Annotated in this window: 33 protein-coding genes, 1 tRNA gene and 2 pseudogenes; 17 read left to right on the plus strand and 19 right to left on the minus strand. The window is 44.0% G+C overall.

All coding sequences use genetic code 11. From position 1 onward, the window contains the following. The 4 genes and pseudogenes from dnaG to MED222_RS06940 form a co-directional block, all read left to right on the plus strand. Window positions 1–258, plus strand: a pseudogene (gene dnaG / locus MED222_RS06955) (DNA primase); the annotation flags it as partial. Between the two features lie 99 nt (window positions 259–357). Next, entirely contained in the window at window positions 358–2,202 is a 1,845-nt protein-coding gene (rpoD, locus tag MED222_RS06950; protein ID WP_009847799.1) for an RNA polymerase sigma factor RpoD, read from the plus strand. A 163-nt stretch (window positions 2,203–2,365) separates the two neighbouring features. Further along, window positions 2,366–2,441 (plus strand) — tRNA-Ile (locus MED222_RS06945). A 201-nt stretch (window positions 2,442–2,642) separates the two neighbouring features. Continuing rightward, window positions 2,643–3,910 (plus strand): annotated as a pseudogene (locus MED222_RS06940) (O-acetylhomoserine aminocarboxypropyltransferase/cysteine synthase family protein). 125 nt (window positions 3,911–4,035) lie between these two features. Here the strand turns inward: MED222_RS06940 and glmS are convergent. Both glmS and MED222_RS06930 read right to left on the minus strand, forming a co-directional pair. Further along, window positions 4,036–5,868: a glutamine--fructose-6-phosphate transaminase (isomerizing) gene (glmS, locus tag MED222_RS06935; RefSeq protein WP_009847802.1), complete on the minus strand. Its 1,833-nt coding sequence runs from the start codon at window positions 5,866–5,868 to the stop codon at window positions 4,036–4,038. A gap of 107 nt (window positions 5,869–5,975) precedes the next feature. After that, window positions 5,976–6,746: a DeoR/GlpR family DNA-binding transcription regulator gene (locus tag MED222_RS06930; RefSeq protein ID WP_009847803.1), complete on the minus strand. Its 771-nt coding sequence runs from the start codon at window positions 6,744–6,746 to the stop codon at window positions 5,976–5,978. Between the two features lie 429 nt (window positions 6,747–7,175). Between MED222_RS06930 and pykF the strand changes: the two genes are divergently transcribed. After that, window positions 7,176–8,588 carry a pyruvate kinase PykF gene (gene pykF, locus MED222_RS06925; protein WP_009847804.1) on the plus strand — a complete coding sequence of 471 codons (1,413 nt, stop codon included), beginning with the start codon at window positions 7,176–7,178 and terminating at the stop codon, window positions 8,586–8,588. 176 nt (window positions 8,589–8,764) lie between these two features. Continuing rightward, window positions 8,765–9,436, plus strand: coding sequence for a GntR family transcriptional regulator (locus MED222_RS06920; RefSeq protein ID WP_012603177.1), 672 nt, complete (start codon window positions 8,765–8,767; stop codon window positions 9,434–9,436). 750 nt (window positions 9,437–10,186) lie between these two features. On the opposite strand, the gene ilvN is transcribed toward MED222_RS06920, so the two are convergent. The 9 genes from ilvN to MED222_RS06865 form a co-directional block, all read right to left on the minus strand. Then, window positions 10,187–10,681: an acetolactate synthase small subunit gene (gene ilvN, locus MED222_RS06905; protein WP_004735875.1), complete on the minus strand. Its 495-nt coding sequence runs from the start codon at window positions 10,679–10,681 to the stop codon at window positions 10,187–10,189. A 1-nt stretch (window position 10,682) separates the two neighbouring features. After that, window positions 10,683–12,440 (minus strand): acetolactate synthase 3 large subunit, encoded by a 1,758-nt coding sequence (locus MED222_RS06900; protein ID WP_009847808.1) that lies wholly within the window; start codon window positions 12,438–12,440, stop codon window positions 10,683–10,685. Between the two features lie 460 nt (window positions 12,441–12,900). Further along, a complete protein-coding gene (locus tag MED222_RS06895) occupies window positions 12,901–14,709 on the minus strand; it encodes an AMP-dependent synthetase/ligase (protein WP_009847809.1) in 1,809 nt (602 codons plus the stop codon). Between the two features lie 201 nt (window positions 14,710–14,910). Next, complete coding sequence (gene leuO / locus MED222_RS06890; protein WP_009847810.1) at window positions 14,911–15,870, minus strand: transcriptional regulator LeuO; 960 nt, start codon at window positions 15,868–15,870, stop codon at window positions 14,911–14,913. A 347-nt stretch (window positions 15,871–16,217) separates the two neighbouring features. Next, the gene (locus tag MED222_RS06885) at window positions 16,218–17,273 is read right to left on the minus strand and encodes an MJ1255/VC2487 family glycosyltransferase (protein WP_009847811.1); all 1,056 of its coding nucleotides are present in this window, start codon (window positions 17,271–17,273) and stop codon (window positions 16,218–16,220) included. 94 nt (window positions 17,274–17,367) lie between these two features. After that, window positions 17,368–17,892 carry a phosphatase PAP2 family protein gene (locus tag MED222_RS06880; RefSeq protein WP_009847812.1) on the minus strand — a complete coding sequence of 175 codons (525 nt, stop codon included), beginning with the start codon at window positions 17,890–17,892 and terminating at the stop codon, window positions 17,368–17,370. Window positions 17,893–18,184: 292 nt separating this feature from the next. Further along, window positions 18,185–21,292 carry an efflux RND transporter permease subunit gene (locus tag MED222_RS06875; RefSeq protein ID WP_009847813.1) on the minus strand — a complete coding sequence of 1,036 codons (3,108 nt, stop codon included), beginning with the start codon at window positions 21,290–21,292 and terminating at the stop codon, window positions 18,185–18,187. Then, window positions 21,289–22,626 carry an efflux RND transporter periplasmic adaptor subunit gene (locus MED222_RS06870; protein WP_009847814.1) on the minus strand — a complete coding sequence of 446 codons (1,338 nt, stop codon included), beginning with the start codon at window positions 22,624–22,626 and terminating at the stop codon, window positions 21,289–21,291. Before MED222_RS06870 ends, MED222_RS06875 begins: the two co-directional genes overlap by 4 nt. Further along, a complete protein-coding gene (locus tag MED222_RS06865; protein WP_009847815.1) occupies window positions 22,626–23,285 on the minus strand; it encodes a TetR/AcrR family transcriptional regulator in 660 nt (219 codons plus the stop codon). The genes MED222_RS06870 and MED222_RS06865 overlap by 1 nt, the downstream gene beginning before the upstream one ends. 568 nt (window positions 23,286–23,853) lie before the next feature. Between MED222_RS06865 and leuA the strand changes: the two genes are divergently transcribed. The 5 genes from leuA to MED222_RS06840 all read left to right on the plus strand — a co-directional run bounded on the left by leuA (window position 23,854) and on the right by MED222_RS06840 (window position 29,695). Beyond that, a complete protein-coding gene (gene leuA / locus MED222_RS06860) occupies window positions 23,854–25,401 on the plus strand; it encodes a 2-isopropylmalate synthase (RefSeq protein ID WP_009847816.1) in 1,548 nt (515 codons plus the stop codon). A gap of 97 nt (window positions 25,402–25,498) precedes the next feature. Further along, complete coding sequence (leuB, locus tag MED222_RS06855; protein ID WP_009847817.1) at window positions 25,499–26,590, plus strand: 3-isopropylmalate dehydrogenase; 1,092 nt, start codon at window positions 25,499–25,501, stop codon at window positions 26,588–26,590. Window positions 26,591–26,707: 117 nt separating this feature from the next. Next, window positions 26,708–28,120, plus strand: a complete 1,413-nt coding sequence (gene leuC / locus MED222_RS06850) for a 3-isopropylmalate dehydratase large subunit (RefSeq protein WP_009847818.1) — start codon at window positions 26,708–26,710, stop codon at window positions 28,118–28,120. A 14-nt stretch (window positions 28,121–28,134) separates the two neighbouring features. Beyond that, entirely contained in the window at window positions 28,135–28,737 is a 603-nt protein-coding gene (gene leuD / locus MED222_RS06845) for a 3-isopropylmalate dehydratase small subunit (protein WP_009847819.1), read from the plus strand. Between the two features lie 175 nt (window positions 28,738–28,912). Next, window positions 28,913–29,695 (plus strand): DUF547 domain-containing protein, encoded by a 783-nt coding sequence (locus tag MED222_RS06840; RefSeq protein ID WP_009847820.1) that lies wholly within the window; start codon window positions 28,913–28,915, stop codon window positions 29,693–29,695. Between the two features lie 102 nt (window positions 29,696–29,797). Here MED222_RS06840 and MED222_RS06835 read toward each other — a convergent pair whose 3' ends face one another. Together MED222_RS06835 and djlA are read right to left on the minus strand one after the other, a co-directional pair. Then, window positions 29,798–30,343, minus strand: coding sequence for a DUF924 family protein (locus MED222_RS06835; protein WP_009847821.1), 546 nt, complete (start codon window positions 30,341–30,343; stop codon window positions 29,798–29,800). 57 nt (window positions 30,344–30,400) lie between these two features. Beyond that, window positions 30,401–31,255, minus strand: a complete 855-nt coding sequence (gene djlA, locus MED222_RS06830) for a co-chaperone DjlA (protein ID WP_009847822.1) — start codon at window positions 31,253–31,255, stop codon at window positions 30,401–30,403. Between the two features lie 149 nt (window positions 31,256–31,404). On the opposite strand from djlA, the gene lptD reads away from it, so the two are divergent. The 6 genes from lptD to MED222_RS06800 all read left to right on the plus strand — a co-directional run bounded on the left by lptD (window position 31,405) and on the right by MED222_RS06800 (window position 38,178). Further along, on the plus strand, window positions 31,405–33,753 hold the full coding sequence (gene lptD / locus MED222_RS06825; RefSeq protein WP_032555290.1) for an LPS assembly protein LptD: 2,349 nt from the start codon (window positions 31,405–31,407) through the stop codon (window positions 33,751–33,753). A 43-nt stretch (window positions 33,754–33,796) separates the two neighbouring features. Beyond that, window positions 33,797–35,092 (plus strand): peptidylprolyl isomerase SurA, encoded by a 1,296-nt coding sequence (gene surA, locus MED222_RS06820; protein ID WP_009847824.1) that lies wholly within the window; start codon window positions 33,797–33,799, stop codon window positions 35,090–35,092. Further along, complete coding sequence (gene pdxA / locus MED222_RS06815; RefSeq protein ID WP_009847825.1) at window positions 35,082–36,071, plus strand: 4-hydroxythreonine-4-phosphate dehydrogenase PdxA; 990 nt, start codon at window positions 35,082–35,084, stop codon at window positions 36,069–36,071. The genes surA and pdxA overlap by 11 nt, the downstream gene beginning before the upstream one ends. Then, window positions 36,068–36,883: a 16S rRNA (adenine(1518)-N(6)/adenine(1519)-N(6))-dimethyltransferase RsmA gene (gene rsmA / locus MED222_RS06810; RefSeq protein ID WP_009847826.1), complete on the plus strand. Its 816-nt coding sequence runs from the start codon at window positions 36,068–36,070 to the stop codon at window positions 36,881–36,883. Before pdxA ends, rsmA begins: the two co-directional genes overlap by 4 nt. 81 nt (window positions 36,884–36,964) lie before the next feature. Next, window positions 36,965–37,345, plus strand: a complete 381-nt coding sequence (apaG, locus tag MED222_RS06805; RefSeq protein ID WP_009847827.1) for a Co2+/Mg2+ efflux protein ApaG — start codon at window positions 36,965–36,967, stop codon at window positions 37,343–37,345. A gap of 29 nt (window positions 37,346–37,374) precedes the next feature. Next, window positions 37,375–38,178, plus strand: a complete 804-nt coding sequence (locus MED222_RS06800) for a symmetrical bis(5'-nucleosyl)-tetraphosphatase (protein WP_009847828.1) — start codon at window positions 37,375–37,377, stop codon at window positions 38,176–38,178. 136 nt (window positions 38,179–38,314) lie between these two features. On the opposite strand, the gene folA is transcribed toward MED222_RS06800, so the two are convergent. The 6 genes from folA to rplU all read right to left on the minus strand — a co-directional run bounded on the left by folA (window position 38,315) and on the right by rplU (window position 42,328). Then, window positions 38,315–38,794 (minus strand): type 3 dihydrofolate reductase, encoded by a 480-nt coding sequence (gene folA, locus MED222_RS06795; protein ID WP_009847829.1) that lies wholly within the window; start codon window positions 38,792–38,794, stop codon window positions 38,315–38,317. A gap of 40 nt (window positions 38,795–38,834) precedes the next feature. Continuing rightward, window positions 38,835–39,308, minus strand: coding sequence for a threonine/serine exporter family protein (locus MED222_RS06790; RefSeq protein ID WP_009847830.1), 474 nt, complete (start codon window positions 39,306–39,308; stop codon window positions 38,835–38,837). After that, complete coding sequence (locus tag MED222_RS06785) at window positions 39,308–40,075, minus strand: threonine/serine exporter family protein (protein WP_004735903.1); 768 nt, start codon at window positions 40,073–40,075, stop codon at window positions 39,308–39,310. Before MED222_RS06785 ends, MED222_RS06790 begins: the two co-directional genes overlap by 1 nt. A gap of 169 nt (window positions 40,076–40,244) precedes the next feature. Continuing rightward, window positions 40,245–41,417 carry an Obg family GTPase CgtA gene (cgtA, locus tag MED222_RS06780; RefSeq protein WP_009847831.1) on the minus strand — a complete coding sequence of 391 codons (1,173 nt, stop codon included), beginning with the start codon at window positions 41,415–41,417 and terminating at the stop codon, window positions 40,245–40,247. Window positions 41,418–41,739: 322 nt separating this feature from the next. Further along, the gene (gene rpmA / locus MED222_RS06775; RefSeq protein WP_004735905.1) at window positions 41,740–41,997 is read right to left on the minus strand and encodes a 50S ribosomal protein L27; all 258 of its coding nucleotides are present in this window, start codon (window positions 41,995–41,997) and stop codon (window positions 41,740–41,742) included. 19 nt (window positions 41,998–42,016) lie between these two features. Further along, window positions 42,017–42,328 carry a 50S ribosomal protein L21 gene (rplU, locus tag MED222_RS06770; protein ID WP_004740823.1) on the minus strand — a complete coding sequence of 104 codons (312 nt, stop codon included), beginning with the start codon at window positions 42,326–42,328 and terminating at the stop codon, window positions 42,017–42,019. Window positions 42,329–42,430 lie beyond the last annotated feature (102 nt).

The following is a 42,430-nucleotide window of genomic DNA, read 5'->3' on the forward strand; positions in this document are numbered from 1 at the left end:
CCCCATATCAACACAGGCCAATTATTAGAGCATTGGCGACACAATAAACATGAGGCGCTTCTGTCTCGTCTCGCGAGCTGGGAAATCCCCCTCGACGAAGACAATCAAGAAGACATATTTTTAGACTCATTGGACAATATCCTTGCCCAGTGCGTTGAAAAACAAATTGAAAACCTGCAGGCCAAAGCAAGAAGTGTCGGTTTATCAGCCGAAGAAAAAAGGGAGCTACTAGCTTTAATGCTAGATCTAAAAGCGTAACCCTGTTTGATTAGTCAGCATTTAATAAATTTGTTAACATAATTGGTTTGCATTTGAGAATGCAACGTCCTTCACCAGACCTGAAGTTGGATATCATCTATGGATCAAAATCCGCAGTCACAGCTAAAATTACTTGTTATTAAAGGCAAGGAACAAGGCTATCTGACCTACGCCGAAGTAAACGACCACCTACCTGCAGAAATCGTGGATTCTGAACAGGTAGAAGACATCATTCAAATGATCAATGACATGGGTATCAAGGTAGTAGAAACTGCACCTGACGCTGATGATCTAGCACTTAATGATGACGATGCCAATATAGATGAAGATGCAGCTGAAGCTGCTGCTGCTGCGCTGTCAAGCGTAGAAAGCGAGATTGGCCGTACAACTGACCCAGTTCGTATGTACATGCGTGAAATGGGTACAGTTGAACTACTGACTCGTGAAGGCGAAATCGACATTGCGAAGCGTATTGAAGATGGTATCAATACTGTTCAATTATCTGTAGCTGAGTACCCAGGCACTATTCCATACATCTTGGAACAGTTTGACCGCGTACTCGCTGAAGAGATTCGTTTAACAGATCTAATCAATGGCTTTGTTGACCCAGACGACGATGGCACAGCTGCGCCAACGGCGACTCACATCGGTTCAGAACTTGCTAAAACTGATCTAGAAGACGAAGACAAAGAAGAAGCAGAAGACGACGAGGAAGAAGAAGAGGAAGATACAGGTATTGATCCTGAGCTTGCTCTTGAGAAGTTCACAGCACTTCGCACTAGCTACCAAAACCGTCAACTCGCAATCAATGAATACGGCCATGAAAGTCCGAAAGCCACACTTGCAACGACAATGATGCAAGACGTATTCAAAGAGTTCCGTCTAACGCCAAAACAGTTCGATTACCTAGTAAACGAACTGCGTACTTCAATGGATCGCGTACGTACTCAAGAACGCCTAATCATGCGTCAAACGGTTGAGTACGGCAAAATGCCGAAGAAATCTTTCATTGCTCTATTTACTGGTAATGAATCTAGCGAAGCATGGTTGGACGAAGTTCTTGCTTCAGACAAACCATACGCTGAAAAGATCAAACGTAACGAACACGACATCCGTCGTTCTATCCAAAAGCTGGATATAATCGAACGTGAAACGTCTCTTACTGTTCAAAGCATTAAAGATATCAGCCGTCGTATGTCTATCGGTGAAGCGAAAGCTCGTCGTGCTAAGAAAGAGATGGTTGAAGCGAACTTACGTCTAGTAATCTCGATTGCTAAGAAGTACACAAACCGTGGTCTACAATTCCTGGATCTAATCCAAGAAGGTAACATAGGTCTGATGAAAGCAGTAGATAAGTTTGAATACCGTCGTGGTTACAAGTTCTCTACTTACGCTACGTGGTGGATCCGTCAAGCAATCACTCGTTCGATTGCCGACCAAGCTCGTACTATCCGTATTCCGGTTCACATGATCGAAACGATCAACAAACTAAACCGTATCTCTCGTCAAATGCTACAAGAGATGGGTCGTGAACCACTTCCGGAAGAGTTGGCTGAGCGCATGCAAATGCCTGAAGACAAGATCCGTAAAGTACTGAAAATCGCTAAAGAGCCTATCTCAATGGAGACACCAATCGGTGACGACGAAGATTCGCACCTAGGTGATTTCATCGAGGATACAACGCTAGAACTGCCTTTAGACTCTGCAACGGCAACAAGCCTGCGCGGCGCAACTAAAGACGTTCTTGCAGGCCTAACGCCTCGTGAAGCGAAAGTACTGCGTATGCGTTTCGGTATCGACATGAACACTGACCACACTCTAGAAGAAGTGGGTAAGCAGTTCGACGTTACTCGTGAACGTATCCGTCAGATCGAAGCAAAAGCACTGCGTAAACTTCGTCACCCAAGCCGCTCAGAAACTCTGCGTAGCTTCCTAGACGAGTAATTACACACTTTAGTGTGGTTAGTTTTTAAGCATAAAATAAAAAAGGTGAGCGTTGGCTCACCTTTTTTGTGCCTATATGATTTAAGTGGCTAAGATGTAAGCGGAATTGCCCCTCATAGTGTCTAGACACCAATGAATGCTTCCCCTATAATCTATGCCCTACGGCCCCTTAGCTCAGTGGTTAGAGCGCACGACTCATAATCGTTCGGTCCCCAGTTCAAATCTGGGAGGGGCCACCAAATTAGAAAAGCCAGAACAGTTCACACTGCTCTGGCTTTTTGCTTTTCTGAAGCTGTACAACTCACCGCTGTATTTCCTACAAATAACGAATTGTCCCACACGCAATTCCAATTCCCTCTCTGTGACTAAATATACTTTTCTTTTATAAAAAATCGGCAATATGAGAGTACACAAATCATTCAATAGTTCAGGGAAGACTCATGAAAGACGAAACGCTCTCGATTCACTTCGGCTACGAAACTGATCCAACAACCAAATCAGTTGCGACCCCTATTTACCAAACCGTTGCTTACGAATTCGATGACGCACAACACGGTGCAGACCTGTTTAATCTTGCGGTACCCGGTAATATCTACACTCGCATAATGAACCCAACCAATGATGTGTTGGAAAAACGCATGGCAGCCTTAGAGGGTGGTATTGCAGGCTTAGTGTGAGTGCGGGCAGCGCGGCGATCAACTACGCCATTCAAACGTTGGCACAAATCGGTGACAACATCGTTTCAACGCCTCAGCTTTACGGCGGTACTTACACTCTATTTGCTCACATGCTGCCAAACCAAGGGATAGAAGTTCGCTTTGCCAAAGACGACAAACCTGAAAGCTTAGCGGCACTGATTGATGAAAAAACCAAAGCGGTTTACTGCGAAAGTATCGGTAACCCCGCTGGTAATATTATCGACTTAGAACGAGTTGCTGAGCTTGCTCACGCACAAGGTGTACCTGTGATTGTCGATAACACGGTGGCGACACCTGTGTTGTGTAAACCTATCGATTTTGGTGCTGATATTGTGGTGCACTCACTCACCAAATACGTTGGTGGTCACGGAACAACATTGGGTGGCGTGATTGTCGACTCAGGCAAATTCCCATGGGCAGAGCACAAAGATCGCTTCCCAGTATTTAATCAGCCAGAACCTTCTTACCACGGTGTGGTGTACACCGAGGCTTTTGGTGAAGCCGCGTTTATTGGTCGTGCTCGAACGGTTCCACTACGTAATACAGGCGCTGCACTGTCGCCTATGAATGCCTTCATGCTAATGCAAGGTCTAGAAACGTTGTCGTTACGCATGGAGCGACACACAGAGAACGCACTAAAAGTAGCAGAGTACCTTCAGCAACATGAGAAAGTGAGTTGGGTGAGCTACGCTGGTTTACCAACGTCTGAGTTCTATCCGCTGGCTGAGAAATACATGCAAGGTAAGCCGTCTGCCATTTTATCTTTTGGCTTGAAAGATGGTTATGAAGCCGGTGTTCGTTTCTATGATGCGCTACAAATATTCAAGCGCTTGGTGAACATTGGCGATGCAAAATCTCTCGCTTGTCACCCTGCTTCTACAACACACCGTCAATTAAGCGAAGCGGAACAAAAGCAAGCAGGTGTGTCACCAGAGATGATTCGTCTCTCAGTAGGTATCGAGCACATTGACGATATCTTGGCTGACCTAGAGCAAGCACTTAGCGCTTAATGCTTAATGCTTAATGCTTAATGACGCTACAGCTAGCTCTAACACGAATCGTTAACTAGCAGACACAAAAAAGCCCATCACAGGATGGGCTTCTTATTATCTAATTTTCTTAGATAAGCTAACGATTACTCAACAGTAACCGCTTTCGCAAGGTTACGAGGTTGGTCAACGTCAGTACCTTTGATTAGCGCTACGTGGTAAGACAACAACTGCATCGGTACTGTGTAGTAGATAGGTGCTGTTACTTCACTTACGTGAGGCATCTTGATGATCTTCATGTTCTCATCGCTTTCAAAGCCTGCATCTTCATCTGCGAATACGTAAAGTAGACCGCCACGAGCACGTACTTCTTCAACGTTTGATTTCAGTTTCTCTAGCAAGTCGTTGCTTGGTGCAATAACGACGACTGGCATATCTGCATCGATAAGAGCCAAAGGACCGTGCTTAAGCTCACCAGCCGCGTATGCTTCTGCGTGGATGTAAGAGATCTCTTTCAGTTTAAGAGACGCTTCCATCGCGATTGGGTAGAACTCACCACGACCCAAGAATAGTGTGTGGTGCTTATCTGCAAAATCAGGTGCTAGCTCTTCGATCTCTTTATCAAACGCTAATGCTTTTTCAATATCAGCAGGCAGTTGATGCAGTGCTTGAACGATCTCAGCTTCTTTCTCTTCATTGATGCGACCTTGTAGACGACCAATTGACGTTACCATCATCAGCATAGCCGCTAGCTGTGTCGTGAAGGCTTTAGTTGAAGCAACGCCGATCTCAGTTCCTGCGCGAGTCATGAAGGCAAAATCAGATTCACGAACTAGCGAAGAACCCGCAACGTTACAGATAGTCATTGCCGACATGTAACCTTTTTCTTTTGCAAGACGAAGTGCAGCAAGCGTATCCGCCGTTTCACCAGACTGAGACAGAGTCACCAATAGGCTGTTCGGGCGAACAACGAAATCACGGTAACGGAATTCAGAGGCAATCTCTACGTCACAGCTTACGCCTGCTAGAGACTCAAACCAGTAACGAGCTGCCATGCCTGAGTTGTAAGACGTACCACATGCGATGATCTGCACGTGTTCTACCTTGCTTAGGATCTCTTCCGCTTTAACACCGATTGCATTAGTGATTACAGAAGTGTCAGAGATACGACCTTCCATTGTGTTGATCAGCGCTGTTGGCTGCTCAAAGATCTCTTTCTGCATGAAGTGACGGTATTGACCTTTATCACCTGCATCGTGTTCTGCGTTTGATTCAACGATTTCACGCCCTACACGCTCGCCCGCTACATCAAATACTGTTACATCACGACGAGTCACCTCAGCAACATCACCCTCTTCTAAGTACATGAAGCGACGAGTTACGCTTAATAGCGCTAGTTGGTCAGAAGCAAGGAAGTTCTCGCCCACACCAAAACCGATAACGATTGGGCTACCAGAACGAGCAACAACGATACGGCTAGGATCTTTACGATCAACCGCCACCGTGCCGTATGCACCGTCTAATTGTTTTGCTGTTTTTTGCAGAGCTTCAACCAAAGAAGCTGACGTGCGAAGTTCCCACTCAACAAGATGAGCGATAACTTCAGTATCCGTTTGTGAAGTAAACACATAACCACGCTCTTGAAGAAGAGCACGCAGTGCTTCGTGGTTTTCGATAATACCATTGTGTACAACAGCAATATCACCAGACATGTGTGGGTGTGCGTTTGCTTCAGAAGGCTCACCGTGTGTCGCCCAACGTGTATGAGCTATACCAGTACCGCCAATAACATGTTGTTGATCGACTGCGTCTGCTAGCTCTTGTACTTTACCAAGGCGGCGTACACGAGTTAGGTTAGATTCGCTATCAACTACAGCGACACCCGCTGAATCGTAGCCTCGGTATTCTAGGCGGCGAAGGCCTTCTACTAAAATTTCGGCTACATCACGCTGTGCTACTGCACCAACAATTCCACACATAGTTTCACTCCATCAATTTTGTTTTATTCCTATTGGCAGCAAGCAAAGGCCATATCTTTATTAAGATTAATTATAGGAAGGTAAATGCATAATATTTAAATTTGTTTTTACGCTGGATCAGTCAAGATCACACGAACATCATGTGATTCGATACTTGCTTGAGATTCTTTGCTCAAATCTGTATCGGTAATCAAAATGTCGATGTGGTTCCAAGCCAACTCTAAATTGGGGATCTTTCGCCCCACCTTTTCCGACTCAACCATCACGATCACTTCTCGTGACACTTCAGCCATTACTTTACTTAGACCAACCAATTCATTGAACGTGGTCGTGCCTCTATCAAGGTCGATACCATCAGCCCCAATAAATAGTTGATCAAAATCGTAAGCACGAAGTACTGACTCTGCGACTTTGCCTTGGAAAGAATCCGAATGGGTATCCCAAGTGCCACCGGTCATTAGCAGTGTTGGTTCGCTTTCCAACTCATTAAGTGCATTAGCAACGTGCAACGAGTTGGTCATCACAACCAAACCACGCTTGCTATTGAGCTGCTGAATTAGCGCCCCTGTCGTGCTACCGCTATCGATCACAATGCGATTATGGTCGCGAATTAAATCTGCCGCGGCTTTCGCTAATGAAATCTTTCGAGTCGAAACTTGTGGACCCAGCTCTTCGTTCACAACCTCTTTCGGTAATGAAATCGCACCACCATAACGGCGCAAAAGCTGACCGTTTTTCTCTAAAGACGCCAAGTCCTTTCTAATCGTGACCTCTGAGGTTTCGAACTTAGCGGATAATTCATCAACACTAACCTCCCCTTTTTCATTCACTAGGTTAGAAATTGCATGTCTTCTGAGCTGGGTGTTTCGTTTCGACATTTAAAAAAGGCCATTAAGTTTCGATGTGAAACATATTATAGTTACAACGAAACTATTTAGTCCATTTATTTTGATCCAAAAAATTAATAAATAGCGATAAAACCTTGTCCTAAGACAATTGTTAAGCAGTGATATTGAACTCATTAGGTGGTAGAATCCGCACCCGAAAAGAAAAAAAATTACAAAACTGACTGTTATTTTTTTGCAACTTACCTCCTATATAGTGGGGTAAGTCACAGAAAACCGATATTGAATCAAAATCTTTTGGTCATAAAATGACTAAAATTGATGAAAGACTTACAACTCTGAAGGACATATTGGAAGTCCCGCGCTTTTACACAACAGGCACAAAATGTTGATGTAGCGGACCAATCTTCAGAACTTAAATAAATTTCAAATTGTAACAATACTTACCGGAGAGTACCTTCCATGAAAAAGACCAAAATCGTATGTACGATTGGCCCTAAAACTGAATCTGTAGAGAAGCTAACTGAACTAGTAGATGCTGGCATGAACGTTATGCGTCTTAACTTCTCTCACGGTGATTTCGCAGAGCACGGCACTCGTATCGCGAACTTCCGTAAAGTAATGGAAAATAATGGTGAGCAACTTGCGATCCTTCTAGATACTAAAGGTCCAGAAATCCGTACTATCAAACTTGAAGATGGTAACGACGTAGATCTAGTAGCTGGTCAAGAGTTCACTTTCACAACTGACGCAACAGTTGTTGGTAACAAAGACGTAGTAGCAGTAACTTACCTAGGTTTCGCTAAGGACCTAACAGCAGGTAACACTATCCTTGTTGATGATGGCCTAATCGAAATGGAAGTTATCGCAACAACAGAAACTGAAGTTAAGTGTAAAGTTCTTAACAACGGTGCTCTAGGCGAAAACAAAGGTGTTAACCTTCCTGGCGTTTCTGTTCAACTTCCAGCTCTTTCTGAGAAAGACAAAGCTGACCTTAAGTTTGGTTGTGAGCAAGGCGTTGATTTCGTAGCTGCTTCTTTCATTCGTAAAGAAGACGACGTTAAAGAAATCCGTGAGCTTCTAAACGCTAATGGCGGCGAGAACATCCACATCATTTCTAAGATTGAAAACCAAGAAGGTGTAGATAACTTCGATTCAATCCTTGAAGCTTCTGACGGCATCATGGTTGCTCGTGGTGACCTAGGTGTTGAAATCCCAGCTGAAGAAGTAATCTTCGCTCAGAAGATGATGATCGAGAAGTGTAACCGCGCACGTAAGATGGTTATCACTGCAACTCAAATGCTTGACTCGATGATCAGCAACCCACGTCCAACTCGTGCAGAAGCGGGTGACGTTGCGAACGCAATCATGGATGGTACTGATGCAGTAATGCTTTCTGGTGAAACTGCTAAAGGTAAGTACCCAGTTGAAGCTGTTACTATCATGGCTCAAATCGCGAACCGTACTGATTCAGCTCTTAAAGCTGAGCTAGGTTCTCGTCTAGACAGCCCACGTCTACGCATCACTGAAGCAGTATGTAAAGGCGCTGTAGACACAGCAGAGAAGCTAGCTGCTCCTCTAATCGTTGTTGCAACTGAAGGCGGTAAGTCTGCACGTTCAGTACGTAAGTACTTCCCAACTGCAAACATCCTTGCTCTAACAACTAACGAAAAGACAGCTGCACAGCTAGTTCTTACTAAAGGTGTTAAGCCAGTTCTTGTTGACTCTATCGAGAACACAGACGCGTTCTACATCAACGGTAAAGAAATCGCTCTACAATCTGGCCTAGGTAACAAAGGCGACATCGTAGTTATGGTTTCTGGTGCTCTAGTCGCTTCTGGTACTACAAACACAGCATCTGTTCACGTTCTATAAGAATGAACCGATTCGCATAAAATATAAAAGAGGGCTTCGGCCCTCTTTTTTTATGAAACAAAATCTTGCCTAACTTTTCAGTACGCTGTATTATCAATCACATTAGAACTACGTACTGTTAAACTCCAATAAACTCTTCCTAAGAAACGGATTAGCAGACTAGAAATCAAATATACATGAGGTTTGTAATGTCTAGTCCTACGCTTACTGACAAAGTATCAAAGATGATTCGCCAAGATATTCTCAATGGTGAATTAACCCCAGGTAAAAAACTCGTTGTAGCTGATCTCAAAGCACGATACAACGTCGGCGCATCTCCAATTCGCGAAGCCTTAGTGCAGCTATCTTGGAGTAAATACGTAAAGCTAGAGCCACAAAAAGGCTGCTGGGTATCACCGGTATCAAAAAAAGAACTCAATGACCTATATGAAAGCCTTCGTGTTGTCTCTTCTGTTCTGCTTAAAAAGGCAATTTCAGCAGGCGATGAAAGCTGGGAACTGGAAGTATTAACCTCCTACCACAAGCTATCACGCATACAATATGTCTCAGAAGAGTTTGATTGTGTTGAGTGGGAAGAACGTCACCAGCAGTTCCATGCAGCGTTACTTGAAGGCGCAGACTCAGAGAACATGTTTAAGTTCTTTGATGATCTTATCAATCAAGTAAAACGCTACCGCTTCCTAGCGATGTCAGCGAAAAGCGCATCTGATGATCTGTTCAATATTGATGAGCATGAAATGATCATGAAGCTGGTACTTGCTAAAAATGTCGATCAAGCGACAGAACTATTGGATCAACACCTGTTAAGTTCAATGAAGCGAATTGAAGAAGTTATCGAAGCCGCATAATGTCAAGATAGATTCTAACCACATAAAAACTGAGCCTAATAGCTCCGTTTTTTATTTCCAGTATTACGACTGAACTACCACCCAAAAAACTCTTTGTGATGAGTATTGAGTAGCACAACCATAGGTAAAAAATACAATGCACTCAGTTGAAAGCCAAGAACGGCTAATGTACCTATGGTTAACCTCACTAAAAAATCGACAAACATACCACGCCTCTTTCAATCAGACTGTATGATCCCTAAACCCTTGCTTCAGCGAACCTAATTCAACTAATGCCTTTCAAGACTTTGATAGGGTTAGCTAACCAGTTGAATTAAGTTAACGGTGCCATCCTTTTACATCTAGCAAACACTCTATTAATCGCATCTTTTATCATAAGATGACATGAAGCAAGACTATTTGATTATTGTTCAGTTTAGCTCAAATCACCGCGAGCATTAGACTTTAGTCTAATCATATAAACTTTGTGATTTAAGTCTCTCAAAAATGAGATTCCCAATAAATATGGATGCACGGCACTGGGGGGATCAAGCACAGTAAATAACAGGGCACTCTATAAACAGCGCAATAGCGCCCTAATGGAGAGCTACAAAGAAATGAATGGCAATAAGAAAGTATGGACAAACGATGCTTACTTCCAGAAAGCAAAACGACCCAAATTAAGGGCCGTTCGTATCAGTAAAATCGCTATTTTTTTCAAACGATTAAATGCTCAGTTTTAGCTTAAAAGCAGCTTTAAATCTTTCTTCGTTAGGCTTTCAACGCTCGTTCACCACGTGCGATGCCAACAACCCCACTTCGAGCCACTTCAAGTACTTCCGTTACTTCAGACAATGCCTGAATGAAAGCATCCAGCTTCTCGCTAGTGCCGGCCATTTGAACCGTATATTGCGAAGCCGTCACATCAACGATTTGACCACGGAATATATCCGCTGTGCGTTTCACTTCAGCGCGAGCAAAGCCGCTAGCGCGTACTTTTACCATCAGAAGTTCACGCTCGATATGCTCAAGCTCAGACACTTCTTGTACCTTAAGTACGTCGATTAACTTGTGTAGCTGTTTTTGGATCTGCTCAAGCTGCATTTCGCTTGAGTTAGTGGTGACATTCAGACGAGAAAGCGTTGGATCATCCGTAGGGGATACATTCAAAGACTCGATGTTGTAGCCACGCTGAGAAAACAAGCCAACCACACGAGATAGTGCACCTGGTTGGTTTTCCATTAATAGTGAAAGGATGTGTCTCATATTATGTTCTCTCCGTTTTGCTTAGCCACATGTTATCCATACCCTCGCCTTTGATCTGCATTGGGTATACGTGCTCGGTGTCATCCACACTAATATCGACAAATACCAAACGGTCTTTCATCGCCAGTGCTTTTTCCAAACCTGATTCCAATTCATCCGGAGATGAAATACGCATGCCAACGTGGCCATAAGCCTCAGCGATAGCAGCAAAATCAGGAACAGAGTCCATATATGAATTAGAGTAACGACCTTGATAAACAATGTCTTGCCACTGTTTTACCATGCCTAAGAAACGGTTGTTAAGATTAATAATCTTAACGGGAATATTGTATTGCAGCGCAGTCGACAGCTCTTGGATATTCATTTGAATACTGCCGTCACCAGTAACAATCACAACTTCTTCATCAGGTTTCGCAAACTTAACGCCCATACCAGCAGGTAAGCCAAAGCCCATCGTGCCTAGACCACCAGAGTTAATCCAACGGCGCGGCTTGTCAAACGGGTAGTACAAAGCAGCAAACATTTGGTGTTGACCTACATCCGAAGCAACATAGGCATCGCCATTGGTTACTTTATGCAGTGTTTCAATAACTTGTTGTGGCTTAATTCGACCCGACGTTTTGTCATACGCTAAGCAGTCACGTTCTTGCCACTGTTTAATTTCACTCCACCAGCTTTCCATCGCTTCTGCATCGTTAGTTCCACCTTGCTCAATAAGCAGGTTAACCATGCTTTCTAGTACTTTTTCCGCTGAACCTACAATCGGAAGATCCACTTTAACGTTCTTAGAGATAGAAGATGGATCGATATCAATGTGCATGATCTTCGCATCAGGACAGTATTTATCTAGGTTATTGGTCGTTCGATCATCGAAACGTACGCCAATACCAAAGATCAAGTCCGCATTGTGCATCGCCATATTGGCTTCATACAAACCATGCATGCCCAACATACCCAAAGAGTTCTTATGAGTACCAGGGAAAGCGCCAAGCCCCATTAGGGTACTTACCACGGGTAAATTCAGTGCCTCTGCTAATTTTAACAGCGGCTTATCTGCCTCAGAAATAACCGCACCACCACCGACATAAAGTACCGGTTTCTTCGCTTCAAGAAGGGCTTTTAGCGCCTTTTTGATCTGACCTTTATGACCCGTAACCGTTGGGTTATATGAACGCATTTTGATCGTTTCTGGGTATTCATAAGGAAGCTTAATTTGTGGGTTTAAAATGTCTTTTGGCAGATCAATAACCACAGGACCTGGACGTCCTGTCGTTGAAATATAGAATGCTTTTTTAACGACTTCAGGGATATCTTCCGCTTTCTTAACGAGGAAGCTGTGTTTAACGATCGGGCGTGATACACCAACGATGTCACACTCTTGGAAGGCGTCGTTACCAATAAGGTTATTTGGTACGTTACCAGAAATAACAATCATTGGGATTGAGTCCATGTAGGCTGTTGCAATACCAGTAACGGTATTGGTCGCACCTGGACCAGAACACACAAGTACTACACCCGGCTTACCGGTAGAACGAGTATAGCCATCTGCCATGTGGGTAGCGGCTTGTTCGTGTCGTACTAATACGTGTTTAATTTCAGCAGTTTTAGCATGCAGCGCATCGTAGATATCAAGTACAGAACCACCTGGATAACCAAAGATTTGTTCTACACCCTCTTCAATTAGAGACTGCACCACCATCTCAGCGCCGGATAACATTTCAGCGCCGGATGACATGGCTGTTTCAGGTTTTGTTGTCATATTGCTCTCCTCACCAGTTTCCAATCACATTTGGTGAACATGTTGGGCTGGTTTTTCATAGTCTAGGGCTTATTCGTAGCCTAATTCGAAATACTTCCACTTTTTCGGCTATGGCTGTCTGTTGTGATAACAACAAACAGTAATACGAAACAACTTTAACGCTTTATTATCATCTGGTCTAACGCCTGTTATTCGGCAACTGTGCCAAAAAACCAACTATTAGCTCAAAGCATCAAATAAAACCCAATACAGGCTTTCACACTAGGTTTAAACACTGCCTACTTGATAAAAAAAAGCACTTAATATTTCAACAGTTCGCTATTTATCGATAAACAGCGAGCTTGTTGGTGTGCGCTTTCGCACATTGTGCTGTGTCATTAGATACAAAAAATCCCCCTAAAAATGCAATCACATTCGTAGGGGGATTTTTAAACAACTGAAAATTTATCTAAACAGAAAACTACTTATCTTTAGGCTTTTCGTTGTACATTTCTTCGATTTCGTCTTGATACTTATCGTTAATAACCTTACGACGCAGTTTCTGGGTCGGTGTTAGCTCACCATCATCCATAGAAAACGCTTTTGGCAGCAACTTGAACTTCTTCACTTGCTCAAACTTCGCTAGCTCTTGTTGTAAGTCATTCACACGTTTCTCTAGCATCTCTACTATTTGGTGATTTTTAACAAGTTCCACACGGTCGTGATACTTAATATTAAGCTCTTTGGCATACACTTCTAGCGAGTCATAACAAGGAACAATCAGCGCAGAAACGAATTTGCGAGTATCAGCGATAACAGCAATCTGTTCGATAAAGTGATCTTTACCAATCGCGCCTTCCACCACTTGCGGTGCAATGTACTTACCGCCAGAAGTCTTCATTAATTCTTTGATGCGATCAGTAATGAATAGATTACCATTTTCATCAAAATGACCCGCATCACCCGTTTTTAGGAAACCATGCTCGTCAAATGTCTTAGCTGTCTCTTCTGGCATCTTGTAGTAGCCACGCATCACCATTGGGCCACGAACAAGAATCTCGTCCTTAGCGCCAATTTTCACTTCAGCGCCCGGCATCGACATACCGATCGAATCAGGGTTAAAACAACGGTCATCCCAGCACGATACTGTTGCCGTGGTTTCTGTCATGCCGTAGCCAAGTTTTACATTGATACCAATCGCGTGGAAGAAGCGACCAATGGTTTCATCAAGCTTCGCGCCACCACATGGCATGAAGTTGATGTTACCACCTAACAGAGCTCGCAGTTTAGATAACACAAGCTTGTCAGCAAGCGCATGGCTCTTCTTCAGCATGAATGATGGTGTACGACCTTCTTGATGACAAACAGAAAGCTTCGCGCCCATGTTCACCGCCCAAGTAAAGAGTACTTTACGAATAAACGGTGCTTTAGATACTTTCTCGTGAATCGCTGAGAAAATCTTCTCGTAGAAGCGAGGAACAGCAGACATAACCGTTGGTTTAACATCACTCAATGCATCACGAACTTGCATGGTGTCTTGCAAATAGCAGTTGGTTGCGCCTTTATAAAGGACATAGAAAGTCCAAGCGCGCTCAAATACATGTGATAGAGGTAAAAAACACAATGAGACGTCGTCTTTGCTTAAGCTGAGACGCTCATCATGGCCTTTTAGTTGATAGCCAACATTAGTGTAATCAAGCATTACACCTTTAGGCTGGCCTGTTGTACCAGAGGTATAGATAAGCGTCAGTAAGTCATCCATGCAGGCATCCGCAAGACGAACATCAAGTTCAGCTTGCTGATCTTCAACACCACGAGCCATGAATTCTTTCCAAGAGACGGCAAAGCGATGTCCTTGCAGATCGATATCATCAGACATCGCCACAACAACTTCTAGCTGTTCACACTCTTCAAAAAGGCTAACCGCCGCATCGAATTGAGCTTGCTCACCAACGAATAAGATCTTCACATCCGCATTTTGGATAATGTAAGAAGACTGCGCCGCTGTGTTGGTTGGGTAGATTGGTACCGTTACAAGGCGCGCTTGTAAGGATGCGAAGTCAGCCACAGTCCACTGAGGCATATTGTTCGAGAAGATACCGATCTTATCCTGAACTCTCAATCCTTGAGCCAATAGCGCTAATGAAAGCGTATCGATTTGTTGTCCAAATTGTTCCCAGCTAATACCTTGCCATACATTGTCTACTTTGTGCTTCAAAGCTGTACGGTTGCCGCCTTGGGCAATTTGGTCACGAAGTCTTTTTACGATATGAAAATCTAAATTGGCCATCTCTTTACCTTTGGCTTACACCTGTAAGCTTTTTTGAGCGCACAAGTGTACCTCTGATCATGGAAAAGGCAACTGATGAAGCTCAAAGTTATAAGTAATAGTACGTCTCACGCTAAGTTTTCTATCAACAAAAATAGCAGGTACAAAAAAACCCCAAGCCAGACTCCTAGCTTAGGGCTTATAAATCATAGGAATTAGTGTCTAGTTAAGCGCCACTACTTCGCCACAGATCATCATTAACTGATCTCGTAACCAGATGTGTCCTTTGTCCTTTTCACTTGATTCGTGCCAGCTAAGGAAGCCAGAAATCGCCGCATTATCGAATGGGAAATCTAAAATCTGAAGCTGCTCTTTGTTTGCTGCATGTTCTACCATCCAACGAGGAGCGATTGTTACAAGTTCAGATTGACCAACAACGTAAAGAACGTTGCTCAAGCTCGTACCTTCGTAGAAAGGCGTGCAATCTAGGTCACGGTAAGCTTGCTCAGAGAAGCTACGTTGACCGTGAATGCGAGACAGTTTAGCGTGCTTTTCGTTAAGCAATTCTGCCGCTGAAACTTCACCGTTGATGCGTGGGTGAGAAGCAGAAGCGACCACAACCAATTCATCTTGGAAGATTTCAGTGCTTGAGAAACCTTGTTCATCAAAACGCGAGTAATCAATAACGAAGTCAATTTCTTGGTAACGCATGCGCTCAGAAAGTTGACGGTCAAATTCAGCATCCATGTGCAGATTAACGCTAGGTGCTTGGTCGTTGATTGTCGACATAATCTTAGGTGCAAAACGCATGTCGCAAGGGCTACAAATTGCAAGTTTGAACAAACGAGAAGACGACTCTGGTGAGAATACAGAACTTGGCAATTCGTTGCGTACTAACTGCAGCGCTTGGCGGATTGGGCCAAACAACTGACGAGCACGTTGAGTCGGTTGAATACCACGACCTTGACGCATGAATAGCTCGTCGTTGAACATTACTTTCAAACGAGCAACAGCATTACTTACCGCTGGCTGAGACATGCCCAGATTATGAGCTGCACGTGTAATATTTTGCTCTTGCATAACTGCATCAAATACAGTCAAAAGATTTAAGTCGACTCCACGAAGTGTGCTTTCCATTCTGTAGCTTGCAATTGCACTCATTGCGTCTTTTTTCTCTAACATTCAAGTTGCCTCTTGTCGGTTCGACAGGGTTAAATTGGTAATGGTGTGGGAATAGATAACCACTAATTCTTATATTTATCAGACCGATGTTTTTCGGATTGCCATTACTATTAACCAATAAATCTCGAGCTACCAACAAGATTGATAAAGAATAATTTAATTTTACCTTAATGATTAAACAACACCTAAAAATCAGTTGCTTATGGAGTTATAAAAAAACATAAAATGCGTCACTTATGAGTTTCATTTCGACTTATTTAGCTGTTCTATCGTTTTGGTTACATTTGTTACAAATTATTGAACTCGTGAATCGTTCAGCTAGGCAATTCAGAAATAACAATTATGGGTTACGTGAGTGATGCATAACTAGGAAAATCCACCTTATCCCAAAGTTGCTTTCTCAAGTCATCTTGGTTAGACCATTTGCCCGCCAAAACCCACTCAACAAGTGCACTTGCCACGTCAGGGTAAGTAACCCTTTCAGCCTGCTTTTCACCGAGCCAACTACGCAAGATAGCCGCGTCTAAAAAACTCATGGTTTGAGCCAACCCGAGCGCTTCAAGCGTCGCCACATTACTTTGTTGTTCGAACTGTCCCTCAAGAGGCTTAAGAAGCAACTTCTTACCTAAAGTTAAGGCTTCAGATGGCAATTCAAAACCGCCGTTGGCCACCACACCAGAGCACTGATTGAGATCGAATTGGAAGCCGGCATGACTGAGTGGTTTGAACTCTATATTTTCGACTCGGCTATGCTCAATCACATTCGGGTGATAACAGACAAAGTGATGAGAAACAAACTTCATCAACAACTCAGAGATCGCATCAAGATCCTCAAATGGTAGATAAACCAAGGTGAAGTCTTGTGTTGCTTTCGCTCGCTCATCACACGCTGGCGTGTGAACGATAGGTGGCAATATTGGCTGTTCAAAGTGATACCAGTGCAAACCAATAGAGTGCTCAGTTGGGGCGAAATGTTGAATCACGGAATGTTCAATCCAGTTGCCCCCTTCTTTAGGTACATCATAGCGGAACGCATTCTGGTGGCTTATACCAATACATGGCACACCTTGCCTCTTAGCCGCCCATGCCGTCACAGGTTCAAAATCATTAAGCACTAAGTCATAAGGCGCAAGATCGATCTGGTTAACCTCGCGGAGAAATCGCCAGATGTTGTTCTTGATGAGTGTCTTGCCGTATTTAACCTTTCCCTGCTCGCTGTAAAAAGTTAAACCGCTGCGGGTCTGATAGTTGCCAAACGCTTCCATCGAAAAGAATTTACTCTCGTCTCGCCCAGAGAACAGAAAGTCGACATCAATATTTTGCTGACGAAAAGCGACGGCCATTGCTCTCGCTCTAGCGATGTGCCCATTTCCAGTGCCCTGTACGCCATATAAAATTTTCATTCAGGTTCCTTGAAGATTAATAATTCGAGCTCTGCTGTCTTTGCCTGTGTCTTTTTAATATGAACAACAGAACAAACAGCCATACGACTAAGCGCTATAAAATGAAGTAAATGGCTAGGCTTGTGCACGCTATACCTAGCGCTGCGCCAATCAGTACGTCCGTTAAAAAGTGCACACCGAGTAGGATTCGAGAGCCTGCAATCGCTGTCGCCCAAATCAAGCTAAAGAGATAGAGACTTGGATAAAAATGTCCGATTAGAGTCGCCATAACAAATGCAGCAGCGGAGTGCCCAGATGGCAGGCTGTATTTATCTGACGGCACAATGTGAGAGTGAAGTAATGAAGAGAATTCAGCGGGTCTGCGGCGCTTTAGGGTGTTTTTGGCTACCCAATAAATCGGTAGCTCTATCGCAAAAGCGGCTAGACCAACCATTAAAAATTCACGACCTGTGTAGCCATCAGCTAACAGCGCAATCAGAGCGATCAACACATATAGATGACCATCCCCGGTATGAGACACCGCTTTACTCAATGTTGCATGTTGCCCGCTATAACGGTTCTTCAAACAGAAAACAGAAAATGCCACATCCCAGCGGACAACAGGTTCGATAGTACGCATACGATCTCCTTAACAATCCTTATTCAGTTAAGGCTCAAGGTATGCCCCTGAAATGACAGTTAAGTGACGTTTTGAATGAACTAAAATGAATTTTGAAGCGAATTAACCGCTTTCACTAAGTAAGCTAATAGGAGCCTAGAAGCAGCCGATAAAAATAAAGCGACACAAGGCCGCTTTATTCTTCTATGTTTTTGCTTCTTTATATAAGTAAACAAACACTACTTCTATCGTGTTAATGGTTATAGCGTTCGCTAATGATAGTAGTGCTGACTAATGATAATAGCGCTAAAGATTATAGCGCTAATGGCTCATGCTTCTTCACCAACCCGAAGTCAGCCAATATCGCGTAAGCGGCAGGGATCATAAACAACACCAGTAAGGTTGAAGCAAATATGCCAAACACAATTGAAATAACCAGAGGCTGGATAACCTGAGCCTGCAAGCTGGTTTCCGTCAACAGCGGTAGCAAACCTGCTGCGGTCGTCATTGATGTCAAAAATACCGCACGGAAACGCTCGCGACTGGCCTTCACCACCGAGTCATGAACGCTATCTCCCTCATCAACATGGTGACGAATGTATTGCACTAACAAGATGGAATCATTGACCACGATCCCGGCAAGCGACACAAAGCCCATCATGCTTGGCATACTCAAAGCGTGGCCAAGTATCCAGTGACCAACCACTACCCCAATGAAGGCTAGTGGAATCGCCAACATCACGACCACAGGTTCTAAGTAACTTCTGAACTGATAACTTAGAATCGCAAATACGCCGAATAAGCCGAGCAAGAACCCTTTGCCCATTGAGGCTCCGGTCTTCGCGGCATCTTTGGCTTCACCTTCAAAATCAAAACGTAAACCCGGGTACTTCTGAATAAGTTTGGCGGCTTCATCTTTTTGGAACTGAGCCAGAATCGCGGATGAACTCGCTTTCTTATTATCAATATCACCAAAGATACTGATGGTTCTTAAGCCATCGATGCGTTGAATTCGCACGTAGTTACGCTGGAAATCTAACGTTGCCAATGTAGCTAGCGGGATCTGGCTGCCGTCTGCGGTGATGATTGGGAAGTTAGCCAGTTGCTGTAAATCACCCGCTTGTTCTTTATCAAGGCGTACCTCAATCGAAATGTTCTCAACCCCAATTTGGATTTCATCCGCAGTCTGACCAAAGAAGGCCGCACGCAATTGGGAAGCAATCATCTGCCCATTCACATTGTAGGTTTCCGCACCTGGGCGAAGTTTAACTAAGATCTCTTCCTTACCCATGCGCATGTCATCAAGAACACCATGCACACCATCAAACTGATTAAGGTACTCCTGAATATCCAAAGAAGCCGATTTCAATGCAGCAAGATCATCATGTTTGGCGCGGATCTCGATAGCACGACCACCCGGCCCCATCGTCGGTTGTTTGAAAACCAGCGAGATAGGGTCCGCCAAATCGCCGATGTCTTCCCGCCATGCATCAATGAAATCATCGATCACCGTGTTGCGACTTTCTGCACCTCGTAAGTCTAAGCGCACGGTAGCTAAGTGTGGCCCTGATTCATTGGCATCCGCGTTTGCATTGAATTGGCTGGTGATATGCTCAACCAATCTATTACCGTCCTCGACGTCTTCACTCCACTGCTCATTCAAACGTTCAGCAGATGCGACTATTTTATCGACCACTTTCTCGGTTTGAGACAGTGATGCGCCCGGTGGAAGAATGATGCGAGCCTCGGCAATATCACCATCCAACTCAGGAAATGGTTGGAATTTGACAACACCACCAGCAATCAAGGAGATAGATAGAAGTAATAAGGTTATCACTCCCCCCATAAAGGCGTAGCGGAACGTCACGACCTTCTCAACCATGTTCATCAAGATGGTATTACGAAAGTTCTCGAACTTCTCTAACAACACAACTTTAAAGCGCAGCGCTGGCTTATCATTTTTTTCTTTGTGTAATGAATGAGATAAGTGATTTGGTAGAATAAGAAACGCCTCGATTAAGCTCAGCGACAACACCAAGATAAGCACCTGAGGGACCGCTTTAAGCACCGCGCCCATTTCCCCATCAAGGAACAGTAAGCTACCGAAAATACACACCGTGGTTAGGAAAGAAGACAGTACTCCGGGAAGCACTTTCTTTACGCCGTTGTACACCGCATCATCAACGCTTTGTCCCCTATCTAAATGGGAGGCTATCGATTCGGCTATCACGATGGCGTCGTCCATCATGATACCAATCGCCATTAATAAACCGACCAGTGACATAATGTTGATCGACAAGCCAAGGTTGGCCATCAAGAACAAACCACCAAGGAAGGCTACCGGCAGACCAGCAGCTACCCAGAATGAATATCGCAAACTGAAGAACAACCACATGGTGGCAAACACCAACACAATACCTTGCCAGCCGTTGCGCACCATCATGGTCAGACGATCCCAAAGTACAGAGGAGAGATCATTGGTCATTTGCAGTGTCACACCATCGGGGGCAATCGCGCTTTGATCCTCAACGAATCGCGTCACGTTCTCTTTGATTCGTAACGCATCATCTTCTTTATTCTTACTGATCTTCAACAGAGCAGATGGCTTACCATCAAACAGAACCTTCTGCTCATCCAACTCAAAGCGATCGGTTATCTTGGCAATATCTCTCAAACGAATCACCGAGCCATTAGGCGCAGATCCAACCACGATGCTTTCCAGCTCAACCGGTGTAATTCGTCTCTCATCAAAACGAATCAGAAAATTTTTGTCTGGCGTCTCAACGTTACCGCTTGGCAGTTTTACATTCTGACGGCCAATTTGGTCGGCGATATCACCGACACTCAAACCCAACTGGCGAATGGCTTGGGTATCCAGTTCGACACGATATTGGTGATCGGAAAAACCACTAACTTCGACTAAAGAAACGTCGTAATCGAGCTTCATGGTTCGTTTGAGATCTTCGGCGTAAGCTTTGAGTTCAGGCCATGAGGTTTCGGCTGTAATAGCGATATCAACTACCGGTTCATTCCAATCCAACTCTTGAACAACCGGAGATTCAATCTCACTAGGGAAATCATTGATCGAGTTGATCTGAGTTTGAACGTCCACCAGCATTCGGCCAATGTCCGCTTTCTCATTTAACTTGAGAATTAAACGAGCGCTGCCTTCGATGGCTTCACACTGAGTCTCTTCAATGTTAGCTAGGCCATCGACGGCATCTTCCATTCGTACACACAAGCTTTCTTCCACTTCTTGTGGTGATGCACCGGGATAAACGATGGCCGCCATAATATAAGGCGGATCATAAGCGGGGAAGGTTTCACGCTTGATGGTTGATAATGAGCTTATACCCATGATCAATAACCCAAGCATCAACAAGTTTGCAGCTGTTGGGTGCCTAGAAAAGAACTTGATCATGACGCACTCTCCTGAGTATCCGATTCAAGCTTAACCTCTGTAGAGTTCGACTCTTTCAGTAACATGCCTTCGATAGCTGGCAGGACGTCATTAAGAACCAATTTATCTCCCGTTTGTAGCTCGCCACTCACAACCACTTGGTTATCTCTGCGATAAAGCACTTCAACATTCACCACTTGCAAGCGCTGATTGTCATCCATCAGGTAAACCTTGTCACCGTGCAATGCTCGCTCTGGAACCACCCAACTTAGATTCGCGACACCTTCAATCTCTGCTTTGACGAACATGCCATTGACCAAAGGCGTTGCACTGCTTGGCTGCAGAGCTGAATAGTCTTGACCAATTTCAAGAATGATCCCCGCAGTTGCTTGGTTCTCATCAACGGTTTCACTGATTCTCGCAACCTTTGCAGGCCAATTGAGGTTAAGGCTGCCACTGTTTAGCTGAATACTTGCTTTGATTGGCGCTTCATAAGGGTTTGGTATGCCTGCGGCATCACGAGGGAATTGAGTAAAGCTTGAGGCTAAAGTTTGCATATCGTGAATAGAGAGTTGCGCCTCAACTTCCATAACTTTAATCCCGTGAGCAACAAACATCTCTTGCTGAAGATTAACCACTTGGTTCTGTTCAATATCGACCTGAGCTATTCGCATCGCTCTAGGCAAGGTGATGGTCGTTTTATCCAAAGAGCGTTGCGCCTCTTTTACTTTAGAGACATTCACCTTAATCACTGCTTCCGCAACACGCTTTTCATCTGGCATCAATGCAATTTGGTTGTCAATATCCAATACAAGCTTCTGTTGAGACAACGCACTTTGCTGCTGGAGATCAACATCGGATTGAGAAGTTAGCCCTTTCTTGCGCAGATCTTGTTTACGTTGCAGCTCTTTATTGCTGATCACTAAGCGGTTCTTTTCGATCTTTAAGGTCTGCTTAAGGTTATCTTCTTCTTGGTTTAACTTAGCTAATGAAGTCTGGCTTGATTTAAGATCCGCTTCAGCTTGTACCAACTTCAACTCGTAATCCAAAGGATCGATCTTAAGTACCTCAGTTCCCGCTGGAATGATCTGCCCTTTTTCTAGGTCTGGATGTCGATAAACAATCTGCCCTGTCACCTCGGCGATGGCTTTCCATTCAACTTTAGGGACTACTTTGCCAAAGCCCACCGCCAACGGCGCGATCATTTGTTGTTCTAAACTAACTGTTTCGACTAGACGAGCCCTATCTCCCGCGGGCTTAGTCGGCAGATCCGGCTTTAAGCTAATCGCAGTCACAAGGCCGATGACACCAACCGCAAGTGCTGGGAAGAAGAGTAGTTTTTTATTTATTTTCATTATCTTTTGTCCTGCACTGCAGAAGGGCTCGGTGCGTTGATAAAGCCTTCGGTCATCAATTGAATGTTGTGTTCGATTAAACGGTTAAGAAATTCTTCATTAATCTCAATACCATGGATTGCTAATAGAGGGGGCGGAGCAATGAAGGGGAACACCATCAAGCTTATATACGAAACTCGACACAATTTTGGATCCATGTTCTGTTTTAAGATGCCTTGTTCAACCAGCTTTTCAAAAATGACATCTTGGGCTGGCTTGGCGACATCGAGAAAAACCTTTTCGAGCAACTCTCTTTGCACTTCAGAGGGAGGCATATTCATCACTTGAGCAATCAAGCGAGGAAACTTGGGCACCTTGACCATCTCTTTATAGTAAGTCCGCATTAAATCAAGAAAGTTCTCATGGCTGCTTTCTTCAACCAATCTCTGCATTTGCAATTGCATCGGTCGTAGCGTTTCACGCAGCATCGCCTCAAATAATCCAGCCTTACTGCCAAAGTAATAACGGATCATCGCAATGTTCACACCCGCACGATCAGCAATCAGGCGTGTCGAGACCTTGTCGTATGACTGAACGACAAACAGATCACGAGCATGCTCAATCAATAGTTGTCGAACATCTAAGTTCTGTTGAGGTCGCCCCGCTTTTCGTGCCGTCATGGCAAAAATCCATCTCTATAATTAATCATTCGATTAATTATAGAGATAAACAGGCATAACAGTAGAAGATTAATTACTCACTATTTAATCAATTGATTAATTACTTTAGTCACGCTTGTGATTTTTTTGGTGAATCGTTCCATTAAAAATATTTACTACAAAGTTTTAACCTACACATCAGCCAAACGATAAACTAACCCGCCAATACAAAACCACCATTCAGTTGATATCGCTAACACTTAAACAAAAAACAGCACAAACAAAACCAAAACACTGCCAATGCACGCTGATATTGGATTTTCTTGTTTGACGCTCAGAATAAATTACGGTAAATATGGTGTTAACAGTTTATTTACGGATATTTGTGTAATGATTTTTTCTTCTTCTCTACTGCTGAAACTTCTCCTTATCGTGAACCAATCGCGCGGGTAAGTTGTGGGTCAAGAACTACACAAATATTAAAACCCGCACTGAGCGGGTTTTTTTGTAACTGGCACTTTTAAAAGAACATCATTCTTAATAATAATTTGGATAGCAATCGATTCATTATCGATATAAGGAAGCACCCATGAACGATCAAGTAATAATTTTTGATACTACCTTACGTGACGGCGAGCAAGCATTGGCTGCAAGCCTTACGGTAAAAGAGAAGTTACAGATCGCTTATGCTCTTGAGAGACTGGGTGTAGATGTTATCGAAGCTGGCTTCCCTATTTCTTCTCCGGGTGATTTTGAGTCAGTACAAACCATCGCTAAACACATCAAAGACAGCCGTATTTGTGCGCTTTCTCGTGCCGTAGCGAAAGATATCGATGCCGCTGCCGAAGCGCTTAAAGTTGCTGACCAGTTCCGTATTCATACCTTCATCTCAACATCAACGGTTCACGTACAAGACAAATTACGCCGCAGCTACGATGACGTAGTAGAGATGGCAGTGAAAGCAGTCAAGCACGCTCGTAACTATACCGATGATGTTGAATTCTCTTGTGAAGATGCCGGCCGTACCCCTATCGACAACCTATGTCGCATGGTTGAAGCCGCGATTAACGCAGGCGCGAAAACCATCAACATTCCAGACACAGTGGGCTACACAGTACCAAATGAGTTTGGTGGCATTATCAAGACGCTATTCGATCGCGTACCCAACATCGACCAAGCGATCATCTCTGTTCACTGTCACGATGACTTAGGTATGTCGGTTGCAAACTCAATTGCTGCTGTGCAAGCGGGCGCTCGCCAAATTGAAGGCACAATCAACGGTATTGGCGAACGTGCAGGTAACTGTTCTTTAGAAGAAATTGCAATGATCATCAAAACTCGCCAAGAGCTTTTGGGTGTTCATACTGGCTTGGATCACAAAGAGATTCACCGTACCAGTAAGTTGGTTAGCCAACTTTGCCACATGCCGATTCAAGACAATAAAGCAATCGTCGGTGCTAACGCATTCAGCCACTCTTCAGGTATTCACCAAGATGGCATGCTTAAGAACAAGAACACTTACGAGATCATGACGCCTGAGTCTATTGGCTTGAAAAACAAAGCCTTAAACCTAACAAGTCGTAGTGGCCGAGCCGCTGTTAAGAGCCACATGGACGCGATGGGTTATAAAGACAATGAGTACAACCTAGATTCATTGTACGAAGACTTCTTGAAGCTTGCTGATCGTAAAGGACAAGTGTTCGATTACGACCTAGAAGCATTGATGCACTTCGCGAATCTACGTGATGAAGATGACTTCTATAAACTTAACTACCTAAGCGTACAATCTGGTAGTGTTATGTCTACCACCAGCATCAAACTGCAATGTGGTGATGAAGAGAAATGCGAAGCGGCTGTCGGCAACGGCCCGGTTGATGCTTTATACCAATGTATCTACCGCTTAACAGGCTACGAAATCGCGTTGGATAAGTTCGACCTAACTGCAAAAGGTGAAGGTGAAGATGGCTTAGGTCAAGCTGACATCATTGCTAACTATAAAGGCCGTAAGTACCACGGTACGGGCGTTTCAACAGATATCGTTGAAGCTTCTGGTCAAGCGTTGCTACACGTTATCAATAGCATTCAACGCGCAGACACTATTGCTGAAATGAAGCAGCAAAAATTCGCGACAGTTTAATACCCCAATAACAGAGCCCTAGAGCCGATGTTGTTGGCTTTAGGGACAAAATTTAAAACGAGCCAAACAGCTCAGTAACAAGAATTAAAGGATTAACATGACAGATAAATCATACAAGATTGCCGTACTACCTGGTGATGGCATTGGCCCAGAAGTAATGCAGCAAGCACATAAAGTGCTAGACGCGATTGAAAAGAAGCACGCGATTAGCTTTTCTCGCGAAGAGTATGATGTTGGTGGTATCGCAATTGATAATCACGGCTGCCCACTTCCAGAAGCGACAGTAACGGGCTGTGAAGAATCTGACGCAGTACTATTTGGCTCGGTTGGCGGACCTAAGTGGGAACATCTCCCACCAAACGATCAACCAGAGCGTGGTGCCCTACTTCCTCTACGTAAACACTTCCAACTGTTCTGTAACTTACGTCCTGCACAAATCCATAAAGGTCTAGAGTCTTTCTCTCCTTTGCGTGCAGACATCTCAGGTAACGGCTTCGACATCGTTGTTGTTCGTGAACTAACTGGCGGTATCTACTTCGGTCAACCAAAAGGCCGTGAAGGCGAAGGCGCAACAGAGAAAGCCTTTGATACTGAGGTTTACCACCGTTACGAAATCGAACGAATTGCGAAGATTGCTTTTGAATCCGCTCGTCTACGTAACAAAAACGTTTACTCAATCGATAAAGCGAACGTTCTTCAGAGCTCTATCTTATGGCGTGAAGTGGTTGAAGAGATCGCAAAAGATTACCCAGATGTCACGCTAAAGCACATGTACATCGACAACGCGACCATGCAACTAATCAAAGATCCATCTCAGTTTGATGTGATGCTTTGTTCAAACATCTTCGGTGACATCATCTCTGATGAGTGTGCAATGATCACAGGCTCTATGGGTATGCTTCCTTCTGCAAGCTTGAACGAAAGCAACTTCGGCCTATACGAACCAGCAGGTGGCAGTGCTCCAGATATCGCAGGTAAGAACATTGCGAACCCAGTCGCGCAAATTCTTTCGGCAGCGCTAATGCTTCGTTACAGCCTAGGCGAAGAAGCGGCAGCGCAAGACATCGAAACAGCGGTATCTAAAGCACTTTCTGCAGGCGAGCTAACTGCAGACCTTGCAGGCAAGAACCAAGCGCTGACTACCTCAGAAATGGGTGACAAGATCGCTGAGTACATCTTAGCTTCATAAGCTAGATGCTTAGATTAAAAGCAAGTACATAAGAATAATATCAAGCCAAGTCAGCTTAGACAGTATGACTTGGCTAGAAACAAACACTGGGACTGATGCTCCCAAGGAAGAAAAGCTATGTCGACAAACCAGCAAGCAAAAACCTTATACGAAAAAGTTTATGACGCTCACGTTGCGGTTGCAGCGAAGGGCGAAACGCCAATTCTTTATATCGATCGCCACTTAGTCCACGAAGTAACGTCGCCACAAGCCTTTGATGGCCTGCGTGAAAAAGGTCGTAAAGTTCGCCAAGTAGGCAAAACTTTTGCGACCATGGATCACAACGTATCGACACAAACGAAAGACATCAACGCTTCGGGTGAAATGGCTCGTATCCAAATGGAAACGCTATCAAAAAACTGTGAAGAGTTTGGTGTCACGCTTTACGATCTAAACCACAAATACCAAGGTATTGTGCACGTAATGGGTCCTGAGCTAGGTATTACTCTGCCGGGCATGACCATCGTATGTGGTGACTCACACACTGCAACACACGGTGCATTTGGTTCTTTAGCATTCGGTATCGGTACTTCTGAAGTTGAGCACGTTCTAGCAACTCAAACGCTAAAACAAGCGCGCGCTAAAACCATGAAGATCGAAGTAAAAGGCAAAGTCGCTGAAGGCATTACCGCAAAAGATATCGTACTCGCGATCATAGGCAAGACAACAGCCGCTGGCGGTACAGGCTACGTGGTTGAATTCTGTGGTGAGGCAATTACTGACCTTACAATGGAAGGTCGTATGACGGTATGTAACATGGCAATCGAGCTTGGCGCTAAAGCAGGCTTAATCGCTCCAGATGCAACGACATATGAATACATTAAAGGTCGTAAGTTCTCTCCACAAGGTGAAGACTTAGAAGCAGCAATCGAATACTGGGACACATTGAAAACTGATGCTGACGCTGAATTCGATGCAGTTGTGACACTAGAAGCAGCAGACATCAAACCACAAGTTACTTGGGGCACTAACCCAGGTCAGGTTATCTCGGTAGACACACCAATCCCTGCACCAGAAAGCTTCGCAGATCCTGTTGAAAAAGCTTCAGCAGAAAAGGCTCTAGCGTACATGGGTCTTGAAGCGGGTAAATCTCTATCGGATTACAACGTTGATAAAGTCTTCGTAGGTTCTTGTACTAACTCGCGTATCGAAGACATGCGTGCAGCTGCAGCAATAGCAAAAGGCCGCCAAGTAGCGAAACATGTTCAAGCATTGATCGTTCCGGGCTCTGAGCAAGTAAAAGCACAAGCGGAAGCTGAAGGCCTAGATAAGATCTTTATCGAAGCCGGCTTTGAATGGCGCCTGCCGGGTTGCTCTATGTGTCTTGCAATGAACAATGACCGTCTAGGTCCACAAGAGCGCTGTGCTTCTACATCAAACCGTAACTTTGAAGGTCGCCAAGGCCGTGATGGTCGTACGCACCTAGTTAGCCCAGCAATGGCAGCCGCAGCAGCAATCGCTGGTCACTTTGTCGATATTCGTGAACTTTAATTAGAGGATTTAACATGTCAGGTTTTCAACAACACACCGGATTAGTCGTTCCTCTAGATACGGCCAACATCGATACTGATGCGATCATTCCAAAGCAGTTTCTACAGAAAGTGAACCGTATCGGTTTTGGTAAGCATTTGTTCCACGACTGGCGCTTCCTTGATGATGCAGGCCAACAACCAAACCCTGAGTTTGTAATGAATGCACCACGCTATAAAGGCGCTTCAATTCTACTGGCTCGTGAAAACTTCGGTTGTGGTTCATCTCGTGAGCACGCACCTTGGGCGCTTGCCGATTACGGTATTCAAGTGATGATCGCGCCAAGCTTTGCTGATATTTTCTACGGTAACTCGATCAACAACCAGATGGTGCCTGTTCGTCTTTCAGAGCAGGAAGTCGATGAACTATTCCAGTTTGTTGAAGCAAACGAAGGCGCTGAGATCGACGTTGATTTAGAAGCAATGAAAGTCAGAGCAAACGGTAAAGAGTACTCGTTTGAAATTGATGAGTTCCGTCGTCACTGTTTGCTGAATGGCCTAGATAACATCGGCCTAACGCTTCAACATGCCGATAAGATCTCAGAGTTTGAAGCTAAGATTCCTAGCTTCCTGAAGTAAAGAAGTCTTGAAATAGAATCACACAGTTTTGTGTTCATATAAAAGGTTGGCTTAGCGCCAACCTTTTTTATTTGGCTAAGCTTTTAACTTAACTTCATATGTTTATTTAAATGAAGAGCATTGAAAGAAAATGGTAAGCCTTAAGGTCTTAGTAGTCAGTCATCAGGAGAATGCCATGAAACAACTACTTTTTATTGTCAGCCTACTTTTCTCAACCTTAGCTTGGTCTGCGCCTAAATCCGATCTTTGGCCATACTGGAACCAAAGCGACGAAACCAATCTAGAACAGGTATCTCATCAAGATTGGCAGCAATTTATCGATAGCTACTTAGTTAAACAAGGGCAAAACACCCTAGTTCGCTATCAAGCCGTGAGCACTGCAGATAAGACAAAGCTCAAGCAATACATCAAGAGGCTAGAGCAGTTGAATCCACTCGACTACTCAAAAGCGGAACAATATGCCTACTGGGTTAATTTATATAACGCCGTGACTGTCGATTTAATTCTTGATGCCTACCCAATAAAATCCATCACCAAGCTCGGCGGACTGTTTAGTTTTGGACCGTGGGGAGATGATGTAGTAATCGTTAACGGGAAGTCACTAACACTCAATGATATTGAGCATCGAATTTTAAGACCGATTTGGCAAGATCCGCGCACGCATTACGCGGTGAATTGCGCGAGTTTAGGTTGCCCTAACTTACAGCCTGAAGCTTTTACCTCTGACAACACTGCAGCCTTGTTAGAACAAGCTGCTAGTGATTTTGTAAATAGTGATAAGGGCGTGTTAATTGAAAACAATAAACTACAACTATCATCGATTTACGATTGGTTTGCTGTGGATTTTGGTACAGAGAAACAACTCATTCAACACTTAGACCAGTATCGAACAAAGCCGGTGACGAACACTAACAAAATCAGCTATGACTATGATTGGTCGCTCAACCAAGCAAACTAGTTTTAACGTTAAAGCTCATGAATGAAGCCAAACAAAAAAAGAGGCTAAAGGTTTTTATTAACCACTTGCCTCTTTTTTATCTATTGAACTGTGTTTCTACAATTAAAAGCTTGAGCCCGGTTGCTGCAAGAACTCAACCTCTTCGGGAGTCGAAGCTCTCCCTAACACCTCATTACGGTGAGGGTAGCGACCAAAACGCTTGATGATGACCTTGTGCTTAAACTCAAAATCAAGATTATGTTCTAATCCCGTTTGAGAAAAGAGTTCCACAGCTTGTTCATGAACTAACAAAGACTCACTGTGCATATAAGGCATATACAGGAAGCTTTTCTGTTGCTCGTTAAGCTGGTGATCAAAACCACCCGCTACCGCCTCTTGGGCTAGAGCCAACGCCATCGGATCAGCCGAAAAAGCTGTCGGACTGTTTCTACCAATATTTCGAGAAAACTGATCAAGCACGATAATCTCAGCCAATCGTCCTTGCGCAGTTTGGCGCCACTCAAATAGCTCGCCTTGAATGGCTGCTTTATGCAATTCAGAAAATCGAGACTCTATCAAAGTGTCAATCTCGGCGCCGCCAGTAAACCAATCTTTAGGCGTCAACTCATCGAACCAAAACTCTAGAACATCCTGATACATTACCGTCATATAATTCCCTTTAATAAAAAACCGAGTAACTTTGTTATTACTCGGTTTAGTGTTCAATTACTTAAAACCTTTTACTTTCTTTATCAGATCATAAGCATTCTGAATTTCTTGCGATTTCTCTTTCGCAACATTCATCATCTCAGGCGGTAAGCCCTTCGCCATCAGTTTATCTGGGTGATGCTCATTCATCAGCTTGCGGTAAGCTTTCTTAACCTCTTTACCGTCGGCACTTTCACTTACACCGAGAACTTTAAACGCATCGGCCAATTGGTTTTGTTGCGAAGCCTGTTGCCAACCCGATGATTGACCATGGCCTTGATGGCCACCAAAGCTTCCACCTTGCTGTTGAAAACGAAATGCTGCTTCTTGCATCTGCAAGCGGCGCTCTAGCTGTTCTGCAGAAAATCCAAGGCCTTGCGCTATCTTATGTAAGACTTGGCGCTCACTCGGGTGCAAACTTCCATCGGCAAATGCTGCGGACACTTGTAGCTCAAGAAAAAACTGCAGAAGATCAAAACGACCGCCCGATGAGATTTTCACACGCTCAAGCACATCGCTTAACGGGAAGTCACTCTCTTTGCCGTCACGGAAAGCATCTTGAGCCGCTTTACGTTGTTCGCCATGCAGGTTCATACGCTCCATCATTGTAGAAGCGAGCTGAATCTCTTCTGGCGTGACCTGCCCCTTAGCTTTAGCAACGTGTCCCATAACCGCAAAGGCGGATTTAAAAAACTCGTTTTGTCTTTCAGCTTGGCTTGGACCTCGTCCAAAACCAGAGCTATTGAAGCCCGATTGGTTCAATCGGCGAGCTTTATCGAACTGGTGCCCTAAAAATAGGCCAAAAACTAAACCGAGCGGCCCCCCAAATAAAAAACCAAAAAAAGCGCCCAAAATTTTGCCAAATATTTGCATTATGTGTTCTCTATCTATGAATTTTGTCTGAGTAATGCTGTCTGATGATGCTGAATGCTAATATTTCCTTTATCATAAGGAAAATGCTTTATTAATTGGATTGATACTAGATCAACCCTTCATCTAGTGACACAGGATAGTTCAACTTCATGCAATTTTTTTCCCGCACCTTGTTAGCCGCGTCTATAAGTACGGCATTATACGTGTCGACAACTCAAGCTGAAACAATCACCGATAGTAGTGTGCAGGAAATGCCCTCTATAGATCAATGCTTGATCGATCCCGCTGCAGAAAACGAGACACAACTTCCCGCTCATGTTGAGTCCGATCGCTTAGAGGCTATCAATGGTGACAAGGCAATCTACTCAGGTGATGTAAGAGTTACCCAAGGAAACAAAACCATCCTTGCCGACAATGTAACGCTTCACCAACAAGAAAATATCGTTGTAGCTGAAGGCAACGTAAACTTTAGCGATGGTCAAATAAAGTCAGTGGCAGACAGAGCCACTAACAATCTGACCACCGATGAAATGACGCTCGAAAATACCGATTATGAGTTTCTCTGTGAGCAAGGGCGAGGAGATGCGGTTTACATCGCAAAAACCGGAAAAGCGGTTTATGAGATTGAAGATGGCTCAATCACCTCTTGCCCTATCGGCGACAATGCATGGCGACTAAGAGCGTCAAGTATCGATGTCGACCAAAATGAAGAAGAGGCTACGTTCTACAACCCAAGGTTTGAAATTCAGAGCGTTCCTGTTTTTTATCTGCCGTACTTAACCGTTCCGATTGGTGATACGCGTAAAACAGGCTTCTTATATCCAACGGTATCATATGGCTCAAGTGATGGTTTTGAATTTGAGATCCCTGTTTATTGGAACTTGGCACCAGAGTATGACCTCAAAACCACTTTTAAGCACATGAAAGAGCGTGGTACCCAGCTTAACAGTGAATTTAGATATTTAAGCGATTTTGGTTCCGGGATGATTAAGTCTGAATACTTGCCTGATGACAAAAAATACCCAGAGAAAGGCAAACGTTGGGGGGCTCAACTTAATCACTCAGGAATATTCCAAGAATCTTGGTTGTTTGAAATTGATTACTCAAAAGTTGGCGATATCGAGTACTTCACAGATGTCAACGGAAGCGGCATTGGTAACCGTGAAGATGGCCAGCTTCTTCAAGAAGGGCAGGCTACATACCGTTCTCAAAATTGGGATGCGTCTGTACTTGTGCGAGATTTTCAGGTCCTCACAAATACGACAAACAACCTTCCATACCGCCTGCTCCCACAGCTTGAATATAACTATTATGCCCCTGAGGTAATGGAGTATTTAGATTTCGACTTGGTCAGCCATGTGTCTCTGTTTGATACAGATGCAAAAGGGAAACCATCGGCAACTCGTATTCACGTTGAGCCGGGAATTACAATTCCAGTAGGCAACACTTGGGGTACTTGGACCACAGAAGCCCGACTTCTTGGTACTTACTACCAACAAGATCTTGATGGTGTTGATACCACAAGTGACAAATATAAAGATTTAGAAAAGTCAGTAAGTCGAGTTATCCCTGAATTTAGGAGTCATGCTGGTATCGTTTTAGAAAGAGATACCAAGGTTATTGGTAACTACACTCAAACTCTAGAACCCCAAGTTCAATACCTGTATGTACCAAAAGAAGATCAAAACAACATTGGTCTTTACGATACGACACTTCTGCAGACTGATTATTATGGCCTGTTTAGAAGCCGTAAATACAGTGGTGTAGACCGTATCGCTGCAGCTAACCAAGTAAGCTACGGTGCATCATCTCGTTTCTTTGATGATGAGTATAAAGAGCGACTCAATGTGTCTTTTGGACAGATCTTTTATATCGACAAAGATACGAAACAACATCTAACACTTGATACTAAAGATAAGAACTCGAATTACTCATCTTGGGCTGTAGAAGTCGACTTTAATTACGACGACTACCTGTTTTATCATGGTGGGGTTCAGTACGACATCGATACCACAGCAATGCAACTAGCCAACAGCACCATTGAGTACCGTTTTTCTGGTGGTTATATCCAAACCAACTACCGCTACGTAACCAAAGAGTATATCGAAGACACTGTTGATTTTAATGTTGGATCGATTACTAAAGATGGTATATCTCAAGCAGGATTACTCGGAGCCTACCAGATTTCACGTAAGTGGAGTGCCAGCGCTCAGTACTTCTATGATTTAACAACCGAAGAGAACCTTGAGTGGTTAGCTAAACTCAATTACAAGTCCGATTGTTGGTATATCGGCTTCACCTATAGTAACCAATTGCGTAGATGGGAAGGTGATTACATCAACACATCGAATGCGACACCAGTATACGAGAAAAACTTTGGCTTTAACTTCGGTATTGTTGGCTTTGGTACCAATATAGGCTCTGATTCAAGCGAAGTAAGTGAAACAAGCTCAAATAACGCACTTAGCTACGGTCGCCCATTCTTCTTAAACAACTAACTTTCTTTACTGATAAAACATCGGTAAATATAAAGGATTACACATGACATTGTGGAAACGCACATTAATAGCTATCGCAGCCGCTTGTACTTTATCAACAAGCTATGCCGCACCAGTTGAACTCGATAGCGTAAAAGTAATCGTCAACGAGGGCGTGATCTTACAAAGTGACATTGATACTTCAATGAAAACACTGCGTGCAAACGCGAAGAAAAGCGGGCAAACACTACCATCACAAGACGTGCTCAATGAACAAGTACTCGAAAAGTTGATCATCGATACAATTCAGACCCAAGAAGCGGAACGTATTGGGGTTCGAATTGATGATGCTCGACTGGATCAAGCGATTGAAGGCATTGCCAAAGATAACAACCAAACAGTGCAACAACTTACAGCATCGGTTGCTGAAGAAGGCCTGAGCTACAATGCATTTCGTGAGCAAGTAAGAAAAGAGATTGCGGCAAGTGAAGCGCGCAATGCCTTGGTTCGTCGTCGTATTAATATCCTTCCTGCAGAAGTTGACAACCTAGCGGACATCTTAGCGCAAGAAACCAATGCGACGGTTCAATACAAAATTGGCCACATTCAACTGCGATTCAATGACGACCAAACCAAAGAAGAATTGGAAGCACAAGCGACTGATTTAGTGGAAGAGCTAAACAACGGCAAAGACTTCAGCACCATGGCTTATACTTACTCTAAAGGCCCTAAAGCACTGCAAGGTGGTGATTGGGGTTGGATGCGTAAAGAAGAGATGCCTACGATTTTTGCAGATCAAATAAAAATGCAGAACAAAGGCAGCATCATCGGCCCTTTCCGAAGTGGTGTTGGCTTCCATATTCTAAAAATTGAAGACGTAAAAGGTTTGGAAACCGTTGCAGTTACCGAAGTTAATGCACGTCATATTTTGATTAAGCCAACGGTTATCTTGAGTGATGACGGTGCGAAAGAGCAGCTTGAAGAAATCACTCGTCGTGTAAACGCAGGTGAAGCGAGCTTTGGTGACCTTGCACAGCAATACAGCCAAGACCCAGGTTCAGCAGTACAAGATGGTGAGTTAGGCTACCAAACTCCGGATTTATACGTACCTGAATTCAAGCACCAAGTAGAAACGTTACCTGAAGGTAAAATCAGTGCGCCATTCAAAACCGTGCACGGTTGGCACATTGTTGAAGTACTAGACCGTCGCGAAGTCGACCGTACCGATTCAGCATTGAAAAACAAAGCTTATCAAATTCTATTTAACCGTAAGTTCAACGAAGAAGTTGGTGCTTGGCTGCAAGAAGTAAGAGCTAGCGCCTTTGTTGAAGTGGTCGAGGATGACCAAGATGACAACTAAACGCCTTGTCATTACGGCAGGTGAACCAGCGGGAATTGGGCCAGATTTAACTCTCGCCTTATCCCAAGAAAGCTGGCCACACCAGCTCGTCGTTTGTGCGGACAAAACCCTATTAGCAGAGCGAGCTGAAATGTTAGGGATTGAGGTTGAGCTGTTGGATTACGATTCAACCGCGCCCAAGCAACCTCAACGCTCTGGAACATTGGTTGTGAAACACGTTCCACTAGCTGAAACAGCAGTTGCAGGCCAACTCAACGAGGCTAACGGTCATTACGTATTAAATACTTTAGAAACCGCAGCAATTGGCTGTATGAATGATGAATTTGATGCTATTGTCACCGGCCCTGTTCACAAGGGTGTAATTAACCGAGCTGGCGTTGCTTTTAGTGGCCATACCGAGTTCTTTGCAGAGAAGTCCAATACTCCACTTGTCGTGATGATGTTGGCAACAGAAGGGCTGCGTGTTGCTCTAGTAACAACGCACATCCCGCTAGCTTATGTATCTCAAGCAGTGACCGAAGACAGATTAGAGCAAATCATTGCTATTCTGCATAAAGACTTGGTTGAAAAATTTGCGATTGAGAAACCAGCTATCTACGTGTGTGGTTTGAATCCACATGCTGGTGAAGATGGTTGTTTGGGTCGTGAAGAGATAGAAACTATCACCCCTACGCTAGAAAAAATTCGCCAGAAAGATGGTATTAATTTAGTTGGCCCATTGCCAGCAGACACCATCTTTAATGAAAAATATTTGCAAGATGCAGATGCTGTTTTAGGTATGTATCACGACCAAGTACTCCCAGTATTGAAATACAAAGGGTTTGGTCGCTCAGTGAACATCACGCTTGGCTTACCGTTTATTCGCACATCAGTCGATCACGGTACCGCCTTAGACTTGGCAGGGAAAGGCCAAGCCGATACAGGGAGCTTTAGAACAGCGCTCACGCACGCCATTGAATTAGTAGAGAAAAAGCAATGAGAAATGATGTCCACTTAGGGCACAAAGCGCGTAAACGTTTTGGTCAAAACTTCCTTAACGATCCATACATTATTGATGGCATCGTATCGAGTATTAACCCACTACCAGGCCAGAACTTAGTAGAAATCGGCCCCGGTCTTGGTGCGATTACTGAGCCTGTTGGCAAGCTTGTCGACAAGTTCACAGTAATTGAACTGGATAGAGATCTTGCTGAACGTCTGCGTAATCACCCTGATCTTGCTGAAAAGTTAACGATCTATGAAGGCGATGCAATGAAGTTCGATTTCGAACAACTTGTTAAGCCAAACAACAAGCTACGTATCTTCGGTAACTTGCCATACAACATCTCTACACCATTGATGTTCCACCTTTTTGAGTTCCATAAAGACGTGCAAGACATGCACTTTATGCTTCAAAAAGAAGTCGTTAACCGATTAGCAGCGGGTCCTGGTACTAAAGCTTACGGTCGTCTAACGGTTATGGCTCAATATTACTGTAAAGTCACTCCTGTTTTAGAAGTGCCACCAACAGCATTTGTTCCGCCACCGAAAGTAGACTCTGCAGTCGTTCGCCTTCAGCCTTATGAAGTACTGCCTTACCCGGCAAAAGATCTTAAGTGGTTAGATCGCGTATGTCGCGAAGGCTTTAACCAGCGTCGTAAAACAGTACGTAACTGCTACAAGAGCCTAATCGACAAGGAAGTGCTTGAAGAGCTAGGTGTAAACCCTGGCATGCGCCCTGAGAACCTGACGCTCGAACAGTTTGTCGATATGGCGAACTGGTTGCACGACAGTCACAACGCTGATAAATAATCGAAAAAGGCTCCTACACTTCGGTGAGGAGCCTATTTTTTATGTAATACTTAAAGCATACCAACAACAAAAGGTGCGAATATGGATATATCTACGCCTTGTATCAAATGCCAAGTTCATTCTAAATATATTGAAGAACAATCTGAGCCATCTAAGAATCGCTACGTTTTCGCTTACATCATTACCATCAAAAATCTAAGTAAAACAACAGTACAACTTATGTCTCGTCGCTGGCTGATTACTGATTCCAACGGTAAACAACTCACCATAGAAGGTGATGGCGTGGTTGGACAGCAACCTGTGATTGAAGCCAATGACGAATACACATACACCAGTGGCACCGTCATCGAAACCCCAGTGGGAGTCATGCAGGGACACTATGTAATGACCGATCATAAAGGCATTGATTTCATAACAGAAGTCGACCCATTTAGACTGGCCATCCCCAATATTCTTAACTAGTACACATCTACCACTTACAGGAAAATGCTGTGTCGAATTATATTGTCGGAGACATCCAAGGATGCTTCGACGAACTTCAGTTACTGCTTGAAACCATCAACTTTGATAAACAACAAGATACGTTATGGGTCGCCGGAGACATAGTTGCTCGTGGCCCTAAATCCTTAGAGACGTTACGTTTTGTTCGTAGCCTTGGCAGTTCAGCGAAGGTGGTATTGGGTAACCATGATTTACATCTACTTGCGGTCTCCTTAGGCCTCTTTTCAGCCAAACCAAAAGACAAGACTCAACCAATTCTTGATGCTGAAGACCGTGACCAATTGCTGGAATGGTTAAGACAACAACCCTTGATGCAAGAACACCCTGAGTTTGTCATGACACATGCGGGCATCTCACCTCAATGGGACTTAGAACAAGCACGTACAGAGAATCGAGAGATAACGTCATTACTGAAATCGGACCGTTGGCAGTGGCTTATTGAGAACATGTACAGCAACACGCCAGATCTCTGGAACAACGAGTTGCAAGACATCGAACGTTATCGCTATGCGATCAATAGCCTGACAAGAATGCGCTTCTGTTTTGAAGATGGCCGACTCGACATGGCATGTAAGCTACCACCGAATGAAATTACCGATGAACCACTAGTGCCATGGTTTGACCTTCCGCAACGCATAAAGCTCGATAAAACCGTTGTTTTTGGACACTGGGCTGCGCTTGAAGGCTATAACGGAAAAGATGTAATTGGACTTGATACTGGGTGTGTGTGGGGGGGAGACTTGACGATACTTCGCTGGGAAGACAAACAGTTTTTCACTCAAAAAGCGCTATAGAAACACGAGATACGAGATACGAGATACGAGATACGAGATACGAGATACGAGATACGAGATACGAGATACGAGAAGCTTGCGCTAGCTGGGCACAGTAACGCAAGCATTTTCAGAGCCTAACGCTTAATAACCACCGTTAACGCTCGAGAACCACAAACTCCATATTGTGCTTGTTTTTCTCATCCGCCTGATAAGTATCATTAAAGCTCTGCTTCCAACCTTCTCCCCAGTCTGGGAATTGAGTATCACCATCCACATCAAAATCGATATAAGTCAGGTATAACTTGTTCGCTTTTGGTAAGCAGCTTTCATAGATTGAACCGCCACCGATGATCATCACTTCATCAACATCACTAACCAGCTCTAGTGCTTTTTCAATCGAAGTTACCGTCGTGACGCCTCCGATTTCTAAACTCTCGTCGCGGCTGATTACAACGTTCAGCCTCCCCGGTAAAGGACGTCCAATTGAATCGTAAGTCTTACGTCCCATCACGACAGGTTTACCCATAGTTGAACGTTTAAACCATGCGAAATCTGCAGGTAAATGCCAAGGCATCTGATTGTCTTTACCAATTACACGGTTGTTCGCCATTGCCGCTATCATGCTGATGATCATAAATCGAAAGTCCTGTCCTTACTTGAAAATGAAGTTGAAGCTAGACGATAGGTCTACGACGGTAGAATAACAGCCCAGGCACTGCTAAGCCAACCGCAAGCCCTGCGATAATGAACATCGATTTCAAAAAGTTCTCCATCAACAATGCCAATAGTTCTGGGTTGTATCCTGCTCGGTTAATCTCAACCATGGCAATCATCGCCTTAAAGGCAAACACGCCAGGGACCATCGGAATCAAGGCTGCAACCGTAAATACTTTCGGGTGTGCTAACAATTTATGCGACCAGTGCACCCCTATCATGCCGACCAATGTAGCAGCAAAGAACGTCGCCCATTCAATGGGAATGCCGAAATGCATCATTAAGTAACGGCTACCGTGGCCAATGGATCCTCCGAGAGCACAATAGATCAACGCTCGTTGCGGGACGTTAAACACCAATGCAAAACCAACCGCAGGAATCGCAGCAAAAAACATGTCGTTGAGTAACCCAACAAAAAGTTCAAAAATAGTCATTAGTTCACCCACCCCCATACGTCAGATAGGCTCATCGCTGCGACAATACCTAAGCTTGTAGCCAACGTTAATAAACTGGCCATGGTGAAGCGTGCGAGACCCATATTAATGTGGCCTTTAAGCATATCTGCTACGGAGTTAATCAAAGGAAAACCGGGCACTAGCATCAATACTGACGAAGCCATCACGATAGTGGGTTGACCACCAATATTGTAGAGCACTGCCTGAGCTGAAATGGTGGTGGTGACAAAAGCGGTAATAGCGAAATTTAATAACGGATTGAAATGGCGATGACCAATCTCTTGTCTCACGATCATACCGCAAGCCGAAGCTATAAACGTCATCATAAAGACATGCCAATCTCCGCCAGCAAGACGGCTAAAAGAAGCACACGATAGCCCTATCATTACGACAACTAACCAACGGTTGTAGCGTTCGGGACTGATCCCTTGGATCTTCTTATAAGCTAAATCATAATCAAGAATCCCTTTCTCCATCATGATACACACGCGTTGAATCTCGGTGATAACCTGCATATTAATGCCACGATCAGCACAACTTCGAGTCGTCGTTATGCAATGATCATCCATTACCGTTGTCACAACCAACGCATTGGCTGATAGTGCAACTTCAACTTCATTCACCCCACAAGCAATACCGATACGGCGCATAATGTCACCGACCAGTGTGCTCTCGGCGCCATGAGCTAATAACATTTGTCCTGATTGAGCGACTAACCTTGAGATCGCTCTTTGCTTTGATGCCATGATTTCCTTCCCATAGGCGTTAATTATCTAAAGATAAATTTTGCATAAAAAACAGCAAGACGTCATGATTTAGATACAAAAAAACCGCAATTTTCATTGCGGTTTAATAAAACTATCAGCGTATCTTAGAAAAAGCGACCAAAGTGCTTATAAGAAACTACGAGGATTATTAATCACGAACATAGATAACATGACCGTCATCTTCTTCGTCATCCCAATCATCCCAGTCGTCGTCATCTTCAGTCACGACATTCTTACCGGCCATCGCATCTTTATGGTAGTCATCCCACATAAAGTTAACTTTTTCTTCTTCTTCAATTGCTTCAACTTCACGAGGTAGGTTCTCCATGAACTCACCCAGTTTAAAGCAAAGATCTTTGGTACCGATCTTGTTTACAGCAGAGATCTTGAAGTACTCGCCTTCCCAACCTAAAGCTTCGACGATTTCTTGAATCTTTTCGTCAGCTTCTTCTTCAGGCATTAGGTCAACTTTATTGAACACTAACCAACGAGGTTTCTGTGCAACTTTCTCACTGTATTGCTCAAGCTCATCGATGATCGTCAGTGCATTCTGAATAGGATCAGAACCATCGATCGGCAAAATATCGATCATATGCAGAAGAACGCGACAACGCTCAAGGTGCTTCAAGAAACGAATACCAAGACCAGCGCCATCAGCTGCGCCTTCGATCAAGCCAGGGATATCGGCAACGACGAAACTCTTCTCAGGGACAACACTTACCACACCTAAGCTAGGGATTAGCGTGGTAAACGGGTAATCAGCCACTTTTGGTTTCGCAGCAGATACTGAGCGAATAAAAGTAGATTTACCAGCGTTTGGCAAGCCAAGCATACCAACATCCGCTAATAGAAGAAGCTCTAAACGCAGTTCGCGAACTTCACCTTTAGTACCCATTGTCTTTTGACGAGGAGCACGGTTAACCGACGACTTAAAACGCGTGTTACCAAGACCGTGCCAACCACCTTTACCAACCATTACTTTTTTGCCATGTTCAGCAACTTCAGCAACGATTTCATTAGTGTGGATATCAACAGCACGAGTACCTACAGGTACTTTCATGGTCATATCTTTACCACGTTTACCCGTACAGTTACCACCGCGGCCATTTTCGCCACGCTCTGCATTGTAAAAACGTTGGAAACGGTAATCGATCAGTGTGTTTAAGTTCTCATCCGCTTGGATGTAAACATCACCGCCATCACCGCCATCACCGCCGTCAGGACCACCTTTAGCGACGAATTTTTCGCGCCAAAAGCTTACTGTACCATTACCGCCATCACCGGCTTCTATTTTTACTGATGCTTCATCAACGAATTTCATTTTTTAACTCCGCACTTACGTTGCGTTACCACTCATCAAGGAGTGATATAAATTCTAGCAGATCCGTGTTTAGATCGATCACCTAAGATCTAGATCGATCTGCAACCAAGGAACAAATAAGGAGAGGTTCTTTGCTTTCTGTTTCTTAAAAAACAAACGGCTTCTCAAAACTAAACTGCTTATCAAACACCAAATTGCTTCTCAAACTAAAGCCAGAGCGTCTACTTTTTTATTCTCGCTATAAATAAAAAACCCTGCCGAATCGGCAGGGCTTTTGAATTCAGCTTGAAAGCTAGTATAAATAATCTAATAAAAGATTAAATTACTCAGCTTCGATGCTTACAAACTTACGGTTTTTAGGACCTTTTACTGCAAATTTCACTTTACCTTCAGTAAGAGCGAAAAGAGTATGGTCTTTACCGATGCCAACGTTTGTGCCAGCGTGGAACTTAGTACCACGTTGACGAACGATGATGTTACCTGCAAGAACAGATTCACCACCAAAACGCTTAACACCAAGACGTTTGCTTTCTGAATCGCGGCCGTTATTAGTAGAACCGCCAGCTTTTTTATGTGCCATTGTTAAACTCTCCTAATACTTAAGCGTTAATGCCAGTGATTTTCACTTCTGTGAACCACTGACGGTGACCAGCTTGCTTACGCGAGTGCTTACGACGACGGAACTTAACGATTTTTACTTTATCGCCACGACCGTGTTGTACTACTTCTGCAGTAACCTTGCCACCTTCAACAAGAGGTGCACCAACAGCGATTTCTTCGCCGTTAGCAACAAGAAGAACTTTATCAAATTCTACAGTTGCACCAGTTTCAACGTCTAATTTCTCTAAACGAAGTGTTTGACCTTCGCTTACTCGGTGTTGTTTGCCACCAGATTGGAAAACAGCGTACATATTTTACTCCGCTTTTTCCGCACAGCCTATGGTTGTTAATTCTACAACTCGGGTGTGCGCTAAACTAATCAATAGGGCGCAGATTCTACGGGAATCATGCCG

The organism is Vibrio sp. MED222, assembly GCF_000153005.1.
Classification (GTDB): Bacteria; Pseudomonadota; Gammaproteobacteria; order Enterobacterales; family Vibrionaceae; genus Vibrio; species Vibrio tasmaniensis_A.

What these genes read in the sequence shown, in the direction of transcription:
- MED222_RS06920 (WP_012603177.1), top strand. Translation starts at nt 8,765, where the DNA reads ATGAGGTTTGTAATGTCTAGTCCTACGCTTACTGACAAAGTATCAAAG.
- MED222_RS06880 (WP_009847812.1), bottom strand. Translation starts at nt 17,892, where the DNA reads ATGCGTACTATCGAACCTGTTGTCCGCTGGGATGTGGCATTTTCTGTT.
- pykF (WP_009847804.1), top strand. Translation starts at nt 7,176, where the DNA reads ATGAAAAAGACCAAAATCGTATGTACGATTGGCCCTAAAACTGAATCT.
- MED222_RS06885 (WP_009847811.1), bottom strand. Translation starts at nt 17,273, where the DNA reads ATGAAAATTTTATATGGCGTACAGGGCACTGGAAATGGGCACATCGCT.
- rpmA (WP_004735905.1), bottom strand. Translation starts at nt 41,997, where the DNA reads ATGGCACATAAAAAAGCTGGCGGTTCTACTAATAACGGCCGCGATTCA.
- folA (WP_009847829.1), bottom strand. Translation starts at nt 38,794, where the DNA reads ATGATCATCAGCATGATAGCGGCAATGGCGAACAACCGTGTAATTGGT.
- MED222_RS06785 (WP_004735903.1), bottom strand. Translation starts at nt 40,075, where the DNA reads ATGGCATCAAAGCAAAGAGCGATCTCAAGGTTAGTCGCTCAATCAGGA.
- lptD (WP_032555290.1), top strand. Translation starts at nt 31,405, where the DNA reads ATGCAATTTTTTTCCCGCACCTTGTTAGCCGCGTCTATAAGTACGGCA.
- MED222_RS06790 (WP_009847830.1), bottom strand. Translation starts at nt 39,308, where the DNA reads ATGACTATTTTTGAACTTTTTGTTGGGTTACTCAACGACATGTTTTTT.
- pdxA (WP_009847825.1), top strand. Translation starts at nt 35,082, where the DNA reads ATGACAACTAAACGCCTTGTCATTACGGCAGGTGAACCAGCGGGAATT.
- MED222_RS06840 (WP_009847820.1), top strand. Translation starts at nt 28,913, where the DNA reads ATGAAACAACTACTTTTTATTGTCAGCCTACTTTTCTCAACCTTAGCT.
- rplU (WP_004740823.1), bottom strand. Translation starts at nt 42,328, where the DNA reads ATGTACGCTGTTTTCCAATCTGGTGGCAAACAACACCGAGTAAGCGAA.
- MED222_RS06875 (WP_009847813.1), bottom strand. Translation starts at nt 21,292, where the DNA reads ATGATCAAGTTCTTTTCTAGGCACCCAACAGCTGCAAACTTGTTGATG.
- leuC (WP_009847818.1), top strand. Translation starts at nt 26,708, where the DNA reads ATGTCGACAAACCAGCAAGCAAAAACCTTATACGAAAAAGTTTATGAC.
- MED222_RS06865 (WP_009847815.1), bottom strand. Translation starts at nt 23,285, where the DNA reads ATGACGGCACGAAAAGCGGGGCGACCTCAACAGAACTTAGATGTTCGA.
- MED222_RS06835 (WP_009847821.1), bottom strand. Translation starts at nt 30,343, where the DNA reads ATGACGGTAATGTATCAGGATGTTCTAGAGTTTTGGTTCGATGAGTTG.
- leuD (WP_009847819.1), top strand. Translation starts at nt 28,135, where the DNA reads ATGTCAGGTTTTCAACAACACACCGGATTAGTCGTTCCTCTAGATACG.
- leuA (WP_009847816.1), top strand. Translation starts at nt 23,854, where the DNA reads ATGAACGATCAAGTAATAATTTTTGATACTACCTTACGTGACGGCGAG.
- djlA (WP_009847822.1), bottom strand. Translation starts at nt 31,255, where the DNA reads ATGCAAATATTTGGCAAAATTTTGGGCGCTTTTTTTGGTTTTTTATTT.
- MED222_RS06930 (WP_009847803.1), bottom strand. Translation starts at nt 6,746, where the DNA reads ATGTCGAAACGAAACACCCAGCTCAGAAGACATGCAATTTCTAACCTA.
- leuB (WP_009847817.1), top strand. Translation starts at nt 25,499, where the DNA reads ATGACAGATAAATCATACAAGATTGCCGTACTACCTGGTGATGGCATT.
- MED222_RS06900 (WP_009847808.1), bottom strand. Translation starts at nt 12,440, where the DNA reads ATGACAACAAAACCTGAAACAGCCATGTCATCCGGCGCTGAAATGTTA.
- apaG (WP_009847827.1), top strand. Translation starts at nt 36,965, where the DNA reads ATGGATATATCTACGCCTTGTATCAAATGCCAAGTTCATTCTAAATAT.
- leuO (WP_009847810.1), bottom strand. Translation starts at nt 15,870, where the DNA reads ATGTTAGAGAAAAAAGACGCAATGAGTGCAATTGCAAGCTACAGAATG.
- glmS (WP_009847802.1), bottom strand. Translation starts at nt 5,868, where the DNA reads ATGTGTGGAATTGTTGGTGCAGTAGCACAGCGTGATGTAGCCGAAATT.
- surA (WP_009847824.1), top strand. Translation starts at nt 33,797, where the DNA reads ATGACATTGTGGAAACGCACATTAATAGCTATCGCAGCCGCTTGTACT.
- ilvN (WP_004735875.1), bottom strand. Translation starts at nt 10,681, where the DNA reads ATGAGACACATCCTTTCACTATTAATGGAAAACCAACCAGGTGCACTA.
- MED222_RS06870 (WP_009847814.1), bottom strand. Translation starts at nt 22,626, where the DNA reads ATGAAAATAAATAAAAAACTACTCTTCTTCCCAGCACTTGCGGTTGGT.
- rpoD (WP_009847799.1), top strand. Translation starts at nt 358, where the DNA reads ATGGATCAAAATCCGCAGTCACAGCTAAAATTACTTGTTATTAAAGGC.
- cgtA (WP_009847831.1), bottom strand. Translation starts at nt 41,417, where the DNA reads ATGAAATTCGTTGATGAAGCATCAGTAAAAATAGAAGCCGGTGATGGC.
- rsmA (WP_009847826.1), top strand. Translation starts at nt 36,068, where the DNA reads ATGAGAAATGATGTCCACTTAGGGCACAAAGCGCGTAAACGTTTTGGT.
- MED222_RS06895 (WP_009847809.1), bottom strand. Translation starts at nt 14,709, where the DNA reads ATGGCCAATTTAGATTTTCATATCGTAAAAAGACTTCGTGACCAAATT.